Origin of the sequence: Pelosinus sp. IPA-1 (assembly GCF_030269905.1) — a bacterium.
Classification (GTDB): Bacteria; Bacillota; Negativicutes; order DSM-13327; family DSM-13327; genus Pelosinus.
This window is the reverse complement of the sequence record NZ_BSVC01000015.1, coordinates 1-57,671: the sequence shown is the minus strand read 5'-3', so window position 1 is coordinate 57,671 and position 57,671 is coordinate 1. Positions and strand designations below refer to the sequence as shown.

The window sequence follows — 57,671 nt, the reverse complement described above, 5'->3', positions numbered from 1 at the left end:
ATGTCCAAGGCATTGGGTATCGAATTTTTATAGCACAGTCTACTCGTCAGAAAATTTCCATTGGTGCAGCAGTTTCTTTGTTTACTTATATGTACGTGAGGGAAGATGCTTTACTACTGTATGGGTTTTATACGCAAGATGAATATAATTTATTTTTGCAATTGATGTCAATCACAGGGATTGGCCCCAAAGTTGCTATGGGAATTTTATCTGCAATTGATCCACAGCAGTTCCGTATTGCGATTAGTCAAAAGAATATTGGGATATTAACAAAACTTCCTGGTATCGGTAAAAAGACAGCAGAAAGAATAATTCTAGAACTAAAAGATAAGATTGGTATTATTACTGAGGAGGATCTTATTGAGGAGCATGTTTCTAGTGCAACTGCCTTGCCTACTGATGCTATTGATGAAGTTCTGCAGGCATTATTAGCTTTGGGATATAGTCAGGGGGAAATACTGCCTATTATCAAGAAGATCGGAAAAAAAGGACAATCTGTAGAAGATTTGTTAAAATTGGCACTAAGGGAATTCATGGGAGGTAATCGGTAATTGTGGAGGAACGAATTGTCGCCGGCAGTGAACAGGATAGTGATACGTGGGAGTATAGCTTAAGACCACGTCGTCTAAATGAATACATAGGTCAGGATAAAGTTAAAAATAATCTATCGATATTTGTTCAGGCAGCTCTTTCGCGTGAAGAAGCTTTAGATCATGTATTACTCTATGGGCCTCCTGGTCTAGGAAAAACGACATTAGCAGGTATTATTGCAAATGAGTTAGGTGTTAACTTTCGAGTGACATCGGGCCCCGCGATTGAACGAGCAGGAGATTTAGCAGCTTTGCTCACTAATTTAGGGGAAAATGATGTATTGTTTATTGATGAAATTCATCGTCTTTCAAGACATGTTGAAGAGATCTTGTACTCTGCCATGGAAGACTATGCATTAGATATTATTATTGGAAAAGGTCCTAGTGCAAGATCGATCCGACTAGACTTAGCACCATTTACTTTAATAGGAGCTACAACTAGGGCAGGAGCACTGGCTTCGCCTCTTAGGGATAGATTCGGTGTAATTTGCCGTCTAGAATACTATACCACTGAAGACTTAAAGTACATTGTAAATCGAACGGCAGAAGTATTGAATGTTGAAATTGAAGACGGTGGGGCTCTTGAAATTGCTAAAAGATCGCGGGGAACACCTCGAATCGCGAATCGTTTATTAAAAAGAGTAAGAGATTACGCACAAATTGCTGGTAATGGTATTATTACTGATGTTACAGCTGATAAGGCGCTCGCTATGTTAGAAGTAGATAAATGCGGTCTTGATAAGACAGACCGTAATATGCTGTTAGCTATAATACAAAACTTTAAAGGCGGCCCTGTAGGTCTTGATACTTTAGCAGCTATTATTAGTGAGGAGAACGAAACTATTGAAGATGTGTATGAACCTTTTTTACTGCAAATGGGATTTCTACAACGTACTCCTCGGGGGAGAGTAGCCACACAAAAAGCCTATGAACATTTAGGTATTTTATACAAGGTGGACGAGCAAGGTAATTTATTATAAGCCTTACTACTGAAAGGAGTATTATTTTGAATTACAAATTCTCTACTATTTTAGTGACATTGCTTTTAACAATGATTTTTTTTCTGATGCCTGTGTATGGCTATGCCTCAGAAAATAATATTCGAGTCGGAATTTGGTCAAGTCAACGTAATTTATTAATTTCAGCCGATGTTGATTTTGAAGTAACGAATACGGACAACGGTCAATCATTAGGGAAATTTGCAATGAATGAAAAAGCAGTCATTGCATTTAAAGAAAATGAAATTACACTGAATGGCAAGCGTGTGGATGCTACTAAGTTAAGCATTATGAAAATTATAAATGATAAAGATCACTCAATTGAGGTAAATAAAAAGAAGTATCGTGGTACTATTGATATTCATATTACAAATGGTAATACTGGATTGACAGTTGTAAATACATTGCCGATTGAACAATATCTATATGGCGTTATTGCCAAAGAAATTTCCCCCAATTGGCCTATAGAGGCTATTAAGGCGCAGGCGGTTGCAGCTCGTACTTATGCTTTATACAATATGAATAAACATCAACGTGATGGTTATGATGTTTGTGCTACCACTGACTGTCAAGTTTATGGTGGGAAAGATAGTGAAGCGCTAACGGGAATTAAAGCTGTTGATGCAACTACTGGACAAGTCATTTTGTACAAGGGGAATCCTATTGCTGCTTTTTTTCACAGCAGCTCAGGCGGATATACGGAGAATAGTGAAAATGTTTGGGGGACCTATCTGCCTTATTTACGCGGAGTGGTTGATTATGACCAAAAGTCTCCTCAATATAGTTGGGAAAAGCAACTGACCCCTAATGAATTAGAAGAAGCAATTTCTCGAAGTGGGTACAATATCGGGAAAATAAAAGCGATTGGAATTTCACCTTTTACTAATCAACCCATGAAGATAAAAGATCGTGGTGTGTCTGGGAGAGTAAAAGTTATAGAAGTTATTGGAACTACGGGGAGTATTGAGTTAACCGGTGAAAAACTACGAAAAATATTATCTTTAAACAGTACTTTGTTTGATATTCGTTTTATGGTACCTGTTCAGAAAAGTATAGAATTTCAAATTGCTGATAACGTAGGTAATCAAAGTAGCAAAAAGGTAGAAATAAACTTACCACCAACAAATGAGAAAGGTTACGTTACAGATAAAGAAGATCTACGTCGCATTAGTGGAAATCCTAATGAAATAATTGTTATTACTGGTTTTGGCTGGGGGCATGGAATTGGCTTATCCCAATGGGGAGCTAAAGCAATGGCTGAGAAAGGTCCCCAACAAGATGCTACATATTTTAAAGAGATCTTGAAACACTATTATCAGGGCGTTGAGATAAAAAAAGTATTCTAAAGGAGTTTCATGAATGTTGTTATCAGAGTTTGATTATTTTTTACCAGAGGAATTAATTGCTCAACATCCTTGTGAGCCGCGTGATCATTCACGCCTATTAGTTTTAGAAAAAAATACAGGTGCTATATCACATCAGCACTTTTTCGATTTACCCCAATATTTGAAAGCTGGTGATACTTTAGTTTTTAATGATACAAAAGTAATTCCAGCAAGATTGATTGGTACGAAGGCGGAAACAGGTGGAAAGGTAGAGATCTTTTTACTAAATAATAAATCGGGAAATGAATGGGAGGCCTTGGTTAAACCAGGTAAGAAGGCGAGACCTGGTGCCATCATTATATTTAGTGATTCATTATCATGTGAAATATTGGAATCTACCGATTTTGGAGGACGTGTTGTCCGTTTTATTTTTAAAGGTATATTTGAAGAAATATTGGATGAATTGGGACAAACCCCTTTGCCTCCATATATTACAGAGCAACTAGCAGATAAAGAAAGGTATCAAACTGTTTATGCACGTGAGCGAGGGTCAGCAGCTGCGCCTACAGCTGGCTTGCATTTTACTACTGAGCTGATGAAGCGTATAGAAGATTTGGGCGTACAATTAGCCTTTGTTACTTTGCATGTAGGATTAGGCACCTTTCGCCCAGTAAACACGGATGATATAACAAATCATGTTATGCATAGAGAATATTATTCTGTATCAACTGAGGCGGCTCAGCTTATTAATAATACCAAGAAGCAGGGGGGAAGAATTATAGCAGTAGGTACTACGGCTATTAGGACGTTGGAAACTGCTACAGTGAATGGTATTTTAGAAGCGAAAAGTGGTTGGACAGAAATATTTATTTATCCAGGGTATAACTTTAAGATGGTAGATGCGGCAGTGACAAACTTTCATTTGCCAAAGTCTACTTTATTGATGTTAATTAGTGCCTTAGCTGGAAAGGAAAATGTTTTTAAAGCATACAAAGAAGCCGTTGATCAAAGATATAAGTTCTTTAGTTTTGGGGATGCCATGCTAATTATATGAAATATAAAAATCAATTTTGCTAATCTAGGGAGGAAAACATGTCAGTTACTTATGAATTAGTTAAAAAATGTTCGAAAACAGGGGCGCGAGCGGGGCGATTACATACGCCGCATGGTACCTTTGATACACCTATATTTATGCCCGTTGGTACACAAGCAACTGTAAAAGCAATATCTCCTGAAGAACTTAAGGATATGGGAGCCGGGATTATTTTAAGTAATACCTACCATTTGTACCTGCGCCCAGGTCATGAATTAGTTAAAGAAGCTGGTGGTCTGCATAAATTTATGAACTGGGATAGAGGAATTCTTACTGATAGTGGTGGCTTCCAAGTCTTCAGCTTAGGTGACCTACGCAAAATTACTGAGGAGGGAGTCACTTTTCGTTCTCACATTGACGGGTCAAAACATTTTCTTTCGCCCGAAAAAGCGACAGAAATACAAATGGCATTAGGTTCAGATATTATTATGGCATTTGATGAATGCGTACCTTATCCTGCTGATCATGATTATGCACGAAAGTCTACGGAACGAACTACTCGTTGGGCCGAGCGTTGTAAAGAGGCCCATAAAAGAACCGATCAAGCATTGTTCGGAATTGTGCAAGGCGGTATGTATAAAGATTTAAGAACTATGAGCGCCAAAGATTTAGTTTCTTTAGACTTTCCTGGTTATGCAGTAGGTGGCTTGAGCGTTGGCGAGCCTAAACCATTAATGTATGAAATGTTAGAACATACTGTACCCTTGTTACCAGAAGGGAAACCACGTTATTTAATGGGAGTCGGTACCCCAGACTGCCTAGTAGAGGGCGTTATGCATGGTATTGATATGTTTGATTGTGTTTTTCCTACGCGTGTGGCGCGCAATGGTACTGTTATGACTAGTTGGGGACGACTTGTTGTTAAAAATGCAGAATATGCGAAAGACTTTAGGCCTCTTGATGAAAAATGTGGATGTTATACTTGTCAAAATTTTTCAAGAGCTTATATTCGTCATTTATTTAAAACCGATGAGATCTTTGGATTGCGCTTAACTACAATACATAACCTACATTTTCTATTGCAGTTTATGAAAGAAATGCGTAAAGCAATTATAGAAGATAATTTTGTTGAATTTCGAGGAGAGTTTTTAGCACAATATAACTTACGCTAAGAGGATTTGCGTTTTATGTGTGGAATATACTGTTAAGTGAGTATAAAAATGGGGGGTGAATTTGTAATGCCAGAAATTTCACAAGAAATGATGCAGACACTAGCGGCCTATGGCCCGATCGTTCTGATGGCCTTAGTTTTTTATTTTATATTGTATCGTCCACAGAAGAAGGAACAACAACGTCGTGCTGACATGCTAAGTAATTTAAAAAAAGGCGATCGTGTAATTGCCGCAGGTGGCATGTTTGGAACAATTACAGCATTGGATGCTAAAAAAGTTACATTAAAAGTATCAGATAAAATTGAAATAGACTTCTTACGTACTTCTATTCAATCTTACCAAAATGATCCTAAAAATGCATAAACATATGATATGCATTTTTTATTCCATCTATTAATAGGGAATAATAAAGGCAGGATATATTTGTGAAAGAGTGCAATAATGAAAAAGAAAAGTTACGTGCTAAGTTACTTCTAAAAAGAAGTAACTTAGACAAAGACGTTATTGCTGCCCAAAGTGACAATATGGCGAAACAACTGTTTGTTTGGCCATATTATCAACAGGCACAAGTTATAATGGTATTTTTGTCCATGGCAGATGAACCGCAAATGTTGAAGGTTATTGAGGATGCCTGGTTACAGGGTAAAAAAGTTTGTGTGCCGCATATGCGGCGAGAATTTGGTGTCATGGATGCTGCGACTATCAGTAATCTAAATGAGTTAGTACGAGGAAGATTTAATTTATTGGTACCTAACCCTACTACCCTAAAAATAGTTGATCCAAGTGTGATTGATTTAATTATTGTGCCAGGAGTCGCATATGATTACTCAGGTAATCGATTGGGAATGGGGGCAGGTTATTATGATCGATTTCTTCCCCGAGCTCCACAAGCAATATTAATTGGTGCAGTATGGTCGTCGCATGTTACAAAAAAGCTTCCCCATACCGAATATGACGTTCCAATGCATTATTTATTAAATGAAGATAGAATTATAAAATGTGAAAGAGGCAATTTATAATTTAATAAATTAGATAATTTTTATATTAGATTCTGTGCAGGGTGAATGAATTATGGAAATAAAGATAGGTATTGCCAAGATGAAAAAATATGCCGTAGAGGAATGCGGTGATAGTGTAGAGGTGGCAGAACGACCACGTGGTGGTATTTCTGCCATTTTGGCTGATGGACAGGGTAGCGGCAAAGCAGCTAAGATTACGAGCAGTTTGGTGATTAATAAGGCTGCGGCATTAATTGCTGATGGTGCAAGGGATGGAGCTGTTGCTAGAGCCGTACATGATTATCTGTATGCAATCAAAGATGGTAAAGTTTCTTCTACTCTTACCTTACTTTCTGCAGATTTGGATACGCAAACAGTGGTATTTAGTCGTAATTCAAACTGTCCAGTAATCGTCAAACATCAATTTGGTATGGATGTTTATGATGAAGAAATTAGTTCCATTGGTGTACATAAGCGCATGAAACCTTTAATGTATCAGATACCGCTCGAAATGGGCATGCTTTTAGTATCTTACACTGATGGTATTCAAGCGGCAGGACGTAAACGTGGTAAAGTTATGAACTTTGGTATGATTGAAAAAATAATTTCCGAAAACCATGCCGAAGATGCAACCTTTATTGCGGAGAGTATTCTAGAATATGCTTTAACATTAGATGATTATCGACCAGGAGATGATATGACTGTAGTAGTCATGGGCATATCAGATAAGGAAAGAGTGCATAATATACAAAAGATGAGTGTATCTTTTCCTTGTTAGTGTGGTGATATAAATGCGAGTTGTAGTGGCTGGTGTTTGTGTTTCAGGTAAGACGACATTAGTTAAAGAATTGCAGAAATTAGGTATTGATGCCTATAATGTTGCTCAGGAACACTCTACGATTAGAAGTCTATGGAATAGTAAGAAGCCTGATATACTAGTGGTTTTGGATGCAAAATTAGTGACAATTCGTCAGCGGCGTATAGTGCCGTGGGGGCAGGAAAGACTTGCTGTACAGCATGAACGATTAGTTGATGCTTGTGAGCATGCTGATTTATATCTCCAAACGGATGATTTGAGCAAAGAGGATGTTGTTCGAAAAGTACTAGAGTATATTGGGAGGAATAAACATGTCCAAGATTACGATTGAAGATTTAAAGAATGATCATGAAATTACTGTCTACCTTGCTTGCAGTACTGAATACCTTGGTCGTCTTGGTTTTACTGAACATGGTAAACGCCATGCTTCAATCATAGCAGACCGCGCCTATCATGTATTAAAGGATTTGGAATACTCGGAACGAGAATGTCAATTGGCTGCAATTGCGGGTTATATCCATGATATTGGCAATATGATCAATCGATATAATCATGGCGGCACTGGCGCTGTAATGGCCTACAATGTTTTATCCAGACTTGGTATGTCGCCTGAAGAAATTGCATTGGTAACGTCAGCAATTGGGAATCATGAAGAAGAGCGTGGTAATGCGATTAATCCCGTTGCAGCTGCTTTAATTTTGGCAGATAAATCAGACGTTCATCGCAGTAGAGTAACAAATAAAGACTTCGCCAAATTTGAAATACATGATAGAGTAAATTATGCTGCTAATAATAGCAAGCTGGTCATTGATAAACAATTACGAAAAATTGCTTTGGAACTGACCATTGATACCAAAATTTGTCCAGTAATGGAGTATTTTGAAATTTTTTTAGCGCGTATGATTATGTCAAGGCGAGCAGCAGATTTTTTAGATTGCCAATTTAGTTTAGTTATTAATAATAATCAGTTATTATAATGACATTCGTTGGTGTTGCATTGACATTATTATAAGCTAACGGATATAATTAAATTTGTGGAAAAAATAGGTTCTACCGCAATATTGTAAACTGGTAGAAGTTGTAGTATTTACACATAAATTCAAAAAAAGATAAGAAGGGAATGGGGGAGAAATCTTTGAGATGGGGGAACTTAACTAAATTTTTGGCGGTAGTTTTTGTGGTATTAGTAGCTTCTGGCTATTATATGTTACCGTTAGCTACTTCAATTAAACAAGGTTTGGATTTGCAAGGCGGTACTCATGTGGTGCTTGAAGCTGTGGATACACCAGAGGCAAAAGTGGATGAGGATGCTGTGCAGCGGGTAGTTAAGATTATAGAGAAACGTGTTAATGAAATCGGTTTAACGGAACCTATTATTCAACGTCAGGGTGAAAGACGAATTATTGTTGAGTTACCTGGTATTAAAGAGCCTGAAAAGGCAATTGAATTGTTAGGTAAAACAGCGTTGCTAGAATTTCAGGATGAAAGCGGCACTACTGTTATGACAGGTAAGGATTTAAAGGATGCTAAAGCCGAAATTGGCCAAAATAAAAATAATGTAGTCGCTTTGGAGTTTTCTGAAGATGGTACGAAAATTTTCGCAGACTTAACAACTAAAAATGTAGGTAAACATATTAGTATTTTGTTGGACAAGAAAGTTTTGACTAATCCAGTAGTAAATGAGCCTATTCCGAGTGGTAAGGCTATTATTACTGGCAGCAAGACAATAGAGGAAGCACAAAATTTAGCTATCTTGCTACGATCTGGTTCATTACCAGTAAAAGTAGATGTTATGGAAATGAGAACAGTAGGTCCAACACTTGGCCAAGATTCAAAAGATAAAAGTAAGGTTGCCTTTGCCATTGGTATTGGAGCTATTACTGTGTTTATGTTAGTTTTTTATCGTTTATCAGGTTTTGTAGCAACAGTAGCCTTAATAATCTATGTAATGTTGTTATTGTTTGGTTTAAAAATGCTTAATGCTACATTAACATTGCCTGGTATTGCAGGGGTCATTTTGTCCATTGGTATGGCGGTAGATGCCAATGTATTGATTTTTGAAAGATTTAAAGAAGAATATCATGCTGGTAAAACACTGCGGGCGGCAATGGATGCTGGTTTCAGCCGGGCCTTTGGGACGATTTTAGATTCGCATCTAACCAGTTTAATATCTGCGATTGTTTTATTCTTCTTAGGAGCTGCTCCAATCAAAGGTTTTGCCATTACCCTAGGATTGGGTATTGTATTGAGTTTATTTACGGCAATTACAATTACTAAGCTTTTGCTAAGAATGCTCATGCACGCTAACGTATTTAAAAACGGCAAAATTTTTGGGGCGTAGGGGGCATGTATAATGAAGTTTGATATTATTGGTAAAAGGTATTGGTTCTTTTTATTGTCAGCCATCCTTCTCATTCCTGGGCTTATTTCCATTGCGGTACAGGGATTTAATTTAGGTATTGATTTTACAGGAGGAACCTTATTAGATTTGAAGTTTGCTCGTCCTGTTAGTGTTACTGAAGTACGTGAAGCTTTGAAGGAACACCAATTAGAGAATAGTACCATTCAATTAGCTGTAAGTGATCAAATAGAGGTATCTCAAAATGTATTTATTCGTACTCCAGAACTTTCGGATAATACACGACGTGTTGTACTGAGTGATATGGAGAAGAAACTAGGAGCTTTTGATACTTTAAGATCAGAAAAGGTAGGAGCTGTAATTGGCTCTGAGCTGACTAAGAATGCGGTCATTGCAGTAGTTGTATCTTGGTTATTAATGATTGTCTATATTAGCTATCGTTTTGAGCTTAAGTTTGCTGTTTCTGGTATTATTGCTATAGCACATGATATTGTCTTAGTCCTTGGAGTATTTTCTTTATTTCACAAAGAAATTGATGCTTCCTTTGTGGCAGCCATTTTGACAATAGCTGGTTATTCCATAAACGATACGATTGTTATTTTTGATCGTATTCGGGAAAACTTAAAAACACACAAAAAGACAGAGAGTTTTACAGAACTGGTTAATCGTAGTATTTGGCAAACCATGACTCGTTCTATCTATACTGTTCTTACGGTAGTAGTAGCAACTGCTTCATTGTATTTCTTTGGTGGGGAAACTACTAAAAATTTCTCTTTAGCCCTTTTGATTGGTTTTATTAGTGGTGCATATTCCTCAGTTTTTAATGCTAGTCCAATCTGGGTAACGTGGAAGGAATTTGAAGAGCGCAGAAGAATTGCTTTAAAAACTAGTGGACCTAAATAAACCTAATATTTTAAAAGACTGATGTGGGGTACGTACCTTACATCAGTCTTTTTTATTCACCAACTACATCAATTCTTAATATTCTATTAGGAATAAGGGCGGTGAATTTATGTGGATTTTATTGCCAATCTGTTCTTTAATAATACTTAATATTGCAGGAGATGATGTGGCGGTAATTCCTGATTTAGCTGGAATAGTAGATAATAAAGAAATTTATATAAGCACTTTATATATTTATATTATATTTGCAGTGTTTCTTACAGCTGTTTTAGCTTGGATTGGGGTTGCAAGTGGTCAAGAATTAGTTGTTGTAGCTAAAGATTTATATGGTTTAAAAGGTAAAAAAATATTAGCATTTATCATATTATCGATATGCGTTCCCGCAAGCGCTTTAACAGGTGGTTATTACTCTGGTAGAGTCTTGGAGATGTTGATAGGCTTACCTCATCCCCTAGCAACATTTCTGTGTCTCGTAATGTTCTCAGTACTTGCTGCAGGATATGGTCGATGGTTACTAATACTATTTAATTATACAGGGTTATTTCTAGCGCCAATAATTATAGCTTTATTATTCTTCCAACAGATAACGATTGATTTTATTGCTCCAAGTATAGGAAAGATTAACTGGATGCTTTTACTTGGGCTATTGAGTTACAATGTTGGCGGAATGTGGTCAATTTTAGTTGTTGAGATGGCAGCATATCTATCAAAGAAGGGGTACCTTGCGATTTTATTAGTAGTATTAGCAAAATTGAGTGAGGGTATATTTACTTTGCTAATAGCATATCTCGTATTATCTATAGAAGCTTCAGGGCCTTTAGCCTTAGCTGTGGTGGTGAAATACATAGGAGGTAATAATATCGTAGGTGTATTTTACATAGTATTCTTTTGTACTCTTGCTAATACGATGGTTCCAGCAATGCTTGTTAATGCAAAACAAATTAGTCATATTGCTAACCTATCTTTTTTCCCAGCCTTAGTGATAGCAAATATAATTATATATATTGTTAGTTTACTAAAGCTTTCTGCCATTTTGAACATTATGGGTTATTTTGGCTTTATAATGGTAGTTTTTATTATTTTCTCAGCTTATTTGTTACATAAATATAGGATAAAACAGCAATAATGATAGTAACTATAGTTCAATGAGAAAGGGATAATTTTGATATTTAAAATTAGCATATTAATCATCTTACTTATAGGCCAATTATGTACGTTAGCTCCTAAATTACATGGTACTTTGATAATATTAGGAACAAGTTTTATTTATGCATTAACACTTGGCTTGCAATTTAGTGAATCGCAATTAAGAACTTTTTTTGTTTTACTAATTTTAACGGTAGTAGCAGAAGGTGGGGCAAGTTTTTTTAGAGTTTTTCTAACGCGTAATTATAATGTTTCACGGAAATATAGTGTAAATACTATAGTATGCAACTTAGCTGGGATTATCGTAGCGGATGCCTTGATGGGGGCTTTAGTAGGGGCAATATTATGGGAATATCTCGTCGCAAAAGCCCTTATACCCCGAATTAAAAGTATTGGTAGGGTTATAATTCGTTTAGCTTTAGTGGCCTTATTACGTTTCACTTGTGGGATAATTATGATTATAATTATCTGCAAATATATAATTTTTTTATGACCTTCTGAATTAGTCTATTCTATAATTCTAATCTTTGCTTTGAATTTATGCTGGATAATTGGGTAAAATATGACAACGGAATAGTAATAGAAGATAGACTAAATCTACAGGAGGAGTTTTCATGAAATCCTATTATCAACTTGTCCGACACAATGGTAATCGAGATTTATTTAAGGCAGTAGAACTATCTATTATTGCTTTACACAATGGAATGCCTCTACATATTCATGCAGAGGGATTGCGTGGTACTGGCAAAACTACTATTTTAAGATCTGTTAAAGAATTGTTGCCCCCCATCGTAAGGATTAAAAATTGTAGGTATAACTGTCATCCGGATATGCCTCATTGTCTAGAACATCGATATCTATCTGCTGAAGAAATTGTAGATATTGGCACGGAGATCGTTCCATGTCCATTTCTAGAAATATCTCATGCTGCTAAAATTGGGACAGTAGTTGGTAGCATTGACTTAGGAAAACTTACAAATTCAGAGGTGGCAACAGCTGCTATTTTACCTGGTACGATTCCGCAGGCTCATCGCGGAGTTATATTTATCGACGAAATTAATCGGTTGGCAGATACATCTCCTGAATTGGCAGACGTATTATTAGATGTTATGGGGACTAAACCTGGCCATTTGCAAATTGAAGAGACTGGACTATCCACAGTAGAGTTACCTATATCCGTAAGTATTTGGGCGGCATCAAATCCAGATGAAGAGCCTGGTTCATTAAACCGCATTAGAAGACAACTATCCGATCGGTTTGATTTTAACGTTAACATGGGGCGCCCTAATGATTACCAGGTAGTGTGGAATATTTTAGAAAAAGGTAAAAAAGGCGAGGATTTAACGTCTGAAGAGTGCAGCCTCAATTTAGGCAACTTAAATAATATAATAGTTGAAGATAATATCAGAAGAGTGATTGCTAAAATTTATGTTGATTTTAACTTGGAAAGTTTGCGTGCAGTTGAAACTATCGAATTTGCTGCTAGATTATCGTGTTTGCTAGCTGGTAGGCAAACGGTTGAAGTAAGGGATATTAGTCAAGTAATATCTTTATCATTAGCCCATCGTATAAATGGAGAAACAATTACCGCCATTTTAAATTATTTAGAAAATTTATCTAACAATTCTCTTAGTATTGAAAATGTAGCAAACAATTACGCCACAAAACAGTTGCCAGAAAATTTTGATAAAATTAGTGATGTGGAAAAGACTTCGTGGTGGAAAAACTTTATAAATATATTATGGAAAAAAATGAAATTTCCACTTCAAAATACACAACATGGGACTATGGGAACTTCTGAAAATGGAGCTTTATCAGCAGGAAAGATAATAGATCCTCAAAAGACTACTATAATTGCTCCTTCCAAAAGGGCTATTCCGATGAAAGAGTTACCTGTTGAGGAGTTTATTGTTAGTGAGGGTAATATGCCGAATGATAAAAAATAAGGAGCATTTCTTTAACCCTCAATTCTTGCATGAAATAGAACCTGTGCTTGAGGAGCTACAACATATTTTTAGCATGGATATGGGTGCTCGTATTGGACAGACCACAGTTTGTAGCCAAAAGTTACACAGTTTTCATCCTAAAATGCCAGAGCGAGTACATATTTTGCAAGATATTGACGCTGGACAAATTTTCTACCAAAGGACAGAGCCAGGAGGTATTTATCATATAGATATATTCCATCAATGTGGTCTTGTGGATCATTATATGGTAGCGAATGAAATACAGAAAGTTGTAGAGGGTTATAATAAAGAGCATGTTGTTAGGCAATTGGGTCGGGGCAATGCTGTAATGGCAGATTTCATTGACATTCAAACGAGTACAGGCGGTGGACGTGTTACTGGTAAGTTAGAGTATGGGAAAAGGGCAGCACTTCGGAAAGCCCATTCAAATCATGTTCATATTACTGCAATGATACCTCCGCAACATTTGGCGTGCTTGATTTGCATAGTTATGGCAGTAGAAAACGTTATTTTATCTTGTAATTTAGAATTACGATGTAACGAAAAAATTGAAAATGTTAGGGGTTTGAGTAAAGAAAAATATGATTTATCAGCTTACATGGATGAATCAGATTCTTTATTACAAGAAAATAAGAATAATACTATTTTTGAAGTCGATGCAAAATTAGGTGAAAATGAATGGATAAATAAATCAGATAAAACAGAAGAACTAAAGGAATTTTTAGAAAAAGACCATTCAAAAAACAAAGACCCCAAGCCTGCAGGTGGTATAAATAGTTGTCGAGTTCCCGAAATTTTAGCATCTGAAGGCATGATTCAACTTGCAGGTAATTTGCTTAGCATAGAGGAATATGGTAAGGGATTTAAAAGTTATTTAGAGACACAGTTACCTGAGATTGAAGCTCATTTAAGGAAAGTTGTTCGAGAAGCAAAATGTTTGAGTAAACAGCTAGGAAAAAGTAAATTCTTGGAAAACAGCGCTGGCTTTTATTCAGAAGAAAAACATATCTGTCATGGTAAAACAGTTAAAGAATATGGCGGATTGGCTATTGCAGAAATGGTAAATGCTGCTGCACAAAGAATGGTTGAAAATGGGGATAAAACATTTAAAATACTACATAATGATATAAGATATTTTAATAACAGGAAAAGAAGAAAAATCGAATTTTGTTTACTAATTGACGCTAGCTCTAGTATGGATGGTCAACGTATTCACATTGCTAAATTGCTAGCAAGATACTTGTTTTTTTCTACAAATGACCGAATAAGTGTACTAGTTTTTCAACAAAATCAGGCATGGGTTCAGGTACCCTTTACCCATGATTTTAGGCAGCTAGAACAAAGTTTGGAAGGAATTAAAGCTTATGGAGAGACGCCATTGGCTTTAGGATTAAAGGCTTGCCTTGAATATATTGAACAGGAAAAGGCTAAAAATCCTTTCATTATATTAATTACAGATGGTGTACCAACACTTGGAACGGTAACTACTAATCCGATAAACGACGCTCTAGCAACTGCTAAAAAAATAAAAAGTAGTAATTATGGATTTACTTGCATTGGCCTTAAACCGCATCTATTTTATTTAAAGCAGTTAGCGGAAGTCGCTGGCGGCAGTATATATGCAATTGAAGACTTAGATGAAAGAGGATTGTGTTAAGTAGCGTGAAGAACGTTACGCTACACAATCTTTTTTTATGTTTAATAAGAGGATTATTACACTTTTTCAAGAATAATATTAGGTCAAGGAAATTTCTATAGATAATAGATACACATAGAAATTAGCCAATAAGTTTAATATATCGAATAGATTACTTTGCATAATATCCTGTTATTGGGTATAATGTTCTAGGTAAAATGGAGGCAGTATGCCAAAAATAAGAAAATCATGGCGAGTTATGCCAGAAAATATTCCTTTAAAAAAAGAATTAAGTAATAGTCTGGGAATATCAGATATAATTGCACAAGTACTTGTTAATCGCGGTATAATGGATAAAAGTATTGCTGAGGAATTTTTATTTGGTGGGCAAGAAAAATTGGGTGATCCTTATTTACTAAAAGACATGGAAAAAGCTGTTAGCCGTATTGTGCAAGCCATTACAAATCAGCAAAAAATGATTGTATATGGGGATTATGATGTTGATGGTATGACATCAAGTGCACTAATATATAAGGTATTTACTAAATTAGGGGGAAATATTCAATATTATATTCCTGAAAGGCAAAGTGAAGGATATGGTTTAAATAGTGTTGCACTGGAAACGTTGATTGCCAGTGGAACGGAACTTCTAATTACAGTGGATTGTGGTATTAGTGCTATTGATGAAGTTAAGGCCGTTGCTAATCGATTAGATATTATTATTACGGATCATCACGAGCCAGCACAATATTTGCCAGTCGCTCATGCCATTATTAATCCAAAACAGAGAGAGTGTTCCTATCCTGAAAAAAACTTGGCGGGAGTGGGCGTAGCTTTTAAGTTATGCCAGGCACTGTGGCAATATTATTATGATAACGATGAAAAACTATTAGAATATCTAGATATAGTAGCCGTTGGAACGGTTGCTGATATTGTTTCCATAACTGGAGAAAATCGTATATTAGTAAAATTAGGCCTAACTGAAATTGCTAAAACAAAAAATATCGGTTTAAAAGAACTAATGGAAGTTTGTAGAATTGATGCCAATAAAATTGATACAGGTAAGATCGGTTTTGCAATTGCGCCACGTCTAAATGCTGCTGGTCGTATTAGTAGGGCAGACTATGGCGTCGAGTTGCTAATTACGGAGGAGGTAGAACGAGCAAAGGAGTTGGCGCTTTATTTAGAAGGAGAGAATTCTCAGCGTCAAGTGGTAGAAAAGAATATTCAAGCAGCTGCAGAAGATTTTATAGCGCAGATAGATTTGAATGTTACTAAAGTGTTAGTAGTAGTAGGAGAAGACTGGCATTCGGGAGTCATTGGTATTGTAGCTTCTCGATTAGTAGAAAGATATTATCGTCCTGTTATAATGGTTAGTATACGCGATGGCATTGGAAAGGCATCTTGTCGGAGTATCCCTGCTTTTGATATATATGATGCATTAAGTCAATGTTCTGATATATTGTTGCAGTTTGGCGGACATCACCAAGCAGCAGGTTTAAGCATACTACCTGAGCATATTGAGGAACTCAGAGCACGGTTAAATCAAATTGCGAATACTACACTCTCACAAGCCGATTATATACCAGTATTAACTATTGATTCTTTAGTTTCGTTAAATGAAATTAATGCAAATTTTTTAGAACAGTTAAGTTGCCTTGAACCTTACGGTATGGGGAATCAAAGCCCTATATTCGCTTGTAAATCAGTTGAAGTTAAGGACATTCGTACGATCGGTCAGGAAGCAAGACACTTAAAATTGAAAGTGAGTCAAGAAAATATTACGAATGATGTTGTTGCTTGGCAAATGGGAGGATTAGCTGAAAATTTACAGGATAAAGAAAAGGTAGAATTAGCATTTTTCCCTGAATTTAATGAGTGGCAAGGCAAACGGAAAATTCAATTGCGTGCTTTTGATGTAAAACAAGTAGAGCTGACAGATTTAGAACGATTGTATCTGCTGCACAAGAATGATGCAAAACTAAGAAATTATTCACCCGAATGTTTTTTGTATGCTGACAAGGTGATTTCTGCTGCTAATGAAAAGCAACAAGACAATTGGGTTTTAAAAGATGTTCGGCATATAGCTGACAAATTTTCGTATCTACTGGATGTAGTTAAGCAACAAGAAAAAACCTTAATATTTGTAAATACACCCTATGAAGCCTTTACTTTGGCAGCAAGATTAAGAGAATGCCTCCCAAGTTATAAAGACCAAGTCGGATTTTATCATTCAGGATTGAATGAAGAGTGGAAAAATAAAGTTCAAGCTTGGTTTCGGGATGATATACTTAAGGTTATATTTACTACAACCTTGTTTATAAAAGAAGGTCTAAAATTTGATCATGTTGGACATACGATGTTATATAGTTTGCCCTTTACGATGCAAAGCTTTCTGCAACAATGTTGGGGTGGGATGAATACTACGCAAAGTCCCTATATCCATTTATTATTTAACAATGAGGATATTGCTAGTAATCACTTATTGTTGCAGCAAAAAAATCCTGAACGTATCGTTGTTGGACAAATTTATTTAGTGCTAAAACAAGTCAGATCTGAGGTAACAGATTCTCAAATAGTAGAACAAGTACGGAGTAAATATCAAGTTGCCATTTCAGAAGCTTCTGTTCGTACTGCTGTTAAAATTTTAGAAGAATTAGAGTTAATACAGTGCGTAATATCTGGAGTAGAAAGAGAAATATTGATATTGCCTACACCAAAAGAAAAACTTGACATTGAACAATCTACTACGTTTTGTCTAGGTATGAACCAAAACGATGAATTTGTGAAGTTTGCAGAAAAATTTATGAAATTATCAAGTAATGAATTGTTATTAGCAATTAAAGGTAATAATGTTTAGTAGGGAATGCATAATTTAGTTTTTTATTAGTGTTACTTATTATTAAGATTTTTCGTATTATATATTATATTAGGAGGTTTATTTATGAATTTCAAAGAAAAAATTAGAGTGGTACTTGATTTTCCTGAGAAAGGTATCCGTTTTAAAGATATTACTACCTTGCTAAAAGAGGGAGAGGTGTTTCATCAGGCAATTGATGCTTTGGCGGAACCCTTTAAAGATCAAGGCGTAGAATTAGTTGTAGGTCCAGAGGCTCGGGGTTTCGTAGTTGGAGCTCCAGTTGCTTACGCGCTAAAAGCAGGTTTTGTTCCTGTACGAAAACCAGGAAAATTGCCCGCTGAAACTCTGAAACATGAATATGACTTGGAATATGGTAAGGATTCTTTGGAAATACATAAAGATGCTATCACTCCAGGACAAAGAGTATTAATTGTTGATGATTTATTAGCTACTGGTGGTACTGTGCAAGCAACAGTTGCCATGGTTGAAGCGTTAGGCGGAGTTGTTGTCGGTCTTGTTTTCCTTATCGAATTATCTTATCTTGAAGGTCGTAAAAATTTAGCTAATTACAATATCATGTCTTTGTTAAAATATTAGGTGGAATACCGTGTATTGAGGTGTGCATATGGGCATTGAAACGCAGACCACTATTGAAGAAATTATAAAAAAAATACAATCCTATCAGCCTGATGCTCCCATAGAAATTGTCATACAAGCTTATGAACTTGCTGTTGATGCTCATAAAGGTCAAACTCGAGCTTCAGGTGAAGAATACATTTGTCATCCACTGGGAGTAGCGAGAATCCTAGCTGAACTACAAATTGATGCATTAACGATTAGTGCATCTTTACTGCATGATGTTGTAGAAGATACTGCTTTTTCCTTAGAAGAAATTGAAAAGTTATTTGGTAAAGAAATCGCTATGTTAGTGGATGGCGTGACAAAGCTAAGTCGCATCGAGTATAAGTCGAAAGAGGAACAACAATTAGAAAACTTTCGTAAAATGTTTTTGGCTATGGCAAGGGATATCCGTGTAGTTTTAATAAAATTAGCAGATCGTCTGCATAATATGCGAACCTTAAAACATATGCCTGAACACAAGCAGCGTAGAATTTCTCAGGAAACTCACGAGATCTTTGCGCCTCTGGCTCATCGTCTGGGAATATCCAATGTGAAATGGGAGCTAGAGGACTTGGCTTTTCGTTATTTAGAGCCAGAGAAATATTATGAACTTGTAGAAAAGGTTAAGCAAAAACGTCGTGAGCGAGAGCAAATTATTAATGAAGCTGTTAGAATTTTATCAGAACGCTTAGATGAAGTTGATATTAAAGCGGATATTCAAGGCCGTCCTAAACATTTTTATAGCATATATAAAAAAATGCTTAAAGGAAATAAGGATCTTAGTGAAATTTATGACTTGTCTGCTGTTCGTATTTTAGTAGATACCGTTAAAGATTGTTATGGTGCTTTAGGTGTTGTGCATACCTTATGGAAGCCCTTGCCACTTAGGTTTAAGGACTATATTGCGATGCCAAAGAGTAATATGTATCAATCGCTACATACAACTGTAATTGGAACAGAGGGACAACCACTGGAAATTCAAATTAGAACCATGGATATGCATCGTACCTCTGAATACGGAATTGCAGCTCATTGGCGATATAAAGAGGGCTCTAAGGGGGCCAATAAAGATTTTGATGAGAAATTAACCTGGCTGCGGCAATTATCAGAGTGGCAGCAAGATTTGCGAGATCCCCATGAGTTTATGGAAACTGTAAAGTTAGATATTTTCTCTGATGAAGTCTTTGTTTTTACACCCAAAGGGGATGTAATTGATTTACCTGCAGGTTCAATTCCAATTGATTTTGCTTATCGGATTCACACTGGGGTAGGAAATCGCTGTATTGGTGCTCGAATTAATGGTAAAATAGTCCCATTAGAAACTAAACTGGCAAATGGGGACATCGTTGAAATTATTACAACGAAAACCGGTAATGGACCAAGTAGAGATTGGCTAAATATTGTTGGATCCTCTGATACCAAGAATAAAATTCGTCAGTGGTTTAAAAAAGAGAAACGGGAAGAAAACATTATTAAGGGCCGAGAGATGCTCGAGAAAGAGAGCAAGAAACTAGGTTATGATTGGCGAGAAATAACCAAAGGTGAAAGATTATCTGAGGTAGGGAAAAAATTCAATATACAGACGGAAGAGGATTTGATGGCGGCATTGGGTTATGGGGGAGTGACAACCCATGGCATTATGACGAAGCTAATTGAAGCCTATAAAAAAGAATTACGCAGCACTACGTCTCCTGACGTATCAAAGCTATTGGCAAAGCTTAAACCGCACAATACTACTAGTAAATCAGGCCATGGTATTTTGGTTGAGGGAGAGTCGGGTCTAATGGTAAGATTAGCCAAATGCTGTAATCCTTTACCTGGAGATGCAATTATTGGCTATATTACTAGAGGACGTGGAGTTTCGGTACATCGGGCGGATTGTACTAATATTTTGGTTCAGCCAGAAGAATATGAGCGTATGATAGAAGTTGGCTGGGATTTGACTGTCGGGAATTTATATAAAGTAATTGTTGAAGTTATCGGTGTCGATCGTTCTGAATTGTTATCTGATATTTTAATGGTTACTTCTGAGAGTAAGATAAAAGTTAGTTCCGTTAATGCTAAAGTCATTAAAAATAATATGGGATCTATTACGCTAACGTTGGATCTTAGTAATTTGAATCAATTAGAACATATTATGACCAAGATGAGGCGAGTAAAAGATGTATATAGTGTGCATCGTGCTATGCCAAATTTAGGAGGCGTAGGATGAGGGCTGTTGTTCAACGTACACTACAATCAAATGTAACAGTGGAAAATAATAAGATTGCTGCAATCGGGCAAGGTTTAACAGTTTTATTAGGTGTAGGACATGAAGATACGGAGCAAGATTCTTACTATTTGGCAGAAAAAATTATAAATTTACGAATTTTTTCCGATATTAGTGGTAAAATGAATTTATCACTATTGGATATAAATGGTGAACTATTAGTAGTATCTCAGTTTACCCTATTTGCCGATTGTCGTAAGGGGCGCAGGCCTAGCTTTGATGGTGCAGCCCCTCCTGAGCTCGCTCAAAAGTTATATGAAGTATTTATTGAAAAATGTAAGCAGTTAGGTATAAAAGTTGCTTGTGGAAAATTTCAATCCGAAATGTTAGTAGCACTGGATAACCATGGGCCAGTAACAATGCTCCTTGATAGCAAACGTATTTTTTAGGAGGTGGAGAAAATGAAAATAATAAAGTTAGAAGTAGGAAACCTCGGCGCTAATTGCTATATTGTATATTGCGAGAAAACTTTAAATGGCGCAGTGATTGATCCCGGCGGCAATGCGCAAGATATTATTCGTGTTATTAATCAAGAAAACATAAAAATAGTATCGATCATAAATACTCACGGGCATGCTGATCATATTGGAGATAATGATAGAATAAAAGAGCATACTGGCGCACCCGTTATGATTCATAAAGAAGATGCAGGCATGTTAATAAGTTCCCAAGGAAATTTGTCCATGTATATCGGTAGTAATCTTATATGTCAAGCTGCGGATGTCTTGCTAAGTGATGGCCAAAAAATTATGGTGGGTGAACTAGAATTTCAGGTTATACATACTCCAGGTCACACACCTGGTGGAATTTGTCTTAAGGTCAATGATGTGGTATTTAGTGGTGACACCTTGTTTCAACAATCCATTGGTAGATCTGATTTTCCTGGCGGATCACATAATCAGCTAGTGAATAGTATAAAAGAGCGATTGTTAGTGCTTGCAGACGAGACTACGATTTTGCCTGGTCATGGGGGCGAAACAACGATTATCAACGAGCGTCAAAATAATCCTTTTTTGCAGTAACTTCATAAAAAATGAGGGAATACAATGTCATTTAAATCATATGATACATGGTTTAAAATAAGTATCTTATTATTAGGGTTTTATGTAATTGTTAAAGTGACGCCAATTTATTTTCCCATCATTATTGCCATGGTTTTGGCTTTTATATTAAATCCATTGGTAAGTTACATATCCAGTATTGGACTTGGCGGGAAAAAGCTATATATTGGACGTAGTATAGCAGTGTTATGTGCATTTTTCCTAACAACATTTTTATTACTAATCATGGGGACCTTTGTTTTGTTACCATTTATACATGAGTTTGATAAGTTTATTGTAGATTTACCTGGATTAATCCTAAAAGTCCAAGAAATGATTATAGAAATTCAACAACGTGCCAGTGTATTGGATTTGCCTGCTAATATTAACACTCTAATCGATCAGACGATTGCAAGTGCCGCTTCATTTTCAGCAGATTTAGCTAGGCGTATCTTGCAAGCCTTTTTCGGCTTTGCATCGAGTATTGTCGAACTTGTGGTAGTACCAGTCTTAACCTACTATTTTTTAAAAGACTGGAGTGTCTTGAAAGATAAAATTATAACCATGTTCACCGTAGAATCACGTGGAAAAGTACGTAAAATCATTGAAGAAATGGCGACTGTTATTAGTGCTTATATTCGGGGACAAGTATTGATTAGCATTGTTATTGGAGTGTTTGTTTTTAGTGGCATGTATCTACTAGAGGTAGATTATCCACTAGTGTTAGGACTTCTCGCTGCCTGCACAGAAACAATCCCGATTGTTGGTCCTATAATCGGATCTGTACCTGCCATTATGCTTGCATATTTAACTTCACCAGCGTTGGCATTTAAGGTCGTCATATTTTATATTATTGTTCATCAAGTTGAAAACCAAATTGTAGTACCTAATATTATGGGACATACTATTGATTTACATCCTGTCATTATAATTATTAGTCTGTTGATTGGTGGTCAATTGTGGGGGATTATTGGTATGATGCTAGCTGTTCCGGCGGCAGCACTGTTAAGAGTATTGATTAGACAGTTATGGATTACAAATGAAAGATAGGTGAAAATAATGGCAATTGATATGGGAGATATTAGGGAGAAATTTCAAGAAAAGCAATACAAGTTAACACCACAGCGTAAAATAATTTTAGAGGCTTTCGTAGATCATCAAGATGAACATTTAAGTGCAGAAGATGTACATACCATTGTTCGCCAACATTCTTCGGAGATTGGTCTTGCTACTGTATATCGTACATTAGAACTATTTAGTGAATTAGAAGTTTTGCAGAAAATGGATTTTGGCGATGGACGTAGTCGTTATGAAATCAATGAGAAAACCACACCGCATCATCATCATCACTTAATATGTTTGACTTGCAATAAGGTAAAAGAATTTGAAGATGATTTATTGGAGACATTGGAAACTGTGATTTCTCGCAAAAGTAATTTTTTAATTGTTGATCATCAGGTAAAATTTTATGGATACTGTCAAGAGTGTCAGAAAAAAAATGAAGGCTAATTAGGCTAATATATGGAGAAAAAGTTAAAACATATTTAAAATTATACAGTATTATGGTAATATGTTTACAACTATACATATTATTAATACTATAATGAACAATTTGGCAATATGTCTTAGTAAGGTTTAAGAAACTTAAGGGAAGATAATTTGCTGATTCATAAGGGGGAAAATTATGTTGGTAACAGGTCCACGGGGGACTAAAGATATATTGCCTGCAGCTAGTAGTAATTGGCAATATATTGAAAAAACAGTGCGTGACATTTGCCGCCTATACCTATATAAAGAAATTCGTACTCCAGTTTTTGAACATACGGAATTATTTCTGCGTGGTATTGGGGAGACAACTGACATTGTAGAAAAAGAAATGTATACTTTTACAGATAGAGGAGAACGTAGTCTTACATTAAGGCCTGAAAATACAGCAGCAGTAGTACGTTCTTTTTTAGAGAATAAACTCTATGCGGAAACGTTGCTTAATAAGCTATTTTACATAGGTCCTATGTTTCGCTACGACCGCCCCCAAGCCGGTAGATATCGGCAATTTCATCAATTTGGTATTGAAGCTTTAGGTTCAAAAGGACCTGCTATTGATGCTGAAGTTATTATGTTAGCGGTACAGCTATTGAAAAAATTAGGACTTGATGACTTACACTTATATTTGAATTCTGTAGGTTGTCCTGAGTGTCGTCCTGTATATCGTGAAAAATTGCAAAGCTATTTACAGGAAAAAACATCCAATTTGTGTACAGACTGTCAATCTCGCTTTGATCGCAACCCTATGCGTATTCTTGACTGCAAAAAAGAAAAATGCGCTGAACAGTCTCAGGGAGCTCCCCAAATCGTTGATTGTTTATGTGATGAGTGTAGTGAGCATTTCAGTCAATTAAAAGAATTACTAACACTTGCTGGGGTTGAATTTACACTAAATCCACGTTTGGTTCGTGGCTTGGATTATTACACTAAAACTGCTTTTGAAATTCAATACGCACCGCTCGGGGCACAAAGTGCTGTATGTGGTGGTGGTCGGTATGATGGTTTAGTGGCAGAATGTGGGGGACCTTCTACACCAGGGATTGGTTTTGCAGTTGGTATAGAAAGAATCCTACTGGCTTTAGAAAAACAAAATTTGTTGCCCGAGGCAGCTAATGCGATTGACGTATTTATTGCTCCTATGGGGACTGCTATGCAAGGTATGGCATTTGCCTTATTGTGTAATTTACGAGAAAATAGTATAACTGCTGAGATGGATTTTATGGAAAAAGGTATAAAGTGGCAAATGAAACAAGCGAATAAATACCCAGCTCGTTTTGTCGCGATTATCGGGGAAGATGAAGCGGCACAAGGAAAGGTCATGTTGAAAAATATGCAAACGGGTGTGCAGGAACTTGTGGATGTGAATGAAATACAACAAAAGATACAATTAGATATGGAGGATTAAGATGGAAACAATGGTAGGTTTAAAAAGAACACATTCGTGTGAGTGCTTAAATAAACAAAATGTAGGCCAGGAAGTAACACTGTGTGGCTGGGTGGCACGACGTCGTGATCACGGCGGACTTATTTTTATTGATTTACGTGATCGCTCTGGTTTTGTACAAGTTGTCTTTTCTCAAGATGTGGATATAGACTCTTTCAAAAAGGCCGAAACGGTTCGTTCAGAATTTGTATTGGCTGTAAAGGGTATCGTTAAATTGCGGGATGATTCTACGGTTAATCCCAATATGGCAACAGGGGAAATTGAAGTTTATGCGTCGGAACTTAGAATCTTGAATGCTGCTAAAACTCCGCCTTTTTATATACAAGATAATATTGATGTTGATGAGACGTTACGGCTAAAATATCGTTATTTGGACTTACGTCGTCCAGAAATGCAACGGAATTTGATGCTTAGGCACCGTGTAACAAAAAGCATGCGAGACTTTTTTGATAATAATGGATTCATGGAAATTGAAACACCTGTTCTTATGAAAAGTTCGCCAGAAGGGGCTAGAGATTATTTAGTTCCCAGTCGTGTAAATTCCGGCAAATTTTATGCGTTGCCTCAATCTCCCCAGATTTTTAAACAGATGCTAATGGTTGCGGGTATGGAACGTTATTTCCAGATTGCACGCTGCTTCCGCGATGAAGACTTAAGAGCCGATCGTCAACCTGAATTTACACAACTTGATATTGAAATGTCTTTTGTTGATCGTGAAGAACTTTTACCGATGATGGAAGAGATGACGGCTCAATTATTTAAAGAGGCAATTGGCGCTGAACTACAGACACCTTTTTTACGCTTGAGTTATGATGATGCAATGAATCGTTTTGGTTCTGACAAGCCTGATGTGCGCTTTGCCATGGAACTTGTTGATCTTTCAGATGCTGTCCAAGGATCAAATTTTAAAGTTTTTGAAACCGTATTAGCAAATGGCGGTCAGGTAAAAGCCATAAATGTAAAAGGTTATGCTCATGCTCCAAGACGTGAACTTGATGGTCTAATTGAGTATGTTTCTATTTATGGTGCTAAAGGGTTGGCTTGGATTAGTTATACTGCTGATGGTATTAAGTCTGCCATTACTAAATTTTTATCCGATGATATTATGGAAAAAATAGCTAAAACTGCCGAAATAGAAACAGGTGATCTATTGCTTATCGTTGCAGATAAGCCATCTATAGTTGCTAATGCATTAGGACAATTGAGATTAGAAATGGCTCGTCGTCTTAATTTAATTGATGAGGATAAACTATCCTTTTTATGGGTTGTTGACTTTCCAATGTTTGAGCACGATGAAGAAGAAAATCGTTGGGTTGCAATGCATCATCCTTTTACTTCACCAAGAGAAGAAGATATACAATATTTAGAGAGCGATCCTGGTCGTATTAAGGCGAAAGCCTATGATATGGTACTCAATGGTACTGAAATTGGCGGCGGTAGTATGAGAATCTATAATCGCGAATTACAAGAGCGAGTTTTTACAGCGATTGGTCTATCCCAAGAAGAAGCAGTGGCTAAATTCGGTTATATGTTAGAGGCATTTGAATTTGGTACGCCACCGCACGGTGGAATCGCCTTTGGATTAGATCGACTTATTATGTTAATGGCCAAACGATCTTCTATCCGTGATGTAATTGCTTTTCCAAAAAACCAAAGCGCTACAGACGTTATGACGCAAGCTCCATCTGAGGTGGATGCGAAGCAGCTACGAGAGTTATCTATAAAAACAACTGTTGTGGCAAAGGTAAAGGTATAATGTGAAATAAGTAGGAGAGTACCCGTCTTTGGCAGGTACTCTCCTACTAGTAAAAAATCACTCAAAGTGAGTATTTCTTTTATATTATGGAGAAAAAATAAAACCACCTCAGTAGGTGGTTTTATTTTGCGATTAGACTTTCATTTATATGTACACGCTTGTCCAATTTTTGAATATCTTCCCAAGCATAACGCAAGTCTTTTTTTATAGCACTAGTGTCTTTCTTTAAGGTGGTGGTATCTTTACGAATCGCTAGCACATCACCTTTAAGATTGGAAACATCACTACTTAAACTAAGAAGATCATCTTGTAAGTTCTCGATTCTATCATGAATTGATGCTTGTCCTTCAGCTAAAGTGCTGAGTTGTCGATCGATTCTGTCAAAACGATCAGTAATTTGTTTTTGTCCTGCGAGAAGTTGCTGAAGGAATTCATTCATCGTTTATTTACCCTACCTTTAACAATAAGTCCATAATAATTTTTTAAAATACAGGATATCACAAGTTCTTATATAAAGTATAATAAAAGGTAGATATAAAGTCAAAGGGAAATATTTAATGGCGTATTTTGATGGAAAAAGGTAATTAATGGATATTTAAAGAGAAGGTGATAACATGGACTTATTTGCATATTCCAACCAAGAAGAAAATAATCAAACAGCTCCTTTAGCAGTACGGATGCGCCCTAGGAATTTAGACGAATTTATTGGGCAAAATGAGGTTATTGGTAAAGATAAATTTCTGAGAAAGATGATTGATGGTGACAATCTTCCATCGATTATTTTATTTGGCCCACCTGGTACAGGTTATCAGTACTAATAGAGTTTATTTATTCAAAGTTGGAATAAAAGCTGCTAAAGAAGGGCTTAAAAGGTTTTAGTTGTGCGTATAGGGATACTCATTTTTAACTACGCAAGTAAGTTTATAGATACTAAAATTAAAATGGAAATTACTAAGGCTTTTTGAGATAACTACTCATAAGCCTTTTATTAATTCAGGTAATCTTATAATAAAGGAATAATTTGCATTATATTGAAAGATATACATTATAAAATCAGTATATTATGTACGCAGTATTAAAAATATTGTTTAATCTGTAAGTGGTGCAGTATGTTTGGGTCTTCGATTATTTTATTCTAATGAGTAGCTACGCAGGAGGAAGAGATGGAATCTAAGAGTATAATCAACAAAGAAATAATTGAAGTAGTCAATAAGCCAATAAAAGGGCTACATTTTGCTTGGAATGTAGATGATGGGGAAGGTAATCCCGTAACGAGGATGTTGTTTGATCCATCTGGTAAACCAGTAATAGAGGTATGGGATTACCTTGAGGAAATCCGGAGTAGGCAAACAAATAGATATAGTACTTTAAGTCGAATTTGCTATGATCTATGCCATTTTTATGATTACTTAATTGTAACAAAGTTTAAAATGGAGCATTTAAATAATAATGACTTTGCAAAATTTATAGATTATCTTCTGACGATTGACCCTGATGAGAAAAAAAGGCCAAATGATGCAATAGGAAAGAGTTTATTTAAACAGGTGCCAATACTTACTGCATATAAAAAAACGACATCCCAAAAGAATGTAATTATAGCGTTACGTGATGGTATAGGGTTAAAACCACCATCGATAGTGAGAATAACAAGAAGAGCATTACTCTACTTAGCTTGGTTAAAATTTAGATCTCCTTATCGGGCTAGATTTAACTTCATAGATTTAGATTCACTGGAAAGTTCAAATCAAACTTACAGTAAAAGAGTAGAGACGCAACATCAATACATATCTGAAAAGTGGAGTGGCTATCTAAAGGCAAAGGGCATAGTAATGCCTGGTAGAGAAATTCAACCAATAGATCGAGATAGAGTATTTTCTCAGGACGAACTAGGACAACTAGAAGACAATACAACAAATATTAGAGAAAAGCTTCTTTTCTTTATCATGAAAAAAGTGGGTATGAGAATTAGTGAGGCATTGTCTTTAAGATGGACAATTCTCCCTAAACGATGTAGAGGGACGAAGCGTTGGAATTTCGAAGAGATTAAAGGTGATATAATTTTAAAAGATGAGTATTGGAGTATTTGGATTAACCAACGAAAAAAAAATAAATCTTACTGGGTCTTTCTACCGAAGTACGAGACCCAAGAGTTTGAAAGGCTACTTGATAGATATTTACTTTGGCGAAGCAAACAAATAAAAAAAGAAGACAACGGATGGGTATTTGTTACTCGTAATAACGGTGAACGTTTGACCTATGAGGCAATTAGACAACAATTTCGCCGGATTAAAGTACGTGCAGGACTTAATCATCGCCATAAATTATCGTTGCATAGCTTTCGTCATTATAAAGTAACTTATGATACTAATGTATTAGGTATCCCGATTGCAATAACTGTACAGGATACAGGGCATTCAGTAGAAGTTGCTGAGAAAGTTTATCGCCATTATGACCCGAAAGCTAGAGTTACACTTATTGATGGGGTATATAATTATTTAGATGATAGTAGTGAGGAGTCTTGACATATTGAATAAAATAAATAAAGAAGAAGGAATCAAGAAGTTTGAAGATAGTTGCACTCTGAAAAAAATAGTGGAAATTACAGGAACTAATGATTCAGTATTAAGATATTGGATGAGAAACTTGCCCGAATTCCTTTATCCTACTGATGATGAAAGCCGAACTAAAAGATATAATTTTAAAGTAGTTGCTAACTTTATGGCAATATCCAAAATGCGTAATTTAACAACAAATTGCGTTAATCTAGCAAAAGCAAAAGAAATGTTGTTAAGTGAATATAATTTGACGGAGCTAGCAGAAGAAGTTAAGAGTATTGTTAGTGATGGAGATATTAATATCAGTTCAGGGCATTTGAGCCTTGCTAATTATATGCGTATAGTAAGTAAGGAGTTAAACGTAAAAACAGCAAGAAAATTTAACATGTACTATACTAAGATTACAGAGAAATGGCCGACAGTAGAGGATTGGCATAGATCTAAAGAAAAATCAATCCAATGGTTGCATTATGCTAGGTTTAGCGATCAATACTGGGTTGCCTGGAGTATCTTTACTGGAAATCCATTACCTTTGGACTTTCTTAAGTTTTTTGAGGTACAGGAAGCAATAAAATTTCTTAATTATGTTGGTGTGGATATCCATTCAATGGAAAAGAAATATAATAATAGAAAACATGTAAAAAACATTTGTGGAAATTTACTAAGAATAATGTTGATGACTGGTAAACATCATGTAGAAGACTTTACGATCGAAGATATTGATATGGCACGTGATCAAGGGATAATATCAAAGCACAACATTTATAAGTTCTATAATTATCTTTATGATTTAAAGATAATAGGTACAGATATACCTGAGACTATTTGGAGTGAAATTAGTTCTAGGATTTTTGCCCTTCCCAAAGACGACAGAGACCGAGTTATTGTGGAAATGATAGCACTCAAAAAGAATAAAGAATTTGCTGTTACAGAGGGAGGACACCTAAGTTGTAACGAGTTCATGGGTTGTGTTTGTTCTGAAATAAAAAGAATGAGTACTCGCTATTATGATACTAAAGGTCTATACAATTTTATCATTTCAACTTGGCCTACTGTGGAAGATTGGTTTAATTCAAAGGAGCGTACAAAGTATTATAATGAGATATTTTGTACTGATGTATACTGGGTAGTTTGGAGTTTGAGCAAGCGGAAACCATTGGAAGTTCAGTTTCTGAGACAGTTGAGAACTCAAAATATAAGGCGTTATCTCAAAGTATTAGGTATATTTCAGAATTTCGATGAAACTGAAAAAAAACTATTCGCAGAAGGTTGTAAATCTAATATTTTTTACCCAACTTTACTACGTCATTTATTATTAAGTGGGAAACGATTTGTGAATGATTTAACTCCAGAAGATGTTAATCGAGCTGAAAGTGAAGATATTGGGTGTACAACAACTGGATATTACTTGATACGTCTAGCACTATATTTACTTCAGATAACAAATATCCCTCCAATCACATTACATCATGCTGAAAAGAAACGTAAGAAAGACTCTCCAATACCGCTACTTTACCGCGATATAGGTAATAATTTTATTCAAGCGATGTCTAGACGAAGATTTAATCCCGAAACCAGACGAGAAAAAACATTACACTTAGGAACTTTCTTGAATTGGTGGGTGAGACTTCATTCAGACAATACTACCTTGCAGTCAATTAGTCGTAGAAATTGGCTAGATTATATTGAGTATATAACAGTTTTTAAAAAAGATGCGTCGCCTAAAACACAAGCACATTGGTTAAGTGCTATTCCCACTTTTTTTGAGTGGGGATGGACAGATTGTCCGGAAGACATGCCAAAACCGTTTGAAATTTCATCCGGTGATTACCAAGTCATATCCAGAAGCCACAAGACTAAAGGTAATAAAGCTTTTGATGATTCTCGACATGGTGATGTATTAATACGCTATATCATTAACCTTAAACCGGATACTATAGTAGGGAAAATGAAAAGAGCGGCTGCTATTATTCAAGCTACTTCTGGAGCGAGAGCAGGCGAAGTAGAAAGGTTACCTATAGATTCTTGGCGATTTGATGAAGAAGATAAAGTATATAAACTTATTCTTGTTACAATTGATAAGATGAATTACCGTTTTAGACCAATTCTCATTACAGAAGAAGGTAAAGAAGCTATTCGGGAGATTGAAATTATTCGAAGAGAGTTGGGAAATTTGGCTCCTAGATATGATCAGCGGATTAAAGAATCATACGTTCATCTCTTTGAGTATAGAGGCAGGCTTGTCTGCACTGCGTTTAACATGGAAAATTTTCTAAATGATTGCAAGATAGAGTGCGGGTTAGTAACGGAGGATGGAAATCCAGTAAAAGGAGGTACACATGCCTTTCGCCATCGATTCGGCAGAAGGGTATTTGAGATTGCCAAAGGCGACTTAAAGGTTGTTCAACATTTATTAGGGCATATCAGAATTTCGATGAGTGAGCATTATGTTACAGAAGATAAGGCACGGAGAAATGCTAGTTTAAGGGATGAAATCATACAGCGTAAGCTCACTGGTAGAGCAAAGGAGACTCTATTATGGCTTTTAGAACAAAATCTTACCATTCCAGCATATTTGGCTTGGCAAAGAGCAATGGATGGCGCTGGTACGCTTGGTGAACTGATCAAAATAGGACAAGCCAGGAACCTAGGTTACGGTTGGTGTATTAATCCGTGTGTTTACTTTAATAAATGTTTCGTTTGTCAAAATTTCCTTGCAGAAGAGGATCATATTCCTTATTTAAAAGAATTGCTGGTAGAGCATTTTCAGGAACTATCGTATGCTATTCACGTAAATAATGATGGTGATATCAATAAAGCAATGGAAAATACAAAGACACGTAGAACTTTCGCACATATAAATATTCTGGCTAAACAACTTGAAGAACTAGGTGTGTATCGGAAAGAGATAAATAAATTACTTGGCAGAGGAGAATAATGCCATGTGCCCAATTAGAGAGAAAGTTGCCAAAAGAAATAAGCCTGCTTTTGGACCACTTTATCAACACTTCACCGCAGAAGAAATAATTTGGATTGCTGAAAGTGCTGGAGTGGATTTGCATAAATTAAGTAAGAATGCGAAAAAACTCAAAAAAGAATTCCCTTTGTTGCAATGGATGGAGCCTGAAGTGATAAAGATTTATAAAGGAAAACAGGCTGAATTTCTTTTGATTTATATGGCTAATTATGGGAGAATCCATTTGCCCCTAGAGGTAACAATACTTGGGTTAACGGCAATGTCTGGCAATTGGCCTGAAGACCCAGATGCTTTGGTCAATAAAGAATTATTGGATAATATTCGAGATTTCGGCGTAAATAAAATGGATAGATCTCCTAATGAAATTGATCGACTAGAACAGGTTTTGATACAAATATTAATTTCAGTAGGAAGTCCACTGGATAAAACCGTACACCAGATAGATGAGATTGAAAAACGTTACCTAGATTTATATAAGAAAAATCCTAAGGATACCATTTATGCAATAAGAACAAGGCTACGCACATTACGAACATTACTAGCTCATATGGGTTATCCAGTAGAGGTGAATACTGAAAGAGGGAAAATCTTGACTTGGGGAAGAGCCGGCAAACCCACAAGACATAAGGATATTAATCAAGCAATGGAATATTGGGGTGCTGATGTCAAAATCAAGGAAGCCTATAAGACAACAGCAACAAAACTATCTCACGCTAGAGGTTTTATAAATTGGCTGATTGACGGATTTACGGAAATTACCACATTGGCGAATCTACAACGGAACCATATTCGTGCTTACTTACTTTATCTTGACGATTTTAAGAAAGATAGTGGCAAACATCTATCTGTAGCTACTATAAACCACAAAATGCAGCTATTAAATCAATGGTTTACATGGCTAAAACAACATCATCCCAATTTGATTACCCATAAAAAGCTAATTACAAGGCTTGACATGAGTAGTGAAGTAACATCTTGGCCTGAACGCATTAGTCAAACTGAAGCACGAACTTTATTTAAGATTATTGGTAATATAGACGAAACAAGGTGGTTTGCTGCAAAAATGGCTCTCATCTTAATGTCTTTAACTGGATTACGGATAAACTCAGTTCTTACTCTGGAATATGACTGCATGAAAGAAATTCCCCTTGGTTGGTCTCTTAAGGTATATAAACGTAAAGCTGAGAATTATGAAAAGGAATTACTACTTACGAAAGTATCGGCTAACTGTATTAAGCGACTGCAAGATGCTTTTAAGGATCATGTTGCACCTATATATTCGTTATATGATAAACGTTTGATTCGACGGTTATTTGTTGGGAAACAAGGGGCTAGCGTATTATGTACTAAAAACGTTAGTGATGCTTTTAAGGAAGCCCAGCTACAAGCAGGCATGGTCGACAAGGAGGGTGGGCCTCGTTTTACTCCACATGATCTTAGGCGAATTTACGCTTCTGCCTTACTTTCTCAAGGTGCAACGCCTGAAGAGATTGCTGCATTGATGATTCAACGCGATGTAGAAAGCTTGTTTCCATATGAGGTTAATAACACAAATGCAGTAAAAGTCTTTAAAAAGATGGCCGAGTCGAAAGTTCTTACGGGAGAGCTGGTGACAAATCTCGAAGAGGTAACTGGTGTATCACAAGCAGTTGATGATGTTTCACAATTGCTGTTTGACGTCGATGTTATGCAAAGGCAAATTACTAATTTGCGTTACAAATTGGAAAATAACGAAGAAAGTTTTCCATTAATGTATGGTACATGTGTTTGTGGTGCTGAAATTGATTGTGATGGCGATGATTTGACTTGTCTAGGGTGTGAAAAATATACAATTGATATCGGAAAGCTATCTCAAATAGAAAACTATTTACGAAAGGTTTTTAGGCAGAAGTGGGTAAAGGAGCGTGCAGGTATTGAAATGCCTATGCTTGAAATGCGCCTTGAAAGAGTTGCTAGACGTGTTTATGTAGAACAAGTTCAAATGAGTCTTGAACAGGCACTAAATCATTTAAAAAAGGTACAAGATGAGGTTACTCCACATCGTGGAAGACCTAAAAAAAAGGAGGGTTAACTTGGTGACATTGCGGGTAATTGTAGATAAAAACATAAAAAAAAATAATTCAGCCAAAACAAAAATTATAAATTCAAAAAAACAAAAAGAAAAGGATTTTAGGCTTATGCAGATACGCGAGGCATGTGAAAAACTTGTTGAAGAGGGAATACAAGTTACATATACAGCAGTCTCCGACATAACAGCAATACCAAAAAGGACATTAGAGCATTCGTATTATAGTGTAATTATAACCCGTTATCGTAGTGGATCTGAGGTGGGAATAAAAACATCAAGTAAGGAAGTTGAACTTTGGAAGAATGAAGCTGATTACTGGAAACAGATAGCAAATAAATATAAACTTGCCTTAAAAGAAGTAACTACGTTGTTAGTCGAAAAGGGTATAAGCTTAAGAGAAGAAAGATAATCTGAAACTAAAAAAAGTATTTTTGTCTCCTAGTTTCATTACTTGGAAATCAATTAGAATAGGGGTATAATTATCAATATCTTATCAACGATGAAAATAAGGGGGCTTGTTTATGGATCTTTTCGACTACCAAGCTAATCAAACAATCGCGAATAAGCCTCTTGCTGAAAGGATGAGGCCTAGGACATTGCGTGAGTTCGTAGGTCAAGAACACTTATTAGGAAAAGGAAAGCTATTGCGTAAGCTTATCGAATCTGACCAAGTTCAGTCAATGATTCTTCAAGGTTCACCAGCTACTGGTAAGACAAGCTTAGCATCAATAATTAGCAGTATAACAAGTGCTGAATTTGTAAAATTAAATGCTGTCTCTCTTTCAATTGCAGATCTTAGATCCGTTATGGACAAAGCAAAAGATAGTATGAAATTTTATAGGAAGCAAACTATCGTATTTCTAGACGAAATACACGCCTTAAAATCTAATACACAGATGTCCTTGCTTCAAGCGGTAGAAGAGGGCACATTTATTTTAATCGGTGCAACAACCGAAAGTATAACTCATGATATCATCCCACCCCTTGTTTCTCGATGCAAGATATATAATCTTTATCCTCTGACTGCGAGTGAAGTAAAAAAAATAGTTAATAATGCTCTCAGTGACGTTGAGAGAGGTCTAGGAAACCAACAAATGGGGATAGAAATGGATGCTCTAGATTATTTGGCTGATATTTGTAATGGAGATGTTCGTAGTGCTCTAAATGCCTTAGAAGTTGCCTCTTATTCTACGAAGAGAGAAGGCAAGATTAATCTTGATACCATACAGCAGGCTTTCCAGTTAAGGTCAAATGGTATATCTACAACGGATTTCTATGATCTTACATCTGCGTTTATCAAGTCAATGAGAGGAAGTCATACTGATGCAGCTATATACTGGTTAGCCCGTATGCTAGATTCAGGAGTTGATCCAATTTTCATAGCAAGAAGAGTAGTAATCCAGGCTGCAGAAGATGTTGGACTTGCTAACCCTCAGGCTTTGCAAGTAGCAATTGCAGCAAAGCAAGCTATAGAATTTATCGGTATGCCAGAGGCACGTATCCCTCTAGCGGAAGCTGTTATATTTGTTTCGGAAAGTCCAAAATCAAATTCAGCATATAAAGCGATTAATAGTGCTTTGCATACAGTGAAAAATAGCAGAGCATTTCCCGTTCCAAGCCATCTAAAAAACAGTTCAGGGTTATATATTAATCCAATAGATCACCCCAATTCTAGGTTAGATTATTTACCTAAAGAACTAGAAGAAGTCCAATTGTATGTACCACAAAATTCTGGTATTGAATCGAAAATATTCTCTAAGCGTAACTCTACCGACAAGATCTAGTTGATAGATTAGGAGTATGATCTTATAGAAGTTCCAGATGAAAATATACGTGCAAGATAGGAGTGAAGATATGAATGTAGGTGAGCTGAAAAAAGTTTTATGGGGATTAAAGAATGATACTCCTATAAAAATTATAACTGAAGGGATTCGTCCATGTGGTTATAATGGAGGAGAAGGTTTCAATATAGTAGAAGCTACTCCCTTTAATAATCAAGGGCTGCATCTATATACTGATTCACCCACTAAAACTATAGAAAAAAATAGTACATTTAGCGAAAAAAAAATACCGAGGGAAGGTTGGGCAGAGCAAATGAGAAAAGTTGAAGAAAATAAAGATTTTGAGTATTACATGTCTTTGCCTTATAAAATGGTGATTTTTCCTGCATCCGAAGGGGGATATGTGGCAGAAATTCCAGAACTTCCTGGTTGTTTAACGCAAGGCGATAATTGGCAAGATATTTTTGAAATGATTCAAGATGCAAAAGCGGCATGGATTGATATAGCCTTAGAAGATGGAAAAGTAATACCAGAACCAGAAGATGAATATAAATAATAAGGCATACATGAAAAATAAATAACTCGTTGTTAATATAGTTACTTTTTAATTTAGTATGCTGAGATTATTATTTAAAAATAAGCTTATTCTAGTGATCTTCTTGGCACATCCAACCTCGCAGCTAGCAATTGTTATTACTATATCTGCAGCTGTAGCCGCCTCAATAAATGGTTTAATACCAGCGTCGATACCGGCAAGGCAACTGGATTTAGGGGGAATCCGTCTTCTCTAATCTTCATCAGTCTACCTGTTCCGCGACATTACCGACATCTGGCAATCATGACCTAAGATAATTTCTAATCGCATTTATGGTAAATTACGTAAGTAGCGATTTTAAACAATAGAACCTTGTGAACGTTAATGTTCACAAGGTTCTATTATTATACTTTCCATGCCTTGGGTAAATAGATGTTTTAGGCATAATAAGGCTTAATAGATGAGTAAAGTTAAATAATATTGGTATATTTATTTATCACCAAACGTATAGTAAAGTACCAAATAAATTTGTCATGGGGCCTGTAAAGGCTCCACTTTTTTTGCTCAAAGCACTTTGTTATATGAAATATTCATCTGAGTAGGTCATCCATTTACATGGATAGTTGTAATTAGATATTATCTAAAATCACCGTCTATTTTAAAATCATGAATAATATAATGGTACTGGAGAGAGAGACAATTTTTTAAAAATAGTAAGGAGGGGAGATAAGCTTTTAACTTGGTAAGAAAAAATAAGGAGGTTTGATCATGGCAACTCCGTATTTAGGAGAATTTCTTGGTGTAGCAACTTTGATTATTTTAGGTGATGGTGTTGTTGCAAATTCGTTGCTGAAAGGATCAAAAGCCGAAAATGCTGGATGGTTTAACATTATTACAGGATGGATGGTTGGCGTTTTAGTGGGCGTTTTTGTGGCAATAGCCTGCGGTGCTCCTCAAGCTGATATTAACCCAGCTGTTACTTTTGCAAAACTGCTAAATGGTGTATACACAAGCTCTGAAGCAATTATGATTATGATTTCTCAAGTTGGTGGTGGCTTTGTTGGTGGAGTTATAGTTTGGATTTATTTCCGTGGTCACTGGGAGATATCCGATGACCAAGGTGCTAAACTAGCTGTATTCTGTACCGGTCCAGCAATTCGTAACTATTCACAGAACTTAATTTGTGAAATTATTGGTACTATTATATTAGTATTTGCTATTTTCGCTATGTTCTCTAAGGCAGTAGGATCAATGTCTCCGGGATTTGGGCCTTATATGGTGGCAGTGTTAGTATGGGGTATTGGTGCGAGTTTAGGTGGTACTACTGGATATGCTATTAACCCCGCTCGGGATTTAGGTCCTCGAATTGCACATGCCTTTTGCCCTATCGCGGGCAAAGGATCTTCCGATTGGGCGTATTCTTGGGTTCCTGTTGTTGGACCATTTATCGGTGGCGGTGTAGCCTTTGCGTTAGCTAAGGCGATCGGTATACTGTAATTAGATTCAGAGCCTTCAGAGAACCTAGATATCTAGGTTCTCTTTTTAATGACTAAATACGAAAAGATGGATTGAGATGAAGCAGAAAGATCAATAGTAAGTGTAATATTAACGATATTAACAAAGTGGCAAACTACGCAGCTAAATATATATAAATAGTAGTAATAAAGGTATCTCAAATGAGTATAATTGAATATACTCATGTTTTGAATTCGAGAATTATAGATGTAGTTTTACAAATTCCATGTAGTGATTATATAAAACAAGTTTAATAAATGGCGGGAGAGGGTGTTGATATGAACTCGTACTATCATCTTATTCGGTATGATGGGAATAAAGATCTGTTTTGCGCATTGGAAATGTCAATCGCTGCTCAGACTAATAACGTTCCATTTCATATTCATGTAGAGGGATTACGCGGAACAGGTAAGACCACTATCATTCGTGCAGCAAAGCAAATTTTGCCGCCGATAGCTAGAATAAAAAATTGCATCTATAATTGTCATCCTGATGCACCCCACTGTCCAGAACATCGTAATTTGTCGCAGAAACAAGTGCAGGCTATTGGCATTGAAATTCTACCTTGCCCTTTTCTCGAAATCTCACATGCAGCAAAGGTGGGTACTGTGATTGGCAGTATTGATATTGGCAAATTAACGGACCGCAATAATTCAATAGCTGCCCTCCTACCAGGTACAATACCACAGGCACATCGTGGTATCATATTTATAGATGAAATAAACCGTCTTGCTGATACATCTCCCGAACTAGCTGATGTATTATTGGATGTAATGGGCACCAAGCCAGGGCGAGTGCAAATTGAAGAAACGGGATTGCCAACTGTTGATTTTCCGGTGTCGGTTAGCATCTGGGCGGCATCAAATCCTGATGAAGAGCCAGGATCTTTAGTACAAATCCGTAAACAACTAGCTGATCGTTTTGACGTAATGGTATCAATGGGAAGACCTAATAACCATCAAGCAGTATACGATATCTTAAACCATAGCACGGGTAATTTTTCATCCAGGCGTGAGCTGGATCAATTACTTGTTGGAGAGTTAGAAACAATCCAGATTGATTCAACTATAAGAAAAATATTGGCGGCAATTTATATTGAATTTGGTTTGGAAAGCTTAAGAGCAGTGAAAGCGTTGGAATCGGCAGCAAGTCTTACAACATTACTTTCAGGCAGACGAACTATTACTATCGCTGATATAATTCGGGTGGTGCCATTAGCATTAGGACATCGGACTGATGTGGGTACAATAACAAATATAATAAGGTATCTGAAAAATTTGCACGATGGTTTTGAGGATAAACGGGATAATGTTATAAATAGTAATATATCAGAAGCATTAAAAGTAGATATTAAGAATAAGGAAAACAAATCATGGTTGATGATGTGGTGGGATTATCTCCGGAAAAAACTCTCAGTCAGATGTAATAACGCATCAGGGAAGAGTACTTCGGCTAAAGGGGGATTACAGATGTCTAGTGTGGCTAAGGCCATTGATCCCGTAGGCGAAACAATGATAGCTCCCGCTAAACGAGCATTGCCCTTAGGACAACTACCAGATGAACAGTTAATTACAGTGGAAGTAAAGAAATAATATGGAAAATAGCATTTATTTTGAATGTAGTCGTCTGCGGCTAGCTGCACAGCAATTGGCAAGAGTGCTACGCGAAGATAAAGGAGCGCGCATTGGGCAATGTACGGTAATAAGTTGTAAAGTACATTATTATCAGTTGCACAAACCCGAAGAAGTACATATTCTGCGAAAATATGATGCGGGGAAAACTTTTTATCATCGAAAGGATATTGGCAAGATATATCACGCGGATGTATTTCATCAATGTGGTTTTGTTGACCCCAAAATGTTGGCACAAACGATAAAAGAAGCAATTTGTGTATATCATGAACAATGTCAGATTAAAATTGGTGAAAAAGTTAATTGCACCCACAGCATCTTTATGAATCCCGATCTGATTGATATCCAAACGTCAGGCGGAGGAGGGCGAATAACAGGCAGTCTCAATTATGGGAAAAAAGCTTCCTTATGCAAAGCTCATGAAAACCATGTGCATATAACGGGAATGCTGCTATCAGAAGATTTGACAGGGTTATTTTATGTCGTGCAGGCGGTGGAAAATGCTATTTTAGCAAGTAACTTAGAGTTGCGTCGTAACGAACGGATATTGTATATAAATAGTGAGAGCGGTGCGGAAGAGGATTTTTCAGCATATACCACAGATTCGGACTCTTGTTTACGGGAGAAAAATCTAACAGAATTGTCACCAGTTACCAAACAGCAGCAAGAAATTAAAGACTCTGAGGATTTAAAGAAAGATATTGATAACTCTACTGATATAAAGGAATTTTTAAATAAGACTGAAGATCAGAATAGGTTATCGAAAGGTTTAACAAAAGGTGATAGTGATGATCAAATGTTGGTCGGCATGGATGGGAAGGGAATTATCAAGTTGGAAGGTCACACTATAACTATAGATCGTAGGGAATATAGTAAGGAGTATGAAGAATATCTGGAGCGCAACTTAGTAGAAGTTGAAGAGCAATTGCGCCGTATGCAAAAACTGAATAAACAAGCATCAATAAAATCAAATAACGCAAAGCATGTATCTCAGTGGAAGAATGGTCATAAAGGAAGGCGCATTATTCAAAAAGTTGGGCAAGAGGCTTTGGTTGAGTTGGGGATTGCTGAAACAGTATATGCTGCAGTACGTCGTATGGCAGAGGAAAAAAAGGCGGATTTTCAAATTACCGAAGAGGATTTGCAACATTATATTCGCCATAGATCTAAAGAAAGGGAGATATGCCTAATTATTGATGCCAGTGCCAGTATGGAGGGGAAACGCATAAATGCGGCAAAAGCTTTAGCTCATCAATTATTATTTACAACTCCCGATCGTATTAGTGTAGTTACTTTTCAGGAACAAAGGGCAGATGTGAGAGTGCCCTTGACTCGAAATTATCGGCAAGTGGAACAGGGTTTACGCAATATTAAAGCTTGTGGATCAACACCACTGGCACTTGGATTGAAAGCAGGTTTACAGCATCTAAAAAGGGCTAAAGCCTGTCATCCCACCATAATTTTAATTACAGATGGACTACCTGATAGTCCTGACTGTACTACACAGGAGTCGATAAATGATGCTATTACAGTCGCAAGAGAGATTAAAAAAGCAGGCTATGATTTTATTGCTATTGGTTTAAAACCGTTTCACAATCATCTAGCGCAGTTAAGTGAAGCAGCTGGTGGGACTATATATATAGTTGATGAGCTGAAAAAGCAATCGTTGAATGATGCAATTTTCTTGCAGCAAAGTCATTGCTAAGGTGTTGCTATAATAAATATAAATGCCCTTGCCATGAGCGCAAGGGCATTTATATTAGCAAGCGATAGCTTGGTATACATTCTATTAAATAAAATATTATTGACGTTATTATAATATTATTATATTATAATAACGTAATATAACGAATAAAAAATAAGGCGGTGAGTATTTTGTTGGATGTTTTTGCAGATTATATGACATATCAAGTTTTTGAAATCACAAAGGGTTCTAAGTTAGGAGATGCGGTTAACTTTTTTATTTATGATTCGCTTAAAATATTTTTGATGTTATCCATCATTATCTTTTTTGTATCAATCATAAGAACCTATTTCCCTCCGGAACGTACTAAACAACTACTGAGTCATAAAAGGGAATTCTTGGGGAATATTATGGCGGCATTACTCGGGATTGTCACACCATTCTGTTCCTGCTCGGCAGTGCCTGTGTTTATTGGTTTTGTTGAATCTGGGGTTCCGTTAGGAGTAACCTTTTCTTTTCTGATTTCATCACCGATGGTAAATGAGGTGGCACTGGTTTTACTATGGGGCATGTTCGGCTGGAAAATCGCAATGATTTATATATCGACAGGTGTATTAGTCGCTATTATTTCTGGATATATTATTGGGAAATTGAAATTAGAGCATTTGGTAGAAGAATATGTTTATCAAATGAAAGTCGGACAAAGTGAAATCGAGATAATGACTGTAGCAGATAGACTACACTATGCATTAGACTATACGAAAGAAATTCTACGGAAGGTATGGCCATATGTAATAATTGCTATCAGTTTAGGTGGTTTTATTCATGGTTATGCACCTCAAGACTTTTTAGCTGATTATGCGGGTAAGGACAATTTTTTTGCGGTACCATTGGCTGTATTGGTAGGGATTCCTCTTTATTCCAATGCTGCCGGAGTAATACCGATTGTTTATGCTTTAATGGAAAAGGGCATGAGTATGGGAACTGTGCTTGCATTTATGATGTCGGTAACAGCGCTGAGCTTACCTGAAATGATTATATTACGAAATGTGTTAAAACCCCAATTAATTGCTATATTTGTAGGTATCATGGCAGTAGCAATTACGTTAACTGGTTATATGTTTAATATAGTGTTATAAAAGAGATTGACATTATTGATTTGAGCAAGATACTAAATTTATCAGTATTAATTTTGGAGATTGGCAGGGGGTAAAAGATGGGGAATCAAAAAGTAATTACGAATTTGAAAGTAGAGTTGTTCAAAGTACTAGCCCATCCAGCTCGAATTCAAATTCTGAAGTTGTTGGAATCAGGTGAACGGTGTGTGTGTGAATTAATCGAGGAAATGGGTGTTGAACAATCTAATTTATCCCAGCATTTAGGCATATTAAAAAAACAAGGGCTAATTGTATCAAGGAAAGATGGCACTCGTGTTTTTTATACTGCACTCTATCCAACTGTTATAGAAATGCTGCAACTTGCAGAAACGCTGGTGATTGAGCAGGTAAATCAGAGTAAAACATTATTACAAGATGTTAAATAAAAGAGAGAGGTTGTTTAATGATGAAGATTGAAATATTGGGTATGGGATGTCAGAAATGTAGTACATTAATGGAGGCAACAAAAAAAGCAGCAGGAGAACTTGGGATTAGTGCTGAGTTTGTAAAAGTGGAAGATATTAAGGAGATTATGAAGTATGGCATCATGTCCACACCAGCATTGGTAGTTGATGGTATAGTGAAAGTTCAGGGTAAAGTTTTGGGTAAAGAAGAAATTAAGGCATTTCTTTAAAACTAAATTATGGTAATGCCTTGTAAAAGAAAATTCATCTAATAAATTTGGTAAGAAAGTTAATATAAATAGGTTACGTTAAAAAGACACTGTTTACTAATTATACTTAAGTAATCAGTGTCTTTCTGTAAGCTAAAAGAAAATATATAATGTAAAAGGAATTATGTCCATTGAGAAGAATGGTTGTATATACAAACTAACGTTAAAACTAAAAATAAAACGGGGTGAGTATTTGATGGGGATTTATCGCTTTAATACTGGAGAAGAGACTATTGAATTACCACTTATACCAGATGTGAAAAAGCTTTATATTGAGCCAACTACAAATTGCAACTACTCCTGCGTTACGTGTATTCGGCATTCTTGGGGTGATGATATTAGTCATATGCCTTGGCCGGTATTTAGTAAGGTCTTAAAGGATATGGAAGAATTGCCGAATCTAAAGACAGTCCATTTTGGTGGCTTTGGTGAACCGTTATCTCATCCTAGAATGATAGATATGATAAGAACTTGTAAGGAATTGGGTTATGCTGTAGAAATGATTACGAATGGTTCTTTATTGACCTCCGAAGTGGCAGCTCAGTTGATCGATATTGGGCTTGACTATATTTATGTTTCGTTAGATGGTCCGGATGATGACTCTTTTAGTCGAATTAGACCAGGGGCTAGTTTTGAGGATGTAACACGCAACATCCGGATGTTACAAACTTTAAAAAAGAAAATGAATAAATTAACCCCACAGTTAGGTATCGAATTTGTCGCAACGAAAACCAATTTTAATAAACTCCCGATGATGAGATCTATCATCGATGACTTAGGTGCAAATCGTTTCGTCATATCAAATGTATTGCCCTACCATGAGAGTATGAAGGATGAAATCCTATATAATGTAGATGCCAATCTTGAGGGGTTTGGTTGGGAATCACCCCTTCTTTCTGTGAAGGCTTCCCCAAATTTTCAGCTTCGTACACAACGTACATGTAAGTTTGTGGAAGATAAGGCTTTGGTAATTACCCATGAAGGGAATGTCAGTCCGTGCTATGCATTTATGCATAACTATCATTGCTATATTTTCGGTCGTAGAAAAGCTATGGTAGCCTATAAGTTCGGTAATGTATTACTTCAGTCTTTGGGAGATATTTGGCAAGATCCTCAATACGCAGTATTTCGATGGGGAGTTAGAAATGCACAATACCCGTCTTGCGTTGATTGTCGCCAAGCAGATGGCTGTGTTATGGCGCAGACGAACGAGGCAGATTGTTGGGGAAATCTGCCATCTTGCGGCGATTGCTTGTGGGCAAGGAATATTGTAGTCTGCCCTTAAAAATCTTCGTTTATTAGATCTTGCTGGTTCGACGCCCTGCCGAATACCATTAATAAGCAGCATCCCGAGCGGTTGAAAATGATTCGGGATATTTGGGGGCTGGTGATGGTGACCCGTCAACAATTGCATCGGTAGTAAAAAAGCTGCACGTCATCTGGCGTGCAGCTTTTATGTGGTCTATCAGAAGAAATTATATTATACCGAGAATAGAATTACAGCAGGATTATCCGGCTGGTGCTTCAGCGGCGTAGTTGTGCAGCGCAGACAATAAGCTTGACATAATTCTCTTGACATACATGAATGGAAAATTGCATATCATCATATCATAACAAGGATTAGCGCAAATATGATTGAGGTGGCTGAGATGGATGTAGTTGAAGTATTAAAAGCGCTGGGTGATGGGACTCGGCTGCGGATTTTGAATTTATTGCACAAGGAAACCTTATGTGTCTGTGATTTGGAAGCAGTGCTGAATCTCAGCCAGTCCAATGCATCTCGGCATCTGATTAAGCTCAAACATGCCAAGCTGATTGCCGGTGACAAAAAAGCTCAGTGGGTATATTACAGGGTGGATAAAACCAGCCTGGAGCGGTATCCCTTTGTAGAGGTGTTGTTAGCTAAGGAGCTGGAGCAAGAGCTGCATTGTCAAAAAGACTTAGCGCGACTAAAGAAATACCGGGGGCAAGGCGGCTGTTGTGAGACCAGCGTGAAAATCAGGGACGAAGAAAAATTGTAACGATTATATGAAGAAATTGAAAATGATAAATTTCTGATCATCACCGCTGTTGGTATTTTTACAGTAGAGGGCTGACATTTCATATCGCCCTCTACCGTTTGATAACACATCATCAAAATTTGAAGACTTTATTTCAAGAAAATACTTGTAATTTACAAATAATATTGGTAAAATGAGGGCGAGGTGATAAAAATGGAGATGGAGCAAATTCGGGAAACCTTTCATTTGATGACGAGACGGCTGGGGTTAATCGATAAATGCGGCTGTAAAGTCATTGAAACCGATCTATCAGTTATTCAGAGCCATATTTTGTATGAGATCAATAAGCGACAGCAGCCCTCCATGCAGGAAGTAGCCGATGCGCTAGGTATGGATATTACCACTTTTAGCAGGCAAGTCCAAACATTGGTGAAGTTGGAATTGGTAGAGAAAGTGGAGGATCCTGGGGATAGACGGGTATATATGCTTTCCTTGTCAGAGCTGGGGTCCCGCGTTGTGACGGAAATCAGTGAGCAGATGAATATCTATTTTCAGGAAGTATTTTCGAGTATGACAGAATTTGAGAAAGAGACTGTTATTCGCTCTATTCAATTGCTGAATCGGAGCTTGGTTCAATCCAGTGTCTGCTGTTCACCGGTACGGTGAGTTCTTTTTTAAGCATATATTTGCAAAATGCAAATAAAAAACGGGGGTGTATAAAAAATGTATGATATCTTAGAAACTTTTGCTACACTTATTTTGGAATTATCCGTATTGTTTATCGGAATCAGTTTTTTGATTAATTTACTCCAAATCTGGATTCCTTATGACAAGATCAATACGTGGCTTTCCGGTAAAAACTCTTTTGTTGGTGCATTGGGGGCAATTGTATTTGCTTTTGTAACGCCTTTTTGTTCTTGCTCTACCATTCCAATCATTGTGAATTTATTAAATAAAAAGGTCCGTTTCGGTATAGTCATGATCTTTTTATTTTCCTCACCCATTTTAGATCCGACCATTCTTACACTTATGGTATTTTCTTTGGGATGGAAAGTAGCTACGATTTATACACTGATCACTTCAGTGCTATCCATCGTTATCGGTTTTGCTCTGGAAAAGATGGGTTTCGAAGGAGCAGTGAAAGATGTTGTGGTGCAAGATCTCGATGCAACTCCAGCGAGTTTTAGTGTCGCTGGGGCTTGGAAAGAAACGATTGAGCTTATAAAATCAGTGTATCCCTATTTATTGTTTGGTGCAGCAATCGGAGCTTTTATTCACGGGGTCGTACCAACGGAGTGGATTTCCCATTACTTGGGGGGCGACTCGTGGTGGCTTATTCCCTTAGCGGCTATAATTGGTATTCCATTGTATGTCCGTCTATCTGCGATGATCCCTATATCCCAGATTCTCATCGCCAAAGGGATGAGTGCGGGGGCTGTTATGGCACTCGTTATCAGTTCTGCAGGGGCAAGTTTGCCAGAAATCGTATTGTTGAATTCTATTTTTCATAGAAGGTTGGTTGTGTCTTTTATTGTCTCAGTAATTTTAATGTCAACTATTTCAGGTTTTTTGTTTTACTTTATATAATTTAATTGGAGGGGATATATATGGGGTGCAATAATGGGGGAATAGAAAATTCAACCCGGATACTCTATACTTGTTCTGGGTGCTGTACCGAAGGAGCAGTAAGTGATCAAGTCGGACGTAAATTACGGGCGGCAGGTTATGCACGTTGTGGTACGAGTTGTTTGGCCGGCATCGGCGCAGGATATCCACGTTTTTTAAAAGCAGCGGCGGAGGCCACCGAAGTGATCGCCATCGACGGATGCAAAATGGCCTGCGCAAAGATGCTGCTAAAAAAGGCCAACATTACTGCAAAGTCATATGTACTCATGGACATGGGATTTTCAGAGAATCAAGATCATGAAGCTTTTATCACAAATGTTTGCCAGCGGATTATGGCACAATAACAAATGCGAAAAAGTAGCAGCTGTATCAAAATAAAGATATAGTTACAGCAAAAGCCAGGATGTTATTTAAATATACTAAGTAATAGAGTAGACTTCATAGTATTTTATGAAGATTCTACTCTTCTTTATAATGATCTTTATTGGCCACTCTATTAACAGATAAGTTCAACGAAACCAAAAGAGACAACGACCTATTTATCCTGGCCGTTGTCTTTTGTATATAGTTGATATTCTGGACCTTCGATGGTTCTTTTATTTTCCTTTGCTGATGCTAGACCCGTCTTGATTTTCTCAAGTATCTTCCTTTTTTTATCTTCTGTTAATTGTATATCTGCCTTTGCCTTCGGATAATCTGGATTCATAAACAAATCCCAGCATCGAGATGTTGGCGAAGAATCTAGCCTCGGTGGACGGTGGCGGTTATTAATTGCAAATTGGCTTCTCTCATCTTCCTGAAGACCGTTCCAGTGTTTTGCGATGTTTCGCAAATCCTCTTTTAGGTCTTGTCCATTTATCAATACCTGGCGAGTCTTCATAAAGTAAGGTGCTAAACTTTGGTGAAACCTATCCGAAGAACAAAAGACTTGACAAAAGGGTAGGTAGAAAAGGTATTCAAGATCAACAAACAAGTGGCTACTTTTACCGGTTGGAACAAGTTTTTGTGTCATAGCAACTGCTACAACACTAAGGATAGAATAGCAATAAAATCCATATGGAAGAAATCTAGAAAATAACGGCTTTCCAGCTTGTTCCCACCTTTTGATAACCTGTTTCTTAAAACCTTCATACACTCCTAAAAAGTTCAGCCAGGCAAGTATCCCTTCAGTTTGGAAACTTGGATTAGGATGAGCTAATGCCTTTAGAATAAACTGTACTACTTCGTCTAGATTCTTAAACTTCGGAAGAACGGCGTCCTTAGCCAGCTCCTGAGCCAGTTCAGCGACGCTAATAGCATCGCGTTGCGATCGGTAGATTTGAGCGAACTTAATGTCCTCTGGAGTAAAGTTGCCTTCCTGCCAATGCCTGGCAGCAATCTGCCATGGCGATTCTTCAACTAGAACAAACTTCTTTCCATTATTTGTGTAACCTACACCGGTTGGCTCAACTATTGGCCTCCCATCCATCGGGAATCTTGCTCCTGTAAGCTCCTTTATCACCAAATGGCGGTAATCAATGTTTACATAGTCGTCAAGTTTACTAGCTAAGACACCAACTCTGTTACTAGCTTCAGTCGCATCCTTGTATTTTGAATAGTCGGCTATTACTTCTACTATTAAGACTGGTGGTAGAATAACAGAGTAGTGCTTATAAAGGAAAACAATTTCTTCATGTGGCAAACTCTGTATGGTTGATTTATCTATAAGTAAATTCGGTCCCATTACTTTCTCACCTTACCTCTTAATTTGAAGTTTACATATATTATTCTTTTTAATTCATGTTATACCTTCATTAACATCGCTAAAAATGCTTATCAAAAACATATATACACAAAGATAGACATCAGATTAATTCTGATGTCTGCTGTATATAAGTATAGATAGGTGAAGCCTGGCTTTTGCTGTATTTAGCAGAGTTTTACCTGGGTGACTGGTATAGAATTATAAGATTGCCTACAGGCTATCTTTGTTTTTTTGAAGGCTTTGCTAAGGCGATTCTTGCAATAACGGATAATATATTTAAGTGGACGTTATAAACTACAGAATAGCGCGTGTAAGCCCACTTGCAGTTAGGTATGTACTTATTTAATAAATTAACACAATGTTAACATAGGGTACATTGACTAGAAAAACGATCGTAGGGTATGATAAAAACATATTCAAGAATTTAAATATGATATTTTAAAGCTAAATCGATACGGCAGACGGTTAGATGAGAGGAGACCCAATATATACAAGAGGAGTGGGCATCATGAAGAAAGCGGTATTAGTCATTATATGTACGCAAAACAGCGCACGCAGTCAAATGACAGAAGCCTTTTTCAAAAAATATGGTGATGATATCTTGGAGGTTCATAGTGCTGGTTTTGAACCTACAGAAGTAAATCCATATGCGGTAGAGGTTATGAATGAGATTGGTATTGACATTAGCGGTCAGCATTCCAAGGGTGTTCGGGACTTTTTAGGGAAAATGTCATTTGGCTACGTCATTGCTGTTTGTAAAAAGGCTGAAGGCAAATGTCCCGTGATATTTCCAGGAGCACGACAGTTGTTATCCTGGCCCTTTGATGACCCGGCTGCATTTGAGGGAACAGAAGACGAAACCCGGCAAAAGTTCCGGCAGGTGCGTGATGAAATTCAAGAGAAGGTCAAGGAATGGTTACAGGAATATCGTGATCAGCACGATCATATAAAATAAAATGCCACCAGTGGCAAATCTGGTGGTTTATGAGGTGGGTTATTATGAAAATTATTATTATTGGCGGGGTAGCTGCTGGCACTTCTGCAGCAGCCAAAGCGAGAAGAAACAATGAAAATGCTCAAATTACTTTATTTGATGCAGACAGTGATGTATCCTATTCAGGATGCGGCTTGCCGTACTTTATTGGAACTGAAGTGGAAGGGCGGGGACAATTGGTTCCCAGAGATGCTGCATTCTTCAAACAGAAATATAATGTGGATGTATACACCAGACATCAAGTGTTAGAAATTCAGCCACAGCGTAAAGTACTTACGGTTCAGAATCTAGTTACGTTAGAAATCTTCCAGGAAAGCTATGATAAACTGGTTGTTGCCACTGGAGCAAAATCGGTTGTGCCTGCCATAGAGGGTGGCAATAAACCTAATGTATTTTATTTACGGAATGTAATCAATGCCGACCGTATCCGTGAACAAGTGCTAGCAGCCAAGCCAAAATCGGCTGTTGTTGTCGGTTCCGGATTTATCGGTCTTGAAATGGCGGAAAACTTAACAGCGAGGGGAATCTCTGTTAGTGTCGTGGAAATGGCAGAGCACGTTATGCCTGCTTTAGATCCAGACATTGCGGTATATGTGGCAGATCATCTGGTGGAGAAGGGCGTACAGGTAATCGTTAACGATTCAGTGATCCGGCTGGAAGGAGACCCTTCTGTTAGTAAAGTGATACTGAAAAGCGGCAAAGAAATCGAAGCGGATTTTGTGATCATGGCTGTCGGGGTAAGACCCAATGTAGAACTAGCCCAAAAAGCAGGAATTGAACTTGGTTCAACAGGAGCCATCAAAGTCAATCGAAAAATGCAAACCAATATGGATGATATCTATGCCTGCGGTGACTGCGCGGAAAGTTACTCTTTAATTACCGGGAAACCTTTATATAGGCCGTTAGGTTCTACTGCCAACAAAATGGGGCGAATCACTGGTGATCAAATCACTGGCGGCGATTTGGAGTTCCGGGGAATTTTGGGGACAGGTATTTTTAAAGTGTTTGAGATGGCAGTAGGCCAGACTGGTCTTACGGAAAAGGAAGCAAAAAAAGAAGGCTATGAAGTTGTTGTTTGTCATAACATTAAACCAGACAAGCCCGAATATTATCACGGTAATGAGATGGTCATTAAGGCGGTTGCCGATCAAAGCACTGGCAAGGTTCTGGGGGTGCAAATTGTCGGAAAATCCGGCGTTGATAAACGAATGGATGTCTTTGTGACCGCCATTACTTTCGGTGCGAAAGCAGAAGATTTGTTTCATCTGGATTTAGCCTATGCACCACCATTTTCTACCACCAAAGACCCGGTGATGTATACCGGCATGATTCTAGATAATGCCATTAGGCGCGGCAGAGAACTAATGACCCCGACTGAGTTACAGGAAAAAATTAGAAATGGTAAAGAAGTGCAGATTATCGATGCCAGGGTGAGCAAGCAATATAATCAAGCTCATGTTGAGGGTGCAGTGAATATCCCTCAGGAGCAAATACGTGCAGCGCTTAATTCCCTTGATAAAGAAAGGGTTACGGTTACTTATTGTAATAAAGGGGTTACCGGGAATGCTGCTCAAAATATTTTGATCAATCATGGCTTTAAGAAAGTATACAATTTGTCGGGCGGTTATAAGAATTATAGCAAAAATGGCAAAAAATAAAGTATATGGCCCGAACCATCAATAACAAACTACAAATACAGAGGTAAGAAGAAGGGGAGCTAATCACTCCCTATCCTCCTCGATACTAAAGAATAGAAAATGAGAAGCGGAGGGTAATTGTGGAAGATGTGGCGTTAATTTTTAAAGCACTAGGGGATGAAATTCGCCTAGAAATTGTACGGATGCTAATTGATAAGGAACTTTGCGTATGTGATATCCTAGCGGCTTTCGATAAATCCCAGCCGGCCATTTCACATCATCTAAAAATTTTAAAACAATCCGGCATCGTACTGGATAGCCGCGACGGAAAATGGATTTATTACCGCTTGAATCCGCAAGTATTTAACCAGATTGAGGTCTTTCTGCAGTTGTGTAAAATGGCAACGAAGGAACGCTATAGAACTTGCAGCCCTAATTAAAATGCAATAGGCCAGATAATTTTATTTGTTATTGTAGATAGAGGACAGGCATTTCTTTCGCATGCTAGTCAGATTAAAATGTATGTTAATTTTTTATTGACATATATGAGTAAAATCGAATATAATCATATTCGCAAGGAGGACTTCATCTTTGACCTATAGAAGTTGCTAAGAAGTACTTAAGATCTTAGCTGCCGAATGAGAATTTTAAAGCTGACAAAATTCCAAGAGCATAGGACAAAGATTAGGAAAACTGCTTGATGTTATTGCCTATCAGAAAATAATTAGCTAAAAAGTATTATTGGATTAACTTTAGAATTTTTGCATTATGTTTTTTTAGCTTAACACCAATAATCCGAATGCCTAAATTTTTTTTAATAAGTACATGCATCAATTCAAATATATTCATATAATGTATAAGAAAGGTTTTTATCTAAAATATTTATTTACATGAAGAGGAGGTTTTTATTTTAATGTCTACAGAAAAAAGGTTGGACTTTTTTGAAAGGTATTTAAGTTTATGGGTAGCACTATGTATTGTGATTGGTATTGGCTTTGGCAAGGTGTTCCCTGGGGTGGTTGATTCACTGAGTAAAATGGAAATCAGTCATGTGAATTTACCGATTGCAGTTTTAATATGGCTAATGATCTATCCTATGATGCTGAAAATTGATTTTTCCGCTATTCTGAAAGTAGGAGACAGACCGAAGGGGCTATTCATTACTTTGTTTGTCAATTGGTTAGTAAAACCTTTCAGTATGGCACTGTTAGGCTGGTTCTTTTTCAAATATGTTTTTATTGGTATGATTGGTGAACAAATGGCCAATGAATATCTTGCCGGCACCATTATTCTAGCGGCAGCACCTTGTACCGCCATGGTATTTGTATGGAGCTATCTGACGGATGGTGATCCTGCATACACTTTAGTGCAGGTGGCCATTAATGATTTACTCATGTTGGCGTTGTTTGCACCAATTGTCATGTTCTTATTAGGGGTTTCCAATATTATCGTACCTAAAGATGTCTTGTTTATGTCGGTACTATTGTATATTGTCATTCCGTTAGTTGCAGGTTATATTACCAGACGTATTTTGATCCCATCCCGTGGCGAAGATTGGTTTAATGACAAATTATTGACGCCATTAAAACCAGTAACCATTATTGCCTTACTGGTAACATTGGTCATTATCTTCGCTTTCCAGGGAGAAGTCATTACTAATAATTGGTTTAGCATTGTTTTGATTGCCATCCCTATTATTATTCAGGTTTACTTTAATTCCTCGTTAGCCTATGGTCTAGCTAAATATTTTAAAGTGCCACATAATATCGCCTCACCAGCGGCACTCATCGGAGCTAGTAATTTTTTTGAATTGGCCGTTGCAGTTACTATTTCCTTATTCGGTTTGACGTCAGGTGCAACACTGGCCACTGTTGTCGGCGTGTTGGTGGAAGTGCCAGTCATGTTGTCGGTGTGCAGCTTCTGCAATCGGACCCAGCACTGGTTTGATTTTGAATCAAAGCCGACAAAAGAAAAAGGCTAGAGGGTAGTTCTGTAGTGCTTCAGCCCTAGTGAGACGTACGCGAGGGAGGAGAAAAGATAATGCCCGATATAAGTCAACAGATTTGTATGTTCATTATATCCTGGGTATTTTGGTTTATTATCATCTCTTTATTTGCTTATCTTTTTCAAAAAAAACGAGGGATCATTCTTGGGACACAAGAAAGGATATTTTTGGTTGGCAAAGTGTCATTTCTCTGTGTTGCCGCCAGCGTTTTGGTCAATGCTGTATTAGGGAGATAATGGAAGGAACCTTGCTGTATTTCCATCGAAGGTGTTTGTAAATAGGTAACGGGGAGGGAATAGTAATTGATAAAAGAGATTGACGAGTTATATTGTTATCTAGGGAAGCTAGAGGAAGCTTATTACGTAGACATTTCAAATCCCCAGGAATGTTTGATAATGCCTGAGGTGCGGATGAAATTAGAAGTTGCTATTTCAAATGTAGCGTTGCTCCTAACGCAATTGGTTTCTCAACAAGAAGGTCAAAAATAATCACGGCGCTAGCATAGAGATCATGTTGACAAAATTAAAGACAAAGTATATGATTAAAAATGAATATAGACATATTAGGGTATCCATACTTTGTTTGATAGATTGGATAGTAAAGGAGGTATTTGCATTGAGTATAACACGAATCGTAAAAGCATTAGGGGATGGAACCAGACTTAGAATTGTAAATTTATTACGAGTTGAAAATTTATGTGTATGCGAAATTGAAGACATACTCCAAACTAGTCAGTCTAATGTGTCTAGACATCTGGCAAAACTTCGCGATGCGGGTATTATTTATAGTGAGAAAAAATCACAGTGGGTATACTATGGCATTAACGTAGATATAATAAAAGACCATTCCTTTATAAAAACTTTATTAGATGAAGATTTTGCTAAGCATCTCCAATACCAACATGATATAGCTAAGCTGAGAACGTATCGTGAACAGAACTATGAATGCGGGTCTTTAGAAATTACAAGTGCTTAGCACTTGTAATTATTAAATGCTATATGATTATATTTAAATATAGACATATATGTTTATAGTAAGTCAATAAATTAAAGGGGCGATAAAAATGAGTAAAATTGAAATTTTTGATCCAGCAATGTGTTGTGCAACAGGAATTTGTGGACCTGGTATTGATCAAGAGTTGTTAAGAGTGGCGACTACTGTGAATGCTCTTACTAAAAAGGGCGTTGACATCATTCGCTATGGTCTTTCTAGTGAACCTCAAGCCTTTATAGATAATAAGAAGGTAAATGACTACTTGATGAAAGAAGAAGTAGAGGTTTTACCAATTACCATCGTAGATGGAGAAGTAGTTAAAACCAGGAAATATCCTACAGAGGATGAATTTGCTCAATGGTCGGGCGTATCAAAAGAAGAAATAGCCGCCGCCGCTACAGAAAAAGAGAATGGATGTTGTTGTGAAGGTGGATGTTGCTAAGTAGAACGTAGGAGGACATTACATGTACAACTTATTTAATCCTGATAATATAAAGCTAACAAAGTATTTATTTTTCACCGGCAAAGGTGGGGTCGGAAAAACTTCGACAGCCTGTGCTACAGCAATTACATTAGCAGATCAAGGTAAAAAAGTTTTATTAGTCAGCACAGATCCAGCATCTAACTTGCAGGATGTTTTTGGTATCAACCTTACTAGTAAAGGCACTCCCATTCAAGAGGTACCTAATCTTGTAGTAGCTAACCTGAATCCAGAAGAAGCTGCCAAGGCTTATAAAGAATCTGTTATTGCACCCTATAAAGGTAAACTACCAGCAAGTGTTATACAGAATATGGAGGAGCAGCTTTCAGGGTCTTGTACGGTGGAGATTGCAGCCTTTAATGAGTTTTCTAATTTTATCACCGATGAAAAAACACAAATAGAATATGATCATATTTTATTTGATACAGCACCAACGGGTCATACCTTAAGGATGCTACAACTACCCTCTGCATGGAGTAATTTTATTAGCGAAAGTACCCATGGAGCATCTTGTCTGGGTCAATTATCGGGTCTGGAAAGCAAGAAAGAAGTATATAAGAATGCCGTTATCACTCTAGCTGATGGTAAAATGACAACCTTGATTTTAATCTCTAGGCCTGAATATTCTCCGCTGCAAGAAGCAGAGCGAGCATCTAAGGAACTGAAGGAATTAGGAGTTAATAATCAACTATTAGTTGTTAATGGTGTGCTGGATTTAGATGTTGAAAATGATGAAATAGCTGATAAGCTGTATTCCAAGCAGCAAGAGGCATTACGGAATATACCAGAATCTTTACAGGATACTCCGACCTATAGAATTCCATTACGTGCATACAATGTAACAGGAATTAAAAATATAAGAATGCTGTTAAAAGAAGATTATTTAGAAATCCAAAATTATAAGCTAAATAAAGAAGAATTGCCAAAAGTTAAAGCATTAATTGAGGATCTTTACGCATCGAAAAAAAGAGTGATCTTCACCATGGGAAAAGGTGGTGTGGGAAAAACGACCTTAGCAGCGGCGATTGCCATCGGTCTTGCCGAAAAAGGTTTAAAAGTGCATTTGACAACCACTGATCCAGCAGACCATCTGAAATTTGTAGTGGAAGAAGGTCATGGGATTCGGTTAAGTAAGATTGATGAGAAGGAAGAGCTTCGTAATTACACGGAAGCTGTTTTGGCAAAGGCAAGAGAAACAATGGCAGAAGAAGACATTGCGTATGTAGAAGAAGATCTTCGCTCTCCCTGCACACAAGAAATCGCTGTATTCCGTGCTTTTGCTGAGATAGTAGATAATGCGGATGATGAAATTGTGGTAATTGATACAGCACCTACTGGTCACACGTTGCTGCTATTAGATGCTACACAAAGTTATCATAAAGAAATACAAAAATCCCAAGGCGACATACCAGAAGCGGTGAAGAACTTATTACCAAGATTACGAGATGCAAAAGAAACAGAAGTTGTCATTGTCACTCTTCCTGAAGCGACGCCTGTATACGAAGCAATGCGCTTACAAGAAGATTTAAAAAGAGCCGGTATTAATAACAAATGGTGGGTTATTAATTCAAGCTTACTCATGACAAACACCCAAAGTCCATTATTAAAAACGAAATCTCAAAACGAAATTCCATGGATTAATAAAGTGGATGAAATAGCGCAAGGAAATTTTGCTGTAATACCATGGAAAGGCGAAGAAATTAAAGGTAAAAAATTAGTAGAATTAATCCGATAAGTGGTAAAGAAACGATAATAATAATTAGATGAAATCCCTATAGCCTACAAGGCTATAGGGATTTGTTTCGGTGCGCGTTCTTGGGGGTGCCAACTGCATGAGACTTTGATAGTACCAGCCATTACTGTAGGTGTGTAAGTGAAAATACTGACAAGGTATGTGGGTTTCCCTGATATTCAAAGTGAAAGTTAACTGCGATAATAAAGATATAAAATGTCGACTCTATAAACTCTGGCCATGCCTTGGAGTATCTATCTAAAAACGAGAATCTGTCACTTAATCTCATTTATCATGGACTGTAAGGGGGGATTTGGGATTGAGTAAAGCAAGTGCCATAATTTTAGCAGGGGGAAAAAGTACTAGAATGGGTCAGGATAAAGCTTTTCTCCCATGGGGTGAAAGCGACATCTTACAGTATCTTACTGCAACTTTGCAAGGAATCTGTCAGGAAGTTATTGTGGTAAGTAATCGACCTCGTCAAATGATAGCTTCTGCAAGAGTTGTTGCTGATATCATTCCCAACCAAGGACCATTAAGTGGGATTCATGCTGGGCTTTCTCATGCTAGGTATCCTCAAGCGTTTGTTATCGGATGTGATATGCCATTTGTCATTCCTGGGCTTGTGAAAATGCTACTTGATAAAATCAAGAATTGGGATGTAGTAGTACCAATTTATAGCCAGAAGCAACAACCGCTATTTGCTTCTTACAGCAAGACATGTATCCCGGCAATTGAGACATTGCTGAGCGAAGGAGATCGTCGTGTGATCTCACTTTTTACTAGAGTTCAATGCCATTTTTTGCACGAGGCTGAATGGTCTTCTACCGCCGTTTTGCCAGGAAAATTATTTTACAATCTTAATACCTATGAAGAGTACCAAGAGGCGAGAAAATATAATGAGAGCTGGTGATAAAGATGATGCCAGTTGTTTCTTTTGTGGGCTATGCCAATAATGGTAAAACCACCTTTGTTATAAAAGTAATTAGCGAGATGAAACGACGGGGTTACAAGGTAGGAACTATAAAGCATGACGTGCATGGTTTTGAAATAGATTACCCGGAAAAAGACACTTGGCGACATGCACAAGCCGGTGCTGATATCGTTTGTATATCAGCAGCAAATAAGGTTGCGTATATTCGGCGTGTTGCTGAAGAAAGAGCACTTGATTTGCTCATACAGGATATGAGTGATATGGATATTGTTTTTACAGAGGGATTTAAAAAGGAAAATAAACCGCAAATTGAAGTGTATCGTCAGCAATCGGGAAAAGAAGCACTAGGAAAGAGAGAGAACCTGCTGGCTGTAGTTTCTGACTTGCAGTTATATGATGAGATTCCTTTTTTTGGATTTGAAGATGAAGTCAGGCTATGTGATTTTTTAGTACAGCATTTTCGAATAAAG

The 57,671-nt window shown here is 37.0% G+C and carries 57 protein-coding genes (1 of these 57 running past the window's edge); 54 read left to right on the top strand and 3 right to left on the bottom strand.

Going from position 1 to position 57,671, the window contains the following annotated elements; genetic code table 11:
• The 25 genes from ruvA to aspS form a co-directional block, all read left to right on the top strand.
• Positions 1-551 carry the 3' portion of a Holliday junction branch migration protein RuvA gene (gene ruvA / locus QSJ81_RS24615; RefSeq protein ID WP_285719967.1) on the top strand. It extends 58 nt beyond the left edge of the window, so 551 of the gene's 609 nt are visible here — the last part of the coding sequence; its start codon lies off the left edge, out of view; its stop codon occupies positions 549-551.
• 2 nt (positions 552-553) lie between these two features.
• Complete coding sequence (gene ruvB, locus QSJ81_RS24610) at positions 554-1,570, top strand: Holliday junction branch migration DNA helicase RuvB (RefSeq protein ID WP_285719966.1); 1,017 nt, start codon at positions 554-556, stop codon at positions 1,568-1,570.
• A 26-nt stretch (positions 1,571-1,596) separates the two neighbouring features.
• Complete coding sequence (locus QSJ81_RS24605) at positions 1,597-2,934, top strand: SpoIID/LytB domain-containing protein (RefSeq protein ID WP_285719965.1); 1,338 nt, start codon at positions 1,597-1,599, stop codon at positions 2,932-2,934.
• Positions 2,935-2,947: 13 nt separating this feature from the next.
• Positions 2,948-3,967, top strand: a complete 1,020-nt coding sequence (gene queA / locus QSJ81_RS24600) for a tRNA preQ1(34) S-adenosylmethionine ribosyltransferase-isomerase QueA (protein ID WP_285719964.1) — start codon at positions 2,948-2,950, stop codon at positions 3,965-3,967.
• Between the two features lie 38 nt (positions 3,968-4,005).
• Entirely contained in the window at positions 4,006-5,118 is a 1,113-nt protein-coding gene (gene tgt, locus QSJ81_RS24595; protein WP_285719963.1) for a tRNA guanosine(34) transglycosylase Tgt, read from the top strand.
• 66 nt (positions 5,119-5,184) lie between these two features.
• The gene (yajC, locus tag QSJ81_RS24590) at positions 5,185-5,481 is read left to right on the top strand and encodes a preprotein translocase subunit YajC (protein WP_038670274.1); all 297 of its coding nucleotides are present in this window, start codon (positions 5,185-5,187) and stop codon (positions 5,479-5,481) included.
• 62 nt (positions 5,482-5,543) lie between these two features.
• Entirely contained in the window at positions 5,544-6,137 is a 594-nt protein-coding gene (locus QSJ81_RS24585) for a 5-formyltetrahydrofolate cyclo-ligase (protein WP_285719962.1), read from the top strand.
• 52 nt (positions 6,138-6,189) lie between these two features.
• Positions 6,190-6,894, top strand: a complete 705-nt coding sequence (locus QSJ81_RS24580; protein WP_285719961.1) for a PP2C family protein-serine/threonine phosphatase — start codon at positions 6,190-6,192, stop codon at positions 6,892-6,894.
• Between the two features lie 13 nt (positions 6,895-6,907).
• Positions 6,908-7,264: a hypothetical protein gene (locus QSJ81_RS24575; protein ID WP_285719960.1), complete on the top strand. Its 357-nt coding sequence runs from the start codon at positions 6,908-6,910 to the stop codon at positions 7,262-7,264.
• Positions 7,245-7,910, top strand: coding sequence for a phosphohydrolase (locus QSJ81_RS24570; protein WP_285719959.1), 666 nt, complete (start codon positions 7,245-7,247; stop codon positions 7,908-7,910). Before QSJ81_RS24575 ends, QSJ81_RS24570 begins: the two co-directional genes overlap by 20 nt.
• A 158-nt stretch (positions 7,911-8,068) precedes the next feature.
• Complete coding sequence (gene secD / locus QSJ81_RS24565; RefSeq protein WP_285719958.1) at positions 8,069-9,274, top strand: protein translocase subunit SecD; 1,206 nt, start codon at positions 8,069-8,071, stop codon at positions 9,272-9,274.
• A gap of 12 nt (positions 9,275-9,286) precedes the next feature.
• Positions 9,287-10,195 carry a protein translocase subunit SecF gene (gene secF, locus QSJ81_RS24560; RefSeq protein WP_285719957.1) on the top strand — a complete coding sequence of 303 codons (909 nt, stop codon included), beginning with the start codon at positions 9,287-9,289 and terminating at the stop codon, positions 10,193-10,195.
• Between the two features lie 109 nt (positions 10,196-10,304).
• Positions 10,305-11,321 carry a hypothetical protein gene (locus tag QSJ81_RS24555; RefSeq protein ID WP_285719956.1) on the top strand — a complete coding sequence of 339 codons (1,017 nt, stop codon included), beginning with the start codon at positions 10,305-10,307 and terminating at the stop codon, positions 11,319-11,321.
• A gap of 36 nt (positions 11,322-11,357) precedes the next feature.
• Positions 11,358-11,834 carry a DUF456 family protein gene (locus tag QSJ81_RS24550; protein ID WP_285719955.1) on the top strand — a complete coding sequence of 159 codons (477 nt, stop codon included), beginning with the start codon at positions 11,358-11,360 and terminating at the stop codon, positions 11,832-11,834.
• A gap of 121 nt (positions 11,835-11,955) precedes the next feature.
• Positions 11,956-13,287, top strand: a complete 1,332-nt coding sequence (locus QSJ81_RS24545; RefSeq protein WP_285719954.1) for an ATP-binding protein — start codon at positions 11,956-11,958, stop codon at positions 13,285-13,287.
• The gene (locus QSJ81_RS24540) at positions 13,274-14,965 is read left to right on the top strand and encodes a vWA domain-containing protein (RefSeq protein ID WP_285719953.1); all 1,692 of its coding nucleotides are present in this window, start codon (positions 13,274-13,276) and stop codon (positions 14,963-14,965) included. The genes QSJ81_RS24545 and QSJ81_RS24540 overlap by 14 nt, the downstream gene beginning before the upstream one ends.
• Before the next feature lie 208 nt (positions 14,966-15,173).
• The gene (gene recJ, locus QSJ81_RS24535; RefSeq protein WP_285719952.1) at positions 15,174-17,804 is read left to right on the top strand and encodes a single-stranded-DNA-specific exonuclease RecJ; all 2,631 of its coding nucleotides are present in this window, start codon (positions 15,174-15,176) and stop codon (positions 17,802-17,804) included.
• 84 nt (positions 17,805-17,888) lie between these two features.
• Positions 17,889-18,401: an adenine phosphoribosyltransferase gene (locus QSJ81_RS24530; RefSeq protein ID WP_285719951.1), complete on the top strand. Its 513-nt coding sequence runs from the start codon at positions 17,889-17,891 to the stop codon at positions 18,399-18,401.
• 28 nt (positions 18,402-18,429) lie between these two features.
• Complete coding sequence (locus tag QSJ81_RS24525) at positions 18,430-20,637, top strand: RelA/SpoT family protein (protein WP_285719950.1); 2,208 nt, start codon at positions 18,430-18,432, stop codon at positions 20,635-20,637.
• A complete protein-coding gene (dtd, locus tag QSJ81_RS24520; protein WP_285719949.1) occupies positions 20,634-21,083 on the top strand; it encodes a D-aminoacyl-tRNA deacylase in 450 nt (149 codons plus the stop codon). The genes QSJ81_RS24525 and dtd overlap by 4 nt, the downstream gene beginning before the upstream one ends.
• Positions 21,084-21,095: 12 nt before the next feature.
• Positions 21,096-21,716, top strand: a complete 621-nt coding sequence (locus QSJ81_RS24515) for an MBL fold metallo-hydrolase (protein ID WP_285719948.1) — start codon at positions 21,096-21,098, stop codon at positions 21,714-21,716.
• Between the two features lie 24 nt (positions 21,717-21,740).
• Positions 21,741-22,784 (top strand): AI-2E family transporter, encoded by a 1,044-nt coding sequence (locus QSJ81_RS24510; RefSeq protein WP_285719947.1) that lies wholly within the window; start codon positions 21,741-21,743, stop codon positions 22,782-22,784.
• Positions 22,785-22,793: 9 nt separating this feature from the next.
• Positions 22,794-23,243: a Fur family transcriptional regulator gene (locus QSJ81_RS24505; protein WP_285719946.1), complete on the top strand. Its 450-nt coding sequence runs from the start codon at positions 22,794-22,796 to the stop codon at positions 23,241-23,243.
• 175 nt (positions 23,244-23,418) lie between these two features.
• On the top strand, positions 23,419-24,684 hold the full coding sequence (gene hisS, locus QSJ81_RS24500; protein WP_285719945.1) for a histidine--tRNA ligase: 1,266 nt from the start codon (positions 23,419-23,421) through the stop codon (positions 24,682-24,684).
• A gap of 1 nt (position 24,685) precedes the next feature.
• Complete coding sequence (gene aspS, locus QSJ81_RS24495; protein WP_285719944.1) at positions 24,686-26,479, top strand: aspartate--tRNA ligase; 1,794 nt, start codon at positions 24,686-24,688, stop codon at positions 26,477-26,479.
• A 121-nt stretch (positions 26,480-26,600) separates the two neighbouring features.
• Here the strand turns inward: aspS and QSJ81_RS24490 are convergent, their stop codons facing one another.
• Positions 26,601-26,918: a hypothetical protein gene (locus QSJ81_RS24490; RefSeq protein ID WP_285719943.1), complete on the bottom strand. Its 318-nt coding sequence runs from the start codon at positions 26,916-26,918 to the stop codon at positions 26,601-26,603.
• Positions 26,919-27,093: 175 nt separating this feature from the next.
• On the opposite strand from QSJ81_RS24490, the gene QSJ81_RS24485 reads away from it, so the two are divergent.
• From QSJ81_RS24485 to QSJ81_RS24455, 7 genes are all read left to right on the top strand, one after another.
• Positions 27,094-27,297 (top strand): hypothetical protein, encoded by a 204-nt coding sequence (locus QSJ81_RS24485; RefSeq protein ID WP_285719942.1) that lies wholly within the window; start codon positions 27,094-27,096, stop codon positions 27,295-27,297.
• Between the two features lie 345 nt (positions 27,298-27,642).
• Positions 27,643-29,001, top strand: coding sequence for a tyrosine-type recombinase/integrase (locus QSJ81_RS24480; RefSeq protein ID WP_285719941.1), 1,359 nt, complete (start codon positions 27,643-27,645; stop codon positions 28,999-29,001).
• Between the two features lie 4 nt (positions 29,002-29,005).
• Positions 29,006-31,972 (top strand): site-specific integrase, encoded by a 2,967-nt coding sequence (locus QSJ81_RS24475; protein ID WP_285719940.1) that lies wholly within the window; start codon positions 29,006-29,008, stop codon positions 31,970-31,972.
• 4 nt (positions 31,973-31,976) lie between these two features.
• Positions 31,977-34,082, top strand: a complete 2,106-nt coding sequence (locus tag QSJ81_RS24470; protein ID WP_285719939.1) for a tyrosine-type recombinase/integrase — start codon at positions 31,977-31,979, stop codon at positions 34,080-34,082.
• 4 nt (positions 34,083-34,086) lie between these two features.
• Positions 34,087-34,488 carry a hypothetical protein gene (locus QSJ81_RS24465; protein ID WP_285719938.1) on the top strand — a complete coding sequence of 134 codons (402 nt, stop codon included), beginning with the start codon at positions 34,087-34,089 and terminating at the stop codon, positions 34,486-34,488.
• 112 nt (positions 34,489-34,600) lie between these two features.
• On the top strand, positions 34,601-35,863 hold the full coding sequence (locus QSJ81_RS24460) for a replication-associated recombination protein A (RefSeq protein WP_285719937.1): 1,263 nt from the start codon (positions 34,601-34,603) through the stop codon (positions 35,861-35,863).
• 70 nt (positions 35,864-35,933) lie between these two features.
• Positions 35,934-36,416: a type II toxin-antitoxin system HicB family antitoxin gene (locus QSJ81_RS24455; RefSeq protein ID WP_285719936.1), complete on the top strand. Its 483-nt coding sequence runs from the start codon at positions 35,934-35,936 to the stop codon at positions 36,414-36,416.
• 48 nt (positions 36,417-36,464) lie between these two features.
• On the opposite strand, the gene QSJ81_RS25785 is transcribed toward QSJ81_RS24455, so the two are convergent.
• Positions 36,465-36,638 carry a putative zinc-binding protein gene (locus tag QSJ81_RS25785; protein WP_352230934.1) on the bottom strand — a complete coding sequence of 58 codons (174 nt, stop codon included), beginning with the start codon at positions 36,636-36,638 and terminating at the stop codon, positions 36,465-36,467.
• 525 nt (positions 36,639-37,163) lie between these two features.
• On the opposite strand from QSJ81_RS25785, the gene QSJ81_RS24450 reads away from it, so the two are divergent.
• From QSJ81_RS24450 to QSJ81_RS24400, 11 genes are all read left to right on the top strand, one after another.
• Positions 37,164-37,892: an MIP/aquaporin family protein gene (locus QSJ81_RS24450; protein ID WP_285719935.1), complete on the top strand. Its 729-nt coding sequence runs from the start codon at positions 37,164-37,166 to the stop codon at positions 37,890-37,892.
• A 296-nt stretch (positions 37,893-38,188) separates the two neighbouring features.
• Positions 38,189-39,502, top strand: a complete 1,314-nt coding sequence (locus QSJ81_RS24445; protein ID WP_285719934.1) for an ATP-binding protein — start codon at positions 38,189-38,191, stop codon at positions 39,500-39,502.
• Position 39,503: 1 nt separating this feature from the next.
• On the top strand, positions 39,504-41,246 hold the full coding sequence (locus tag QSJ81_RS24440; protein ID WP_285719933.1) for a vWA domain-containing protein: 1,743 nt from the start codon (positions 39,504-39,506) through the stop codon (positions 41,244-41,246).
• A gap of 170 nt (positions 41,247-41,416) precedes the next feature.
• The gene (locus tag QSJ81_RS24435; RefSeq protein WP_285719932.1) at positions 41,417-42,364 is read left to right on the top strand and encodes a permease; all 948 of its coding nucleotides are present in this window, start codon (positions 41,417-41,419) and stop codon (positions 42,362-42,364) included.
• A gap of 77 nt (positions 42,365-42,441) precedes the next feature.
• Positions 42,442-42,768, top strand: coding sequence for an ArsR/SmtB family transcription factor (locus QSJ81_RS24430; RefSeq protein WP_285719931.1), 327 nt, complete (start codon positions 42,442-42,444; stop codon positions 42,766-42,768).
• Between the two features lie 17 nt (positions 42,769-42,785).
• Positions 42,786-43,016, top strand: a complete 231-nt coding sequence (locus QSJ81_RS24425) for a thioredoxin family protein (RefSeq protein ID WP_285719930.1) — start codon at positions 42,786-42,788, stop codon at positions 43,014-43,016.
• Positions 43,017-43,179: 163 nt separating this feature from the next.
• Positions 43,180-44,340 (top strand): tungsten cofactor oxidoreductase radical SAM maturase, encoded by a 1,161-nt coding sequence (locus QSJ81_RS24420; protein WP_285719929.1) that lies wholly within the window; start codon positions 43,180-43,182, stop codon positions 44,338-44,340.
• A gap of 364 nt (positions 44,341-44,704) precedes the next feature.
• The gene (locus QSJ81_RS24415) at positions 44,705-45,076 is read left to right on the top strand and encodes an ArsR/SmtB family transcription factor (protein WP_285719928.1); all 372 of its coding nucleotides are present in this window, start codon (positions 44,705-44,707) and stop codon (positions 45,074-45,076) included.
• A gap of 192 nt (positions 45,077-45,268) precedes the next feature.
• Entirely contained in the window at positions 45,269-45,721 is a 453-nt protein-coding gene (locus tag QSJ81_RS24410) for a MarR family winged helix-turn-helix transcriptional regulator (RefSeq protein ID WP_285719927.1), read from the top strand.
• 57 nt (positions 45,722-45,778) lie between these two features.
• On the top strand, positions 45,779-46,642 hold the full coding sequence (locus tag QSJ81_RS24405) for a permease (RefSeq protein ID WP_285719926.1): 864 nt from the start codon (positions 45,779-45,781) through the stop codon (positions 46,640-46,642).
• Positions 46,643-46,662: 20 nt separating this feature from the next.
• On the top strand, positions 46,663-47,025 hold the full coding sequence (locus QSJ81_RS24400) for a putative zinc-binding protein (protein WP_285719925.1): 363 nt from the start codon (positions 46,663-46,665) through the stop codon (positions 47,023-47,025).
• A gap of 191 nt (positions 47,026-47,216) precedes the next feature.
• Here QSJ81_RS24400 and QSJ81_RS24395 read toward each other — a convergent pair whose 3' ends face one another.
• Positions 47,217-48,404 carry a hypothetical protein gene (locus QSJ81_RS24395; protein ID WP_285719924.1) on the bottom strand — a complete coding sequence of 396 codons (1,188 nt, stop codon included), beginning with the start codon at positions 48,402-48,404 and terminating at the stop codon, positions 47,217-47,219.
• A gap of 529 nt (positions 48,405-48,933) precedes the next feature.
• On the opposite strand from QSJ81_RS24395, the gene QSJ81_RS24390 reads away from it, so the two are divergent.
• The 11 genes from QSJ81_RS24390 to mobB form a co-directional block, all read left to right on the top strand.
• A complete protein-coding gene (locus QSJ81_RS24390) occupies positions 48,934-49,380 on the top strand; it encodes an arsenate reductase ArsC (protein ID WP_285719923.1) in 447 nt (148 codons plus the stop codon).
• 44 nt (positions 49,381-49,424) lie between these two features.
• Positions 49,425-51,077: an FAD-dependent oxidoreductase gene (locus tag QSJ81_RS24385; protein ID WP_285719922.1), complete on the top strand. Its 1,653-nt coding sequence runs from the start codon at positions 49,425-49,427 to the stop codon at positions 51,075-51,077.
• A 119-nt stretch (positions 51,078-51,196) separates the two neighbouring features.
• Positions 51,197-51,496, top strand: coding sequence for an ArsR/SmtB family transcription factor (locus tag QSJ81_RS24380; protein ID WP_285719921.1), 300 nt, complete (start codon positions 51,197-51,199; stop codon positions 51,494-51,496).
• A gap of 473 nt (positions 51,497-51,969) precedes the next feature.
• Positions 51,970-53,037 (top strand): ACR3 family arsenite efflux transporter, encoded by a 1,068-nt coding sequence (arsB, locus tag QSJ81_RS24375; protein WP_285719920.1) that lies wholly within the window; start codon positions 51,970-51,972, stop codon positions 53,035-53,037.
• A 59-nt stretch (positions 53,038-53,096) separates the two neighbouring features.
• Positions 53,097-53,297, top strand: coding sequence for a hypothetical protein (locus QSJ81_RS24370; protein WP_285719919.1), 201 nt, complete (start codon positions 53,097-53,099; stop codon positions 53,295-53,297).
• Positions 53,298-53,363: 66 nt separating this feature from the next.
• Positions 53,364-53,549, top strand: coding sequence for a hypothetical protein (locus QSJ81_RS24365; protein WP_285719918.1), 186 nt, complete (start codon positions 53,364-53,366; stop codon positions 53,547-53,549).
• Positions 53,550-53,676: 127 nt separating this feature from the next.
• Positions 53,677-54,036, top strand: a complete 360-nt coding sequence (locus QSJ81_RS24360) for an ArsR/SmtB family transcription factor (protein ID WP_285719917.1) — start codon at positions 53,677-53,679, stop codon at positions 54,034-54,036.
• Positions 54,037-54,124: 88 nt separating this feature from the next.
• Complete coding sequence (gene arsD / locus QSJ81_RS24355) at positions 54,125-54,496, top strand: arsenite efflux transporter metallochaperone ArsD (RefSeq protein ID WP_285719916.1); 372 nt, start codon at positions 54,125-54,127, stop codon at positions 54,494-54,496.
• Positions 54,497-54,518: 22 nt separating this feature from the next.
• Positions 54,519-56,270, top strand: coding sequence for an arsenical pump-driving ATPase (arsA, locus tag QSJ81_RS24350; RefSeq protein WP_285719915.1), 1,752 nt, complete (start codon positions 54,519-54,521; stop codon positions 56,268-56,270).
• Positions 56,271-56,586: 316 nt separating this feature from the next.
• A complete protein-coding gene (locus tag QSJ81_RS24345; RefSeq protein ID WP_285719914.1) occupies positions 56,587-57,180 on the top strand; it encodes a molybdenum cofactor guanylyltransferase in 594 nt (197 codons plus the stop codon).
• Positions 57,181-57,185: 5 nt separating this feature from the next.
• On the top strand, positions 57,186-57,671 hold a 486-nt coding region (mobB, locus tag QSJ81_RS24340), incomplete at its 3' end, for a molybdopterin-guanine dinucleotide biosynthesis protein B (RefSeq protein ID WP_285719913.1).

Bases quoted from the DNA above. Each gene is read 5' to 3' on its own strand.
- QSJ81_RS24415 (WP_285719928.1), top strand. From the start codon at position 44,705: ATGGATGTAGTTGAAGTATTAAAAGCGCTGGGTGATGGGACTCGGCTG.
- QSJ81_RS24440 (WP_285719933.1), top strand. From the start codon at position 39,504: ATGGAAAATAGCATTTATTTTGAATGTAGTCGTCTGCGGCTAGCTGCA.
- arsB (WP_285719920.1), top strand. From the start codon at position 51,970: ATGTCTACAGAAAAAAGGTTGGACTTTTTTGAAAGGTATTTAAGTTTA.
- QSJ81_RS24370 (WP_285719919.1), top strand. From the start codon at position 53,097: ATGCCCGATATAAGTCAACAGATTTGTATGTTCATTATATCCTGGGTA.
- QSJ81_RS24425 (WP_285719930.1), top strand. From the start codon at position 42,786: ATGATGAAGATTGAAATATTGGGTATGGGATGTCAGAAATGTAGTACA.
- QSJ81_RS24460 (WP_285719937.1), top strand. From the start codon at position 34,601: ATGGATCTTTTCGACTACCAAGCTAATCAAACAATCGCGAATAAGCCT.
- QSJ81_RS24420 (WP_285719929.1), top strand. From the start codon at position 43,180: ATGTCCATTGAGAAGAATGGTTGTATATACAAACTAACGTTAAAACTA.
- QSJ81_RS24400 (WP_285719925.1), top strand. From the start codon at position 46,663: ATGGGGTGCAATAATGGGGGAATAGAAAATTCAACCCGGATACTCTAT.
- QSJ81_RS24530 (WP_285719951.1), top strand. From the start codon at position 17,889: ATGAATTTCAAAGAAAAAATTAGAGTGGTACTTGATTTTCCTGAGAAA.
- QSJ81_RS24515 (WP_285719948.1), top strand. From the start codon at position 21,096: ATGAAAATAATAAAGTTAGAAGTAGGAAACCTCGGCGCTAATTGCTAT.
- QSJ81_RS24455 (WP_285719936.1), top strand. From the start codon at position 35,934: ATGAATGTAGGTGAGCTGAAAAAAGTTTTATGGGGATTAAAGAATGAT.
- QSJ81_RS24430 (WP_285719931.1), top strand. From the start codon at position 42,442: ATGGGGAATCAAAAAGTAATTACGAATTTGAAAGTAGAGTTGTTCAAA.
- QSJ81_RS24555 (WP_285719956.1), top strand. From the start codon at position 10,305: ATGTGGATTTTATTGCCAATCTGTTCTTTAATAATACTTAATATTGCA.
- QSJ81_RS24575 (WP_285719960.1), top strand. From the start codon at position 6,908: ATGCGAGTTGTAGTGGCTGGTGTTTGTGTTTCAGGTAAGACGACATTA.
- QSJ81_RS24510 (WP_285719947.1), top strand. From the start codon at position 21,741: ATGTCATTTAAATCATATGATACATGGTTTAAAATAAGTATCTTATTA.
- aspS (WP_285719944.1), top strand. From the start codon at position 24,686: ATGGAAACAATGGTAGGTTTAAAAAGAACACATTCGTGTGAGTGCTTA.
- dtd (WP_285719949.1), top strand. From the start codon at position 20,634: ATGAGGGCTGTTGTTCAACGTACACTACAATCAAATGTAACAGTGGAA.
- QSJ81_RS24470 (WP_285719939.1), top strand. From the start codon at position 31,977: ATGTGCCCAATTAGAGAGAAAGTTGCCAAAAGAAATAAGCCTGCTTTT.
- QSJ81_RS24395 (WP_285719924.1), bottom strand. From the start codon at position 48,404: ATGGGACCGAATTTACTTATAGATAAATCAACCATACAGAGTTTGCCA.
- recJ (WP_285719952.1), top strand. From the start codon at position 15,174: ATGCCAAAAATAAGAAAATCATGGCGAGTTATGCCAGAAAATATTCCT.
- QSJ81_RS24480 (WP_285719941.1), top strand. From the start codon at position 27,643: ATGGAATCTAAGAGTATAATCAACAAAGAAATAATTGAAGTAGTCAAT.
- QSJ81_RS24445 (WP_285719934.1), top strand. From the start codon at position 38,189: ATGAACTCGTACTATCATCTTATTCGGTATGATGGGAATAAAGATCTG.
- arsD (WP_285719916.1), top strand. From the start codon at position 54,125: ATGAGTAAAATTGAAATTTTTGATCCAGCAATGTGTTGTGCAACAGGA.
- QSJ81_RS24385 (WP_285719922.1), top strand. From the start codon at position 49,425: ATGAAAATTATTATTATTGGCGGGGTAGCTGCTGGCACTTCTGCAGCA.
- arsA (WP_285719915.1), top strand. From the start codon at position 54,519: ATGTACAACTTATTTAATCCTGATAATATAAAGCTAACAAAGTATTTA.
- QSJ81_RS24485 (WP_285719942.1), top strand. From the start codon at position 27,094: ATGGACTTATTTGCATATTCCAACCAAGAAGAAAATAATCAAACAGCT.
- QSJ81_RS24405 (WP_285719926.1), top strand. From the start codon at position 45,779: ATGTATGATATCTTAGAAACTTTTGCTACACTTATTTTGGAATTATCC.
- yajC (WP_038670274.1), top strand. From the start codon at position 5,185: ATGCCAGAAATTTCACAAGAAATGATGCAGACACTAGCGGCCTATGGC.
- hisS (WP_285719945.1), top strand. From the start codon at position 23,419: ATGTTGGTAACAGGTCCACGGGGGACTAAAGATATATTGCCTGCAGCT.
- QSJ81_RS24450 (WP_285719935.1), top strand. From the start codon at position 37,164: ATGGCAACTCCGTATTTAGGAGAATTTCTTGGTGTAGCAACTTTGATT.
- QSJ81_RS24490 (WP_285719943.1), bottom strand. From the start codon at position 26,918: ATGAATGAATTCCTTCAGCAACTTCTCGCAGGACAAAAACAAATTACT.
- tgt (WP_285719963.1), top strand. From the start codon at position 4,006: ATGTCAGTTACTTATGAATTAGTTAAAAAATGTTCGAAAACAGGGGCG.
- QSJ81_RS24540 (WP_285719953.1), top strand. From the start codon at position 13,274: ATGATAAAAAATAAGGAGCATTTCTTTAACCCTCAATTCTTGCATGAA.
- QSJ81_RS24545 (WP_285719954.1), top strand. From the start codon at position 11,956: ATGAAATCCTATTATCAACTTGTCCGACACAATGGTAATCGAGATTTA.
- QSJ81_RS24525 (WP_285719950.1), top strand. From the start codon at position 18,430: ATGGGCATTGAAACGCAGACCACTATTGAAGAAATTATAAAAAAAATA.
- secF (WP_285719957.1), top strand. From the start codon at position 9,287: ATGAAGTTTGATATTATTGGTAAAAGGTATTGGTTCTTTTTATTGTCA.
- QSJ81_RS24410 (WP_285719927.1), top strand. From the start codon at position 45,269: ATGGAGATGGAGCAAATTCGGGAAACCTTTCATTTGATGACGAGACGG.
- QSJ81_RS24390 (WP_285719923.1), top strand. From the start codon at position 48,934: ATGAAGAAAGCGGTATTAGTCATTATATGTACGCAAAACAGCGCACGC.
- QSJ81_RS24505 (WP_285719946.1), top strand. From the start codon at position 22,794: ATGGCAATTGATATGGGAGATATTAGGGAGAAATTTCAAGAAAAGCAA.
- queA (WP_285719964.1), top strand. From the start codon at position 2,948: ATGTTGTTATCAGAGTTTGATTATTTTTTACCAGAGGAATTAATTGCT.
- QSJ81_RS24570 (WP_285719959.1), top strand. From the start codon at position 7,245: ATGTCCAAGATTACGATTGAAGATTTAAAGAATGATCATGAAATTACT.
- QSJ81_RS24580 (WP_285719961.1), top strand. From the start codon at position 6,190: ATGGAAATAAAGATAGGTATTGCCAAGATGAAAAAATATGCCGTAGAG.